We start from the raw sequence: 51,081 nt of genomic DNA, 5'->3' as shown, positions 1-51,081 counted from the left end.
CGTCCTGTTTTAGGTGCGGATTAGTCGACACAATCGCGATCGACGTAGCAGCGTTGTCTGTTTTTTGTTTTGGACGACGGAAGATACGTGGGTACTGGGGGGGGGCTAGTCCTGAAACAGGGGTAAACCTGTTTCAGGACTAGACATCACTACTTTGGCGTTGTAACGGGTTTAGCGGGCTCACCCGGTTTCGGTGCCGGGTCATCAAACAGGTTCAGACGCTCACGAAGCTCGTGGGCCGGCAGCGGTTCCTTGTCCGCCGGCAACGCGTTCGGGTCGACCGGCTCAGCCGGTGCAGCTCCCGGAGCAGCCGAACCTTGCGGCGCATCAACAGCAGGCTCCGCACCTTGCGATCCTTCGATTGCACGCTGGGCTTTCTTCGTCAGCACCACGATGTCGATGCGACGGTTGACCGGATTGAACGGATGCTCGCGATCGAACAGGGCCGACGAGGCATAACCGACCACCCGCGCCACCTGTGCCTCCGGATAACTGCCCGCCACCAGCGCACGCCGTGCGGCGTTGGCACGGTTGGCCGAAAGCTCCCAGTTACCGAAATCACCGGTGCCGGTGTATGGCTTGGCATCGGTGTGGCCGCTGATGCTGATCTTGTTCGGAACCGCCTTGATGGTGTCGGCCATGGCCAGCAGGATGTCTTCGAAATACGGCTTCAAGCGAGCCGAGCCTGAATCGAACATCGGGCGGTTTTCCGCGTCCATGATCTGGATACGCAGGCCGTCCGGCGTGATTTCGAACAGGATCTGGTCCTTGAACTTCTGCATCTGCGGGTTTTCTTCGACCTTGTTCTGCAATTCTTGCAGCAACAGTTCGAGGCGCTCTTTTTCGACCTGCTCGGCCATGCCTTCGACCTGGTCGGTATCGATAGTGACCTTGTCCGGCTGTGGCTGGGACTTGACCTCGGGGTTGAGGGTGTTTTCCGGCGCCATGGTCGGCGTACCACCCAGATCGATGATGTACGGCGTGCCGCTTTCGGAAAAGCCGATCGGGTCCTTGAAGTAACCGGCGATGGCGATCTTCTGTTCCGGCGTGGCGGTGGACAGCAGCCACAACACCAGGAAGAACGCCATCATCGCCGTGGCAAAGTCGGCGAAGGCGATTTTCCACGCGCCCCCGTGGTGCCCGCCGGCAATGCGCTTGACGCGCTTGATAATGATCGGCTGATTGTTTTCCATAACTTAACGACCGCGAACCGCTTGTTCCAGCTCGGCGAAGCTTGGACGGTGCGCCGGGTACAGAACCTTGCGCCCGAACTCCACGGCCAGCGATGGCGGCATGCCGGACGCCGACGCTACCAGCGAGGCCTTGATGGCTTCATAGACGTTCAGCTCTTCCTTGGCATCGTGGGCCAGGGAATGAGCCAGCGGGCCGAAGAAACCGTAGGCGGCGAGAATACCGAAGAAGGTACCCACCAGTGCCGCACCCACGTGCAGGCCGATGGACTTCTGGTCACCTTCACCCAGCGAAGCCATGGTTACCACGATACCCAATACCGCCGCGACGATACCGAAACCGGGCATGGCGTCGGCGATGCCGTTGACGGCGTGGGATGGGTGTTCCAGGTCTTCCTTGAGGCTGAACAGTTCCATGTCGAACAAGCCTTCCAGCTCGTGGGGAGCCATGTTGCCGGAGGACATGATGCGCAGGTAATCGCAGATGAACGCGGTCATGCGCTCGTCCTTGAGAACGGTCGGGTACTTGGCGAAGATCGGGCTCGCGGCGGCATCTTCGATGTCGCCTTCGATGGCCATCATGCCTTCGCGGCGGCTCTTGTTGAGGATCTCGTAGATCAGGCCCAGCACTTCAAGGTAGAAGCCGTGGTTGAAACGCGAACTGAACATGCTCAGGGACTTCTTGAGCACGTGCATGGTCATGTAGCCGGGGTTGGCCTGCAGGAAAGCGCCGAGGGCCGCGCCGCCGATGATCATGACCTCGAAAGGCTGGATCAGGGCGGCAATCTTGCCGTGGGAAAGCACGTATCCGCCGAGCACGCTCGCGAATACGACGATGATGCCGATAATTTTAGCCATAGGTTAGGAGAGCACTTACTGAGTCGGGTTCAAGGTCATATTCGGAAGTTAAAAAATCTCTTCTTCTACTTATCGGCAAAACTGCGCCAGACTATAGCCAGTTCAGGCGAAAAGCTAATTTGACCCCTTCCGGGCCCAGGTAATGTTGACGATGATCGCCTCCCACCATGGTTAACGAAACGAACGTTCCAACCCCGAAACCGACCACTCTCGAAGGCTGGGTCAAGCTGCTCGATGGCGTGCGCCTGCCGGTTCCGCAAGCCAGTCACGACCGGGTCTGCAAGGCCATCGGCGACAGCCGCAGCTCGCTGCGCGATATCGCCGACCTCATGCAAGGCAGCCCGGCACTGGCCTTGAGCGTGATTCGCGAAGCCAACCGGCATACCCATGGCGGCATGATCGAGCCTGCGGAAAACCTCGAGATTGCGATCAATCGCCTCGGCCTGAAGCGCACCGAAGAACTGCTCGCGCGGTTGCCCGTCGAACCCCAGTCCGAGATCCCCAAAGCCCTGCGTCAGTTGCAGATGATCAGCCAGCACGCCACGCAACAGGCCAACGGTTTTTTTGCCAGCCGCCTGGCGCGGCTGTGGCAGGACATCCATTGGGGCAGCCTGCTGTTTCTTTCGCCCCTGTGGCCGTTGGCGCTGACCCATCCGAAACTGCTCGAAGACTGGGAGCTGCGGGTCATCCATAAAGGCGAGTCGGCACGCAAAGTCGAGCAGCAACTGTTTGGCGTACGCCTGCTGGACATCGGTCAGGCGCTGGTAGAGGTCTGGCGCTTGCCGATCTGGGTGCAGCAGGGTTATCGCCTGCTGCTCACCGAACAGCGGGAACTGGTGAAAGTCCTGCGCATCGCCCGTGACAGCGAGCATCCACTGCGTCAGCAGAACCGCCTCGATGACGATCCGACCCTGCGCCGCTGGCTCAATCAACCGGCCAATACGGTGCTGCTGGCCAACGGGCTGGCACTGTCGGCGCAACACGCCTGGGACAGCCCCCACAGTGAGCGCTGGCAGTACCTGACCTGCCTTTACCTGCAAATGCCGATGGACGAGCTGCAGCAACAACTGCACCAGCAAGCCGCCAACAGCGCACGCCATCACGCCATGCCCGACCTCTGGCACCCCGCCGAATCGCTGATCTGGCCGTGGGGCATGAACCGCGTCCACGCAGGCTTACTGCCAGCAGCGGCACCCACCGCCGAAGACCTGGCGAAGTGGCGCAAGCAATGCGCCGAATTGCTGGTCGAGCCGAGTCGCTTCACCAACGCCATGCACTTGACCATCGCCGCCCGGGACGCCCTCGTGGCCTGCGGCATGCGTCGGGTGATGATCCTGATGGCCGACCGCACCCACACCAACCTGCGTGTGCACCAGACGGCCGGCCTGCCGAAGGAGGCTGCCGGGTTGAACTTCGTGGTCAGCCAGAGCAACGTGTTGCAACGCCTGCTTGCGCAGCAGGCCCAGGTGCGCCTGACGCCAGCCAACAACGTGCAATTCTCGGCCCTGCTACCCAACAACCTGCGCTCGCAGTTCAGCGGCGAACACCTGCTGCTGCGTTCGCTGGTCAACAATGGCCGGGTGATCATGATCGTCGTGGCGGATCAAGGCGGCGGGCCGTTTTCGGAAATCTCCGTACAGGCCTTCGGCAAAACCGCGCAATGCATCGAAAAAGCCCTGCACAGCTTTAGCCACCGAGGCCAATAAGCTGCGTTACAATCCTCCCTTTTGTGCTCTGGAGACCTCACATGTCTGACTTCTCTGGCTTGCCGCTGGTGATCGAGCCGAGCGACTTGCTCCCTCGCCTCGACGCCCGCGAACTGATTCTGGTGGACTTGACCAGTCCCGCCCGCTACGCCGAAGGGCACATTCCCGGCGCGCGCTTTGTCGATCCGAAGCGCACGCAGCTCGGCCAGGCCCCCGCCCCGGGGCTGATGCCCCCGAAGGCAGCACTCGAAGCGCTGTTTGGTGAGCTGGGACACAACCCCGACGCGGTCTACGTGGTGTATGACGACGAAGGCGGCGGTTGGGCCGGGCGCTTCATCTGGCTGCTGGATGTCATCGGCCACGGCAAGTACCACTATGTCGACGGCGGCCTCATGGCCTGGCTGGCGGAAGGCTTGCCCATGTCGATCCAGATCCCGCCACCCGTGGGCGGCCCGGTTCCACTGACCTTGCACGACGAACCCACCGCCACCCGCGAATACCTGCAAAGCCGTCTCGGTGCCGCCGATCTGGCGATCTGGGATGCACGCGGACCGCTGGAGTTTTCCGGCGAGAAAGTCTTGGCAGCCAAGGGCGGACACATTCCCGGCGCGGTCAATTTCGAATGGACCGCCGGCATGGATAAGGCACGCCAGTTGCGCATCCGCACCGACATGCCGCAGATCCTCGAACAACTCGGGATCAGTAAAGACAAAGAAGTGATTACCCACTGCCAGACCCACCATCGTTCTGGCTTCACCTATCTGGTGGCCAAGGCTCTCGGTTATCCGCGGGTCAAAGGCTACGCCGGCTCCTGGGGCGAATGGGGCAACCATCCCGATACCCCGGTAGACATTTAAGATTTTTAAGGACCGTTAATGAACAAGCGTCTGTTTCTCCTCGGCCAGTACCTGCTGCCCCACAACTTGCTCTCGCGACTGGCCGGCTGCATCGCCGAATGCCGCGTGCGCTGGTTCAAGAATGCCTTTACCGCCTGGTTCGCCAAGCGCTATCAGGTGGACATGTCCCAGGCGCTGGTCGAAGACCTGACCGCCTACGAGCACTTCAATGCGTTCTTCACCCGCGCGCTGAAAGACGGTGCCCGCCCGCTGGACGAGACTCCGGGCGCGATCCTCAGCCCGGCCGACGGCGCGATCAGCCAGCTTGGCCCGATCGAACACGGTCGTGTGTTCCAGGCCAAGGGCCACAGCTTCAGCGTGCTGGAACTGTTGGGTGGCGATGCGGCAAACGCTGCGCCGTTCATGGGTGGCGACTTCGCGACCATCTACCTGTCGCCGAAGGACTACCACCGCGTGCACATGCCACTGGCCGGCACCCTGCGCGAGATGGTCTACATCCCGGGTCGCCTGTTCTCGGTCAACCAGACAACCGCTGAAAACGTTCCGGAACTGTTCGCCCGCAACGAGCGCGTGGCGTGCATATTCGACACCGAGCGCGGACCGATGGCCGTGGTGCTGGTGGGCGCGATGATCGTTGCGTCGATTGAAACCGTTTGGGCCGGTCTGGTCACGCCGCCGAAACGCGAGCTGAAAACCTTCCGCTACGACGAAACCGCGCGCGCGCCTATCCATCTGGAAAAAGGTGCGGAACTGGGTCGCTTCAAGCTGGGTTCGACCGCCGTCGTGCTGTTCGGGCCGGATCAGGTCAAGTGGGCTGAAGAAATGACCGCCGGTACAGCGGTGCAGATGGGTCAGGGCATGGGCCTGCCGAAGGCCTGATATGTAGGAGCGAGCTTGCTCGCGATGAACGGCGAGGCGACGCGGGCATTCAGATTGCCCGCGTCATCGTTAACGCCCATCGCGAGCAAGCTCGCTCCTACAGTAGTTTGCGGTGTTAGAGCTGTCCGTCGCGATCGCGGAAACCCAGCAGATACAGCACGCCATCCAGCCCCAGGGTCGAGATCGCTTGCTTGGCCGACTGCTTGACCAGCGGCTTGGCGCGGAACGCCACACCCAACCCGGCAATCGCCAGCATCGGCAAGTCATTGGCACCGTCACCGACCGCAATGGTCTGCTCCAGACGCAAACCTTCCTTGTGTGCCAGTTCCTTCAGCAAGTCCGCCTTGCGCTGCGCATCGACAATCGGCTCTATCGCCACGCCGGTGACTTTGCCGTCGACCACTTCCAGTTCGTTGGCGAACACATAGTCGATACCCAGCTTCGCCTGCAATTGCTTGGCGAAGTAAGTGAAGCCGCCCGACAGAATCGCTGTCTTGTAGCCCAGTCGCTTGAGTTCAGCGAACAGGGTTTCGGCGCCTTCGGTCAGGCGCAGCGAGGCGCCGATGGAGTCCAGCACATTGACGTCCAGGCCTTTGAGCAAGGCCAGGCGCTCTTTGAAGCTGGCGCGGAAGTCCAGTTCGCCGGCCATTGCCCGTTCAGTGATTTCCGAGACCTTGTCGCCGACACCCGCCGCTTTGGCCAGTTCATCGATGACTTCGGCTTCGATCAGGGTCGAATCCATGTCGAACACCGCCAGACGACGGTTGCGACGGAACAGCGAATCTTCCTGGAAGGCGATGTCGACGTTCAGTTCCTGGGCAACGCTGAGGAATTCGGCACGCAGCGCCTGCGGATCAGCCGCTTCGCCACGCACGGAAAACTCGATGCAGCCCTTGCCCTTGTCGGCCGGAGTGTCCAGCGGCATGCGCCCGGACAGACGATCGATATGGTCGATGTTCAGGCCATATTTGGCGGTGATCGAGCTCACGGCCTGCAACTGCCCGGCTGTCACCTTGCGGGTCAACAGGGTCACGATGTGGCGTTTTTTGCCCTGGTTGCCGACCCACTGCTGGTAATCCACTTCGGACACTGGCGTGAAACGCACCTGTTGATCGAGCTCGTACCCCTTGAACAGGATGTCCTTGAGCACGGACTTGCCTTGCTCGGTGTCGGGAATTTCAACCAGGATGCCGAACGACAAGGTGTCGTGGATCACCGCCTGACCGATGTCGAGAATGTTCACACCACCCTGGGCCAGAACGCCGGTAATGGCCGCAGTCAGACCCGGACGGTCGACTCCCGTGATGTTTATCAGGACGATTTCGCGCAAGGCGCACCCCCGCAGGTGGAAAAAAACCGCATTCTACCCACTTTCAGTGACCATCGGGCACCGTGAGCGCTTTGACGGTCTAGGGCCTGTCGCTATACTGCGCGTCAACTCCACGGACAAAAGAGCCGAGCTCAAGTGAACCGGCCTACGCCAGTAAAAACCGATAACTTCTTCCTGCTGATCTTCCGGGCACTGCGCCACCGCCGTGTACCGATTGCATTGCGCATCGCCAGCCATAACGTGATTCTGGTCGCCCTGGCCCTGGTCATCTATGCCGGTGTGATGGGCCTGCAGTTCAAGCAGGCCATGCACGAGCAGGCGGATGCGCTGGGCGAAAGCCTGACTACGCAGACGGCCACCTCGGCCACCGAGCTGTTGGTGTCCAACGACATCCTCAGCCTCAATGTGCTGCTCAATAACCTGACCAAGAACAAACTGGTGGCCCACGCCGCCATCTACAGCCCGGACAACCGCATCCTCGCCGAATCCGGCCAGCGTCCCAAGCATGGCCTGCTGGGCGAAGCCGAGGGCATGTACCAGAGCAAAATCACCTTCCAGGACGTGACTGCCGGGCAATTGCGCATCAGCCTGGACATGGACCAGTTCCAGCAGCCGATGACCATCAGCCTGCAAAGCATGGGCATTCTGAGCGCCATCCTGCTGGCCCTGTCCCTGGCCCTGAGCCTGCGCATGGGGCGTTATCTCTCCACGCCGCTGCTGCAATTGCGGGTGTGGCTGCGCAACATCGACGAATACACCCCGGGCACCGACCGCCAGGACGAAATCGGCGACCTGGCGCGCCAGCTGCACGCCAACTTCGCCCCGGAGCCCGCCCCTGTGCCGGAACCGGAACCGGAATTCGACGACGTCGATGACGAGGCCGACCCGGCCTTCGAAGTCCGTAACCTGCGCGACCCGAGTTTCGACGAGAGCCGCCCGGTAGCGGCGCTCAAGCCAGCGCCACGGCAGATCGTCAGCACTGTTGAAGACGACGATGATGAAGACCCGTTCGCCGATCTGCGCGACGAGTCGCTGGACAGCCCTCCACAACCGGTGATTCGCAAGGCCACGCCGAGCGTGCCGCAACACAGCGCGGTGCTGGCGGTGCAACTGGGTTCCCAGGAGCAACTGCGACGCCTGCCGCGTGCGCGACTTGAAGAGCTGCTCGAACGCTATCGCGATTGCCTCGACCAGGCCGCTTCGCTGTATCAAGGCGAAGTGGAGACCTTGAACGATGGCAGCACGTTGATGCTGTTCCACACCGAAGACAGCGGCGACGATTACCTGACCAACGCCATCTGCTGTGGCGAGCTGCTGCGGGCTCTAGGCCACCAGTTGCAGATCGAAGTCGCGGACAGCGGCATTACCCTGCAGTTGCAGCTGGGCCTGACCCTGGGCGACGAACTGTTCGGCCTGAGCCAGATCGACCTGCTGCTGACCGACCCCGCCCAGGACGCCCTGGCACTGTCACAACACAGCCGCAACCTGCTGCTGGTGGAGCGCAAGATCAGTGACGACGCGTTGATCCGTCAGCGTGCACGGATCCGCCCGATTGCCAGCCCTGAAGGTGCATGCTGCGTGGAGCGGTTGATGGAGCCGTATCCGTCGATGCTCGAGCGGCAACTGGCGCGGATGCACGAGCGCCGCGCTTAAGCCGCAGGCCCCGATCTGAAGAAGCCCGCAGATGAGCGATCGTCTGCGGGCTTTTTTGTGGCCTGTTCTGGCCTCATCGCGAGCAAGCTCGCTCCCACAGGGGATCGTCAGTGACCCCCCTCCTGTGGGCTGTCCGGATCAATTGTGGGAGCGAGCCTGCTCGCGATGAGGCCGGAACAGGCGCTAAAGATCTCCAGCCCGCAGAAACAACAAAGCCCGCATCAATGCGGGCTTTGTTTCAAATCCATCCAGGGTCAGAAGCGGAACACTTCCATATCCGTACGAATAGGCGCGGCCATCGGGATCTTCGGCTGCTTTTCCTGCTCTACCGCAGGTGCTGGCGCCTTGGCTGCCGGTTTGCGCGGAACTTCGGCGATCGGCGGCTGATTGGCCAGGGGCTTGAGCGCCACCGACAGTTGTTCGGCCAGTCGTTGCAACAACACACCCTGTGCCTGGACCTGCGCCGCCGTGGTACCGGCATGCTGTTCCTGCAAATGGATGATGCGGTTGTCGCGGACCTGCCCGCGACGGTCGATCAGGCGCCATTGCGCGTCGAGGATCGCCGGTTGTTTTTCACCCGAGTCCAGGCGCGTGATGGTCAGCAGTACCTGAACATCCGGCGTGAAGCCCACTGTCGCCGGGGCCAGCACTACGCGCTGGCTGTCCAGGCGACCTGCGACCTGACGCAGCAGCAGCTGATCGATATCCGACGAAAGGCTGCCAGCCCAACGACCGTCAGTCGAGGCCTGCAGGCTGCCATCAGGCTGACGCTGCAACAGGGTCTCACGTTGCAGGTAGTCGGCCACGGTGACCGGCCCCAACAATACCGCCATGCCCGCGTTCTGTGCGGGCTGAACCGGACTACCAGCGTCCAGCTGATACAACGACACCGGCTGGTGAACGCTGCAACCCGCCAGGCCAAGAACGCCGACGAGCAAAAGAATAAAAGGAAGGCGCAGAGCAGTCATCGTCCCATCCAGGTGATCGCAAAAAGGCTGATCACAGTAAAAATACTCAATAAATATGAAGAACGCGCGGCAGTGCCGGCGCTTGAAAGGCCATATCATCCGTGAATATGCGTTCCGACTCCAGCGCAAAGCGCCGAACTACGGGTTAAATCGTAGATCGGCGCCTCAAACTCGCGTTCTTCGGTCAACTGAACGCAGTAGCGCTCAGTTGACCGGGCTTTCGACGAGCAGTGCATCTACCCGCTGGAAACCACGCGGCAATTTGTTACCACGACGACCACGCTCACCCTTGTAGTGCTCAAGATCGTCCGCTTTCAGTGACAAAGTACGTTTTCCGGCCTGCAACACCAGTGTTGCACCGTCCGGCAATACGGCGATGTCCGTCACATACTCTTCACGACTGGCCACTCGCTCACCGGGAATCCCGATGATCTTATTGCCTTTGCCTTTACCTAATTGTGGCAGGTCGCTGATTTTGAAGATCAGCAGGCGACCTTCGGTCGTCACCGACGCCAGCCAGTTCTGCTCACGATCGGCCACAAGGCGCGGCAGCATGACCTTGGCGTTGTTCGGCAGGCTCAGCAGGGCCTTGCCCGCCTTGTTCTTGGCCTGCAGGTCTTCTCCCTTGACCACGAAACCGTAGCCGGCGTCGGAAGCGATCACGTACAGCGCATCGTCTTCGGGCATCAGCACGCATTCGAAACTCGCCCCTGGCGGCGGCGTCAGGCGACCGGTCAGTGGCTCGCCCTGGCCACGGGCCGACGGCAAGGTGTGGGCGGCCACCGAATAACTGCGACCGGTGGAGTCGATAAACACCGCAAACTGGTTGGAGCGCCCGGCTGCCAGCGCCTTGAAACCGTCCCCGGCCTTGTAGGAAAGCCCGGTGGCGTCGATTTCGTGGCCTTTGGCGGAGCGAATCCAGCCTTTTTCCGACAGCACCACCGTCACTTTCTCGTTCGGCAGCAGATCGTGCTCGGTCAGGGCCTTGGCTTCGGCGCGCTCGACGATAGGCGACCGGCGGTCATCCCCGTAGGTTTCAGCGTCCTTGATCAGTTCGCTGCGCACCAGTTTTTTCAACTTGGTTTCGCTGCTCAGCAGGGCTTGCAGCTTGGCTTGTTCCTTGAGCAGTTCATCCTGCTCGGCACGCAGCTTCATCTCTTCCAGTCGCGCCAACTGACGCAGACGGGTGTCGAGGATGTAGTCGGCCTGGATTTCGCTGAGGGCGAAACGTTCGATCAACGCGGCTTTCGGATGCTCCTCGGTACGGATGATGTGGATCACTTCATCCAGGTTGAGGTAGGCAATCAACAAACCGTCCAACAGGTGCAGGCGACGCTCGACCTTGTCGAGGCGGAATTGCAGGCGACGACGCACGGTCTGCACCCGGAACTCCAGCCATTCGACCAGCAGCGCCCGCAGGTTTTTCAACTGCGGCTTGCCGTCCAGGCCGATGATATTGATGTTGACCCGGTAGCTCGACTCCAGCTCGGTGCTGGCGAACAGGTGCTGCATCAGGGCATCGTGGTCGAAGTTTTTCCGCGCCCCCGGAATGATCACGATCCGGCACGGGTTTTCGTGGTCGGATTCGTCACGCAGGTCGGCAATTTGCGGCGCCTTGGACGGCTTGGCCTGCATCATCGCGGCGATCTGCTCCAGCACCTTGGCGCCCGAGACCTGATGCGGCAGCGCGGTGACGATGATGTCGCCGTCTTCGATGTGATACACGGCGCGCATGCGCACCGAACCGCGACCGGTTTCGTAGATTTTCAGCAGGTCGGCGCGCGGGGTGATGATTTCCGCTTCGGTCGGGTAGTCCGGGCCCTGGATGTGCTCACAGAGCTGTTCGACCGTGGCCTTGGGCTCGTCGAGCAAACGCACGCACGCCGTGGCGACTTCCCGCAGGTTGTGCGGCGGAACGTCGGTGGCCATGCCCACGGCGATACCGGTGGTGCCGTTGAGCAGGATATTCGGCAAACGTGCCGGCAACACCAGCGGTTCGTCGAGGGTACCGTCGAAGTTCGGGCCCCAATCCGCCGTGCCCTGGCCCAGCTCGCTGAGCAGCACTTCGGAATAACGCGACAGCCGCGCTTCGGTGTAACGCATGGCGGCGAAGGACTTGGGATCATCCGGCGCACCCCAGTTGCCCTGGCCGTCGACCAGCGTGTAGCGATAGCTGAACGGCTGGGCCATCAGCACCATGGCTTCGTAGCAGGCCGAATCGCCGTGGGGGTGGAACTTACCGAGCACGTCACCGACGGTACGCGCCGATTTCTTGTGCTTGGAATCGGCGTCCAGCCCCAACTCGCTCATCGCATAAATAATGCGGCGCTGTACCGGTTTCAGGCCGTCGCCGATATGCGGCAGGGCACGGTCCATGATCACGTACATGGAGTAGTTGAGGTAGGCATTTTCGGTGAAGTCAGCCAGTGACCGGCGTTCTACACCGTCCAGGCTGAGATCAAGGGAGTCGCTCATGCGGGCCTCATCGGTTCGTTGTCTGGCGCAGCAGCATGGTGCCACCGCGCTGGGTAAATTCAAGTTTGTTCAGTGCGCTCATGCCGAGCAACACCTGATCGCCATGCAGCCCCGGGGCCACCAGTGCGCGTACATCCCGCAGCACGATGTCGCCCAGTTGCAGGCGTTCGATACGGGTGCGATAGCCCTGGCTCAGGCCATTGGCCGTGCTCAGGGTCACGCCGAATCCTTCTTCGAGCTTCAAGCGCTTGGCCAGGCCCGCCGGAATCGACACATCGGTCGCACCGGTATCGAGCATGAAGTCCACCGGCTGGCCGTTGATCTGGCCGCTGGCGACGAAATGCCCCTGCACATTGCTCACCAGTTTCACCTCGATGAAACCTTCGCCCTGCTCCGAACTGACCACCACATTCGGATTTTGCTGACGCGCTTCCCACTGGGCGAAAAACCGCGTGGCCAGAAACAGCGCCGCACACCAGGCCAGCACCATGAACACCCGGCCGATACGCTGCCCCGGGCGTTGTTGTCTCATGGTTTGGCACTCCAGCCACCTTCCGGTGCGGCGAAGCGCCAGACCACCGGGCGGACTTCGCCATCGGCGCGTGCGCCGAAATTATTGTCGACACCGATCCAGGCGCCATCGGCATCCACGATCAGCGCTTCTTCCAGCCCGTAGTTCTGTGAATAACGACGGTTTTCCTGCAACAACTCGGCGGCGTACGACCAACAGCGCTCGACCTTGGCCGTCTGCGCATCCCGGCGGCAGATCTGGAAGGCATTGCGTTCAAGGGTGAACAGCTTGCCGTTGAACAGCGACAGATCAGAGAAGTCCCGTGGGACAGCCTTGGCATGGGGAAACTGCTCGGGCTGCATTTCCATGCCCGCCTCGCTCAGCAGCACGCAGCCACCGTCGCAATCCCACAACGTTTGCTTGCGCTTGATCATCAGCAGTCCCCGACCTTGACGCTCGGCGGCGAGCCACATCTGATCCCCCGCCGGATTGATCGCCAGCCCTTCGAACAACGCGTTGAATTGCAAGAGCAGGCCTCTGGCCCGTGCTTCGCGAACCATCATCGGCGAAATTTTCAGCCAGGTGGCAGGCCCGGTTGGCGGCACTTGCAAGACAGCGGCATGGCCTTCGCTGACGATGTAGCGATTGCCGGCGCTGTCGCAGGTGATGCCTTCGAAGTCCAGATCGCCGCCACGCACGAACGAAGCTACCCAGACGCGGGACTTCAGCCCCCAGGGCAAACCGCTGTCAGGCACCAGCGGTACGTCGATGCGCACTGTTTGTGCCTGCCACACGGATTCGCGGGTATCGAGGCGGTAGATCTGGTCATCGTCGCGGTCGGAAACCGCCCACAGGTCATTGCCGCACTGCGCCAGGCCGGACAGGTTGCCGCCGCGCATACCCTCGATGACATGCCCGGACAACACGCGCAGCTGTGGCGCCGGCTCGGCAGATACCGTAATCGACGTCAGCAGCAACCCACAGGCCAGGGCAAAGCCCAGACGCATCAGCCCAGCACCTCGGCCAGGTTGCCCTTGGACTCCAGCCAGGTCTTGCGGTCACCGGCGCGCTTCTTCGCCAGCAGCATGTCCATCATTTCCGAGGTCGCCTCGAAATCTTCCAGGGTCAACTGCACCAGACGCCGGGTGTTCGGGTCCATGGTGGTCTCGCGCAGCTGCGGCGGGTTCATTTCGCCCAGCCCCTTGAATCGGGTGACCTGCGGCTTGCCGCGCTTCTTCTCGGCCACCAGGCGATCGAGGATACCATCGCGTTCGGCTTCATCGAGGGCATAGTAGATCTCTTTGCCCAGGTCGATGCGGTACAACGGCGGCATCGCGACATAGACGTGACCGGCATCCACCAACGGGCGGAAATGCTGGACGAACAAGGCGCACAGCAAGGTCGCGATGTGCAGACCGTCGGAGTCGGCGTCGGCGAGGATGCAGATCTTGCCGTAGCGCAGTTGGCTCATGTCCGCCGCGCCCGGATCGACGCCGATGGCCACGGCGATGTTGTGCACTTCCTGACTGGCGAGCACTTCGCTGCCGTCGACTTCCCAGGTGTTGAGGATCTTGCCGCGCAACGGCAGGATCGCTTGGAATTCCTTGTCCCGCGCTTGCTTGGCGGAACCGCCGGCGGAATCACCTTCCACCAGGAACAGCTCGGAACGCATCGGGTCCTGCCCGGCACAGTCGGCCAGTTTGCCCGGCAGCGCCGGGCCTTGGGTAATGCGTTTGCGCTCGACCTTCTTGCTGGCCTTGAGGCGACGGCCGGCGTTGTTGATCGCCAGTTCCGCCAGCAGCATGCCGGTTTCCGGGTTGGCATTGAGCCACAGGCTGAACGCATCTTTGACCACACCGGAGACGAACGCCGCCGCTTCACGGGACGACAGGCGCTCCTTGGTCTGGCCGGAGAATTGCGGTTCCTGCATCTTCATCGACAGAACGAAGGCGATGCGTTCCCAGACGTCTTCCGGCGCCAGCTTCACGCCGCGCGGCAACAGGCTGCGGAATTCGCAGAACTCGCGCATGGCATCGAGCAGGCCCTGGCGCAGACCGTTGACGTGGGTGCCGCCCTGGGCCGTCGGGATCAGGTTGACGTAGCTTTCCTGGACCGCGTCGCCACCTTCGGGCAGCCACAGCAGTGCCCAATCCACCGCTTCTTTATTACCGGCCAGGCTGCCGCAGAACGGCTCGTCCGGCAGGCGCTCGAATTCGCTGACCGCATCCACCAGATAGGAACGCAGGCCGTCTTCGTAATGCCATTCGACTTTTTCGCCGGTGGCCTTGTCTTCAAAACTGACCAGCAAGCCCGGGCACAGAACGGCCTTGGCCTTGAGCACATGCTTGAGGCGGCTGATGGAGAATTTCGGCGAGTCGAAGTATTTCGGGTCCGGCGCAAAGAATACGCTGGTACCGGTGTTGCGCTTGCCGACGGTACCGATCACTTCCAGCTCGGTCTTTTTGTAACCGTCAGCGAAAGTCATCTGATATTCGTTGCCGTCACGTTTTACACGCACCCGAACTTCGGTGGACAAGGCGTTGACCACGGAAATACCCACCCCGTGCAGACCGCCGGAGAACTGGTAGTTTTTGTTGGAAAACTTGCCGCCGGCATGCAGCTTGGTGAGGATCAGCTCGACGCCCGAAACACCTTCCTCGGGGTGAATGTCCACCGGCATGCCACGGCCGTCATCGCTGACTTCCAGGGAATGGTCGGCATGCAGGATCACCTGTACCGATGAGGCATGCCCGGCCAAGGCTTCGTCGACGCTGTTGTCGATGACTTCCTGGGCAAGGTGGTTCGGCCGACTGGTGTCGGTGTACATGCCGGGGCGCTTGCGCACCGGGTCGAGGCCCGAGAGGACTTCGATGGCGTCTGCGTTATAAGAGCTAGCGCTGGGAGTGGCCATGGGGTCTCGTCGTCAGTGTTCGGTGAAAAAGGAATTCATGGGGCTATCGCTCACAATGCGGTGAAATCGATTGCCTGATACAAATCGGCGCCAATGCCGGCAAAACTCAACATGGCCGGCAGTCGCGTGGCAAAACCCTGGAAACTGTGGTCGCCACCGGCCTGAATACGCAAGGCGCATGCCCGGTAATACTGCTGGGCGAGGCGATAGTCCAGCGTTTCGTCAGCCGTCTGCAACCATACCTGATAACGCTGTGGATCCTGGGGCGCCGGCACTTCCAGTTCAGCCAGGGCTGTCACGTGGTCGTGGGTCATTTCCCAGGTCTCATCGGTATACAGATTTTTCTGCGTCCCCAGAAAGCCGTCGAACATCCGGTGCGGGCTGACGGCAGGGTTGATCAACAGGGCTTTCAAGCCAAGGCGCTCAGCCAGGTGAGTGGCATAGTAGCCGCCGAGCGAGCTGCCGACCAGCAGTGGCCGCCCCAGCTCGGCAATCGCCTGCTCCAGCTGCTCGATAGCCCGGCGCGGGTGGTGGTGCAACGCCGGAACACGCAAGTATTCGCTCAGGCCCAGTCGCTCCATCACGTAGATCAACTGGCAGGCCTTCTTCGACAACGGCGAGCTGTTCAAGCCGTGGATATAAAGGATCGAACCGGACATTTGAGCTCCCTGTGCGTCGGCTAAAGAGGCGGAGTTTACAGGGACCCGGGGGAATCGGGGATATCCACGAAAATCAGGGTGTCGGTGAGGACGCCATCGCGAGCAAGCTCGCTCCCACAGGTTTTTTGGAGCGCCTCAGGTCCCTGTGGGAGCGAGCCTGCTCGCGATGACCGCGCCTCGGTTTCTGGAAATGAAAGAGCAATCAGTAGCCGTTGGAGCCGTAATCCACGGTGAAATCGAAGCCGATGACCCGTTCTACCCCGGTTTCCAGCCGTCCATCGGGTAGCAACCGCAACCAGCGATACCCGGGTGCCTGTTCGCCAACCTTGAAATCCTCGCTGCCCGGCTCGAACTGGATGCAGGTCGACGGCGAGGCGATCAGACGCACGCCGTTACGTATTTGATCGATTTCCTGGTGCACATGCCCCCACAGCACGGCGCGCACCTGCGGAAAACGATCCAGCACTTCAAAAAACGCCTCGGGATTGCGCAGACCGATAGGCTCCATCCACGCGCAACCAATCGAGACCGGATGATGATGGAAGCACACCAGATGATGACGCTCCGGCGCTTCGCTCAACGCGCGGGCGAGCAACTGCAACTGTTCATCTTCCAAATAACCTGGCACCGAGCCTGGCACCGCCGAATCGAGCAACGTGACTCGCCAGTTGCCGATATCCACCACAGGTTCCAGCAAAGCGCTCTGCACCGCCGCCTTGGCCATGATTCGCGGCTCATCGTGATTGCCGGGAATCCAGCGTGCCGGCGCATCGAGCTGGCGCGTCATGTCGCGAAATTGCTGGTAGGACTCCAGCGTCCCGTCCTGGGACAGATCCCCCGTGGCCAGGATCAAGTTAATCCGCGGCTGTTGCGCGCGCACCAGTTCGATGACCTTTTGCAGACTGTCGCGGGTGTTCATGCCCAGCAACGCGCCGTCCGCTTCGGCAAACAGGTGACTGTCGGAGAGTTGCACCAATAACGCCGGATCGGCGGTGGTCAATGTGGATACGCTCGGCAAGGCGTTCTCCCAGGGCGTGATCACGGGGATGGGTAAGTGCCGCAATTATGCTGGGGGATGACCGAAAGGGGAAATCCGAGAACCTGACAGGGTTCACAACTAACGTACTACTTCGTACTCATGCCCCAGCGCCAGGCAATGGCTCAGCCATTCGCCCAGAAACATGTTCAGTTGGGCCTTTTCGTCCGGCTGATGCATCGAGGCATTCGGGTAAGGATAGATGCCGCGAAAGCGTCGTGCATGTTCGGCGCTGACCACTTCGGCCATACGGGCGTCGTGATAGACCTGCACTTCCAGTTGCGGCACCGGCAGCCAGGGCAGGCTGTGCTCCTGACGCACTTGCAGGGTCGTGGTGTAAGGACAGGTCAGCAGCACCTCCAGCGCCAGCACGCCGAGCATCTGGTCGCCATGGGTCACGGCGATGCGCCGCGCGGCGGGCTCGCTGCGCATGTCCGGCAGCAGTCGCATCAAGCGCGCGTAGTTCGCCTCGCAGGACGCTTGCAGCCCCACCAGGTCCACCCGATAGCGATCGCGCAGCTTGTTTACGACCATAACCCCCTCACTTCAACGCGGTTCAAAGCCAGCCATTGCAAGGCAATGATGCTCGCCGCGTTGGCAATACGTCCGTCGCGTACGGCTTGCAGGGCATCTTCGAACGCCCAGACCGTGACGCGAATATCTTCTGCCTCTTCCTCCAGCCCATGCAGGCCGCCAACCCCGGTAGTGTCGCAACGCCCCAGGTACAGATGCACGAATTCGTTGCTGCCGCCCGGCGATGGAAAGTATTTGGTCATCGGCCAGAGCGCCCCGATTTCAAGCCCAGCTTCCTCCTGCGCCTCTCGGTGAGCAACTGCTTCCGGCACTTCATCCTTGTCGATCAGACCAGCGACCAGTTCAATCAGCCACGGGTTGTCGGTCTTGTCCATGGCACCGACGCGAAACTGCTCGATCAGCACCACTTCATCGCGTTGCGGATCGTAGGGCAGCATGCAGACCGCGTCATGGCGAACGAACACTTCACGATTGATCTCGCGGCTCATGCCCCCGGCGAACAATTCGTGGCGCAAGTGCACGCGTTCGAGTTTGTAGAAGCCCTCGTAGCACTTTTCGCGCCGCACGATATCAACGGCGGTCGGAATGGCGTTGGTAAAATCCGTCATGACTATCCTCGTTACTGCAAATCCTGTTCGAGGCTGCTTTTTTTCCGGGCCTCGACTTCGCGCCATCCTAACGCGCCCGTGACGTTTGATGCAGCCCCTTTCCCGTCAGTGGGATAGACGGTGAGGGTGAAACCCACTCTAATTAGCTTAGTGGCGAACTGACTGCTTTGTTGAGAGTCGAAGCCGGTAACTTTTTGCCTTCCCCTGTTTCAGAAAGGACGCTCATGTCGCTTTTCAAAATCGCCTCCGTGGCCGCTATCGCCCTGACCCTGGGCGCTTGCGCGAGCCTGTTCCAGCCCAACTACCGGACGCCGCTGGAAACCACCCGCGACGCCTCCGAGCAACTCAAGCCCGGTTGCAGCAACCCGGATTGCCCGCTGGTCAACATCGACACCCTGCACTTTGCGGACGAGCCCGCACTGGACGGCATCATCGAAAAGCGCCTGCTGCAAATGACCCGCACCTCGCCCGACGCACCGGTCGCGCCGACCCTGGCGGCCTACCGCGAAGAGTTTTTGCGCACCGCCGGCCCGCGCTACAGCAGCTATCTGCAGGCGAAGGTACGTGAGCAGCATGACGGATTGGTGATCGTCGAATTGTCCAGTTACCTGGACACCGGCGGTGCCCATGGCACCCCGGGTCGAGGTTTCATCAACTATTCGCGCCAACAGCATAAAGTGCTGACGCTGTCGGACATGCTGGTGCCGGGGCAGGAAGACGCGTTCTGGAAAGCCGCGCAAGTGGCACACAACAGCTGGTTGATCAGCACCAAGCTCGATCAGGAACCGGAGTTCGTGAAGAGCTGGCCGTTCCAGAAAACCCGGAACGTGGCGCTGACCTACGGTGGGGTGATCCTCAAGTACGAAACCAGCACCATCGCGCCTTACGCGCTGGGCCATGTCGAACTGAAGATCCCCTACCCTCGCCTGAACGGCATCATCAAGCCCGAGCTGTTTCCCGGCCGTAACTGAAGGCCCGGCCCAGCACCAGCTGGAGCAACCCTGCCACTACCAGTGCCGGCAGGGTTGCGCCGATATCCGGATACAGGTTGGCCAACAAGTGATAGGTGCTGACCCCGCCCAGCCAGGCGAGCAGCGCTGGCCAGCGCAATGCGGCCCAGGCCACCTGGGCACTGCGCTTGCGCAGGATGAAGTGGTCCACCAGCACCACGCCGAACAACGGCGCAAACACCGAACCGATCAGCAGCAGGAAGTTCTGGTACTGGGCCAGCGGCGCCAGCAGGGCAATCAGCGTGCAGATAACGCCGATGGCCAGTGCCAGGTGTTCGACCTTGGCGCGCAACAGAATCCCGCTGGACACCGCCGCCGAGTGAATATCGGCAAAAGCGTTTTCCGATTCATCCAGAAGAATCAGCAGCAGCGGAATCCCCAGGCCGGCCCCGGCCAGCGCCAGCAGCAAGGCATTGACTTCACCGCTCGGCGCGAACGCCAGGGTGTAAGCCACGCCCAGGCTCATCAGCCAGAAATTACCGATGAAGAAACCAATGGCGGTGCCACCGAAGACGCTTTTCGCCCGCTTGCCGAAGCGCGAGTAGTCGGCAATCAATGGCAACCACGAGAGCGGCATGGCAATGGCGATGTCGAAACCCACGGCGAACGGCATCGAACCGTCACCGGCCTGGGCCCACAACGCGGCCAGGTCAGCCTTGGCGAACAGGTTCCAGGTCAGCCAGGTGCACGCGGCCAGCAGCAGCCAGATACCCCATTTGCGCAGGATCTTCCGCACGAAAGTCAATGGACCGCTAACGGCCAACAAGGTCGCCAGTGCGCCGAAAAACAGCGTCCACAGCACGGGATTGGACAGCAGGCTGCCTTCGCTGAAGGCCTTCGCGCCCAGCAGGCTGGCGGCATCGCGCATGACGATGATTTCAAACGAACCCCAGCCGATCAGTTGCAGCAGGTTCAGCACCGCCGGCAGGCTCGCGCCTCTGGCACCGAGGCTGAGCTTGAGCGCGGCCATCGACGACAGGCCAGTGTCACTGCCAATCACGCCGACCGCCGCCAGCAGCAGAACGCCAACCAGCGTGCCGAGAAAAATCGCCAGCAACGAACCGGACAGGCCCAGGCCTGGTGCGAGCAATGCACCGGTCTGCAACACCATCAGGCCGATGCCGAGGGAAAACCACAGGGAAAACAGATCGCGGCCGCCGAAGACACGTTTGTCGCTCGGCACCGCGATATCGGGGGAGTAAGTGCTGGGTTGAATGCTCAAGGGTGTTATCTCAGAGGGACATTTGTTGTTGTGTTGACCGCTATCGCCAGCAGGCTGGCTCCCACATAGAACTTGCGAACAGCACAAATCCCCTGTGGGAGCCAGCCTGCTGGCGATGGGGCCTATGCAGGCCCCGCCCTTTCAGGTCAGATCAAACTTTCTGATACAGCTGACTGCCTTCCTGCTTGAAGCGCTCGGCCTGTTCGGCCATGCCCTGGGCAACGTCCACGTCGACCGCCTCGATCCGCTGGTTGGCCGCATACTCGCGGACTTCCTGAGTGATCTTCATCGAGCAGAATTTCGGCCCGCACATCGAGCAGAAGTGCGCGACCTTGGCCGAGTCCTTCGGCAGGGTTTCATCGTGATACGAACGCGCGGTGTCCGGATCGAGGCCCAGGTTGAACTGGTCCTCCCAGCGGAACTCGAAACGCGCCTTGCTCAAGGCATTGTCGCGGATCTGTGCGCCCGGGTGCCCCTTCGCCAGATCGGCGGCGTGCGCGGCGATCTTGTAGGTGATGATCCCGGTCTTCACGTCATCCTTGTTCGGCAGGCCCAGGTGTTCCTTCGGCGTCACGTAGCAGAGCATGGCGCAGCCGAACCAGCCGATCATCGCCGCACCGATACCGGAGGTGATGTGGTCGTATCCCGGCGCGATGTCGGTGGTCAGCGGGCCGAGGGTGTAGAACGGCGCCTCGTCGCAGCACTCCAGCTGCTTATCCATGTTCTCTTTGATCAACTGCATCGGCACGTGGCCAGGACCTTCGATCATGCACTGCACGTCGTGTTTCCAGGCAATCTTGGTCAGCTCGCCGAGGGTCTCCAGTTCGCCGAACTGCGCTTCGTCGTTGGCGTCGGCAATCGAGCCCGGACGCAGGCCGTCGCCCAGCGAGAAGCTGACGTCGTAGGCCTTCATGATTTCGCAGATGTCTTCGAAATGGGTGTAGAGGAAGTTCTCTTTGTGGTGCGCCAGGCACCACTTGGCCATGATCGAACCGCCGCGGGAGACGATGCCGGTCACGCGCTTGGCGGTCATCGGCACGTAGCGCAGCAACACGCCGGCGTGGATGGTGAAGTAGTCGACGCCCTGCTCGGCCTGCTCGATCAGCGTGTCGCGGAACAGCTCCCAGGTCAGGTCTTCGGCCACGCCGCCGACTTTTTCCAGGGCCTGGTAGATTGGCACCGTACCGATCGGCACCGGCGAGTTACGGATGATCCACTCACGGGTTTCGTGGATGTGCTTGCCGGTGGACAGGTCCATGACCGTGTCCGAACCCCAGCGAATGCCCCAGGTCAGTTTCGCCACTTCTTCTTCGATGGACGAACCCAGTGCGCTGTTGCCGATGTTGCCGTTGATCTTCACCAGGAAGTTACGGCCGATGATCATCGGTTCCAGTTCGGTGTGGTTGATGTTGGCCGGAATGATCGCGCGGCCACGGGCGATTTCGTCACGGACGAATTCAGGGGTGATGATTTTCGGCACGCTGGCGCCGAAGCTGTGGCCGGCGTGTTGCTGGTCCAGCAGGCCGGCGGCACGGGCCACTTCCAGCTTCATGTTTTCGCGGATGGCGACGTATTCCATCTCGGCGGTGATGATGCCTTGGCGGGCGTAGTGCATCTGGCTGACGTTGGCCCCCGGCTTGGCGCGGCGCGGGTTGTTGACGTGGGCGAAGCGCAGCTTGGTCAATTCCGGATCGGCAAGGCGCTCCTGGCCGAAATTCGAGCTCAGGCCGCTCAGGCGCTCGGTGTCGCCACGGGATTCGATCCACGGCGAACGCACATCGGCCAGGCCTTTGCGCACGTCGATGATGACATTGGGATCGGTGTACGGGCCCGAGGTGTCGTACACCACTACCGGTGCGTTGACCTCGCCGCCGAAGTCGGTCGGCGTCACGTCGAGGCTGATTTCGCGCATCGGCACGAGGATGTCCGGGCGAGTGCCCTGAACATAGATTTTTTGCGAGCGGGTAAACGGCTGCACCGATTGCTGATCGACCTTGGCCGAGTCACTCAGGTTGGTGGCGATTTTTGATTTTGTAGTCATCACGGGCTCTCCAGACACACATCCAGGCAGTGGATTTTTTGTCGGAGCGAACCTGTAAACGAATGGACGCACGGGCGCTGGAGAAACCAGCTGTGCTGTGCTCAGTGCTCGAGGGGTGTTCGATTGTCGAACAACATCCCGGACGAAGCACAAGAGGACTCGCCGGGTGACGAGAAATCTTGTTCCCTACGCAGGCGCTAACCTGATCAGGTTCAACGGGATCCGAAATTATTCGATCTCAGCCTCATAGCAAGGCACCCCGACAAGAACCCGGCCAGTCTAGACACAACTGGCAAAGAACGCCAACCCCACTGCAAGTGCCGTGATGAATGGCGTAATTACACGCAGTATCAGGATTGTTGCCGTACCAATGCACAACTACACTCGCTACGCTGAGCCGCGCATTGACGCTGTCAAACCATGGCCTTAGCCTTGGCGCTCAAATTACCTCCGTAATATCAATTCTAGGGATCGTCTATGCTGCGCAAACTCTCACTGGCCCTTGCCGTGTCTTGTGCGTCCAACGGAATGGCCTGGGCAGCAGATGTGCCCTTATCGGCCAAGACGGACCTGGTCAGCGTTTATCAGGAAGCCGTCAACAACAACGCCGACCTGGCGGCTGCCATTGCCCAATACGGCGCGCAGAAAGAAGTCGTGCCCCAGGCCCGTGCCGGGCTGCTGCCGAACCTCTCGGGCGGCGCCAATATTTCCGAGGTGCGTACGTCGCTCGATCAACCTTCGAGTACGACCAACCGCGATGCTCATTCGTACCAGGCCACCCTGGCGCAACCCTTGTTCCGTGCCGATCGCTGGTTCCAGTTCCAGGCCGCCAAGGAAGTCAACGAACAGGCTGCCCTGCAACTCTCGGCGACCGAGCAAAACCTGATCCTGCAAACCGCTGACAGCTATTTCAATGTGCTGCGCAGCCAGGACAACCTGGCCTCGACCAAGGCCGAAGAAGCGGCGTTCAAACGCCAGCTCGATCAATCCAACGAGCGTTTCGATGTCGGCCTCTCGGACAAGACCGACGTGTTGAACTCACAGGCCAGCTACGACACCGCACGCGCCAACCGCATCGTTGCGCAGCGCCAGGTGGACGACGCCTTTGAAGCATTGATCACCCTGACCAACCGCCAGTACAACTCGATCTGGGGCATCAGCCATAACCTGCCGATCCTGCCGCCAGTACCGAACGACGCCAAGGCCTGGGTCGAAACGGCGGGCCGACAGAACCTCAATCTGTTGGCCAGCAACTATGCCGTCAGCGCCGCCGAGCAGACCCTCAAGCAACGCAGGTCCGGGCACTTGCCAACGGTTGATGCGATCGCCAAGTACGAGAAAGGCGACAACGATGCGCTGGGCTTCAGCAATCCGGTTCCCTTGGGCCAACCATCCTATGGCGGCAACGTCGAGCAAACCACCGTGGGCCTGCAACTGAACATCCCGATCTACAGCGGCGGCCTGATCAATTCCCAGGTGCGTCAGTCCTATGCACAGCTGGACCAGACCGAGCAGCAACGCGAATCCCTGCGCCGCAGCATCGTGGAAAACACCCGCGACCTGCACCGCGCGGTAAACACCGATGTCGAGCAGGTACAGGCGCGCAAGCAATCGATCATCTCCAACCAGAGCGCGGTGGAAGCGACTGAAATCGGCTATCAGGTAGGTACGCGAAACATCGTCGACGTGCTGGATGCGCAGCGCTCGCTCTACACCTCGGTGCGCGACTACAACAACACCCGCTACGACTACATCCTCGACAACCTGCGTTTGAAGCAACAGGCCGGCACGTTGAATCCGGGGGATCTGCAAACCCTGGCACGCTGGCTCAACCCGAACTACAACCCGGACAAGGATTTCTTGCCTCCGGATCTGGCCAAGGCGGCAGAGGAGCAATTGAAGGCGCGGCCTGATCAGTAAAAGCTAAAGCTTCGCGAGCAGGCTCGCTCCCACAGTGTTTCGAGTGTGGGAGCGAGCCTGCTCGCGAATGAATACAACTCGGTCTAACGCTCGATCAACCGCCCCAACCCGTCCAGCAACCGCTGCAATGCCCCCTGATTGGCACGCATCACGTTCAACCCGGCCTCTGCCATGCGCTGCGCATCTCGCGGCAGTTCGAACAGCCGCTGCACCGCCACCGCCAGCCCTTCGGCATCTTCCACTTCCTGCAACGCCCCGGCACTGCGCAACTGCGCGGCGATTTCGAGGAAGTTGAAAAGATGCGGACCGCTCAACACCGGTTTAGCCAGGGCCGCCGGCTCCAGCAGGTTATGCCCGCCATTGGGCACCAGGCTGCCACCGACGAAGGCACTGTCAGCCAGGGCGTAGAGAAACAGCAACTCGCCCATGGTGTCGCCCAGCAACACTGAAGTATTCGCGCTGACCGCATCGCCACTGGAACGCCGGACCGTGGCAAACCCTTGTTGCTGGCACAACCCGTACACCGGATTGAAGCGTTCCGGATGACGCGGCACCAGAATCAGCAGGGCATCGGGGTGACTGGCCAACAACTGACGATGAGCCGCCAGCACCACCTCGTCTTCGCCGTCATGGGTACTGGCCGCGATCCACACCGGTCGTTCCAGCGCCTGCCATTGCCCTCGCAGCTCAACAGCGCGCTCCAGCAGTTGCGGGTCGATGGTCAGGTCGAACTTGATCGAACCGGTCACTTCGACGGTTTCGGTCCGTGCGCCCAAGTCGCGCAAGCGTTGCGCCTCGGTTTCGGTCTGCACCGCAAACAGGCTCATCTCGGCCAGCATCGGCTGGGTCAACTTGGGGAACCGACCGTATCCCCTGGCCGAACGCTCGGACAGCCGCGCATTGGCCAGCGCCACGGGGATCCCGCGTTTGGCGCATTGATGGATATGGTTGGGCCACAGCTCGGTTTCCATGATCACTGCCAGTTTCGGCTGAACCCGATCGAGGAAACGCCGGGCAGCGCAAGGCAAGTCATAGGGCAGATAACAGTGCTGGATGCGCGGCTCTTGGGCGAACAGTGCATGGATGCGCTCCGAACCGGTCGGGGTCATGCAGGTCACGGTGATCGGCAGATCCGGATAACGCGCCAGCAAGGCACGAATCATCGGTGCCGCCGCAATGCTTTCGCCCACCGACACAGCGTGCACCCAGATGCCGCCCGGTTTCATCGCCGGCATCCCGCAGGAGAAGCGCTCGCCGATGCGCCTGGCATATGCCGGCGCCTTGCGCGCACGCAGCCACAGCCGAATCGCTACCAATGGCAGCCCCAGATAAAACAGCGCGGTGTAGAGAGTTCTATTCATGGCGGCGGAGTTTATCGGCTTTTTTCGCCTATCGTCTGCAAGTGCACGGCAAAACGTTCGGCGAGCCAGCGCGCGGCCGGACCAAGCGGTTCATCCCGGCGCCACACCAGTTCCACTACCAGGGCCGGCGGGGTCCATTCGCTGACCAGTTCGACCATCTGGTTCTGATAGGTCGGGTACTGCACCACGTGGCGCGGCAACCAGGCCCAGCCGAGGCCACGCACCAGCCATTCAGCCATCACATAGAAGCTGTCGGCGCGCCAGACCTGCGGGCTGGCCGGATCACTGCCGGGATAAATGCTCGACTCCGTGGACATCAGCAACTGCCGATGTAGCGCCAGTTGTTGGCCGTCCACTGCGCCTTTGTCCGCCAACGGATGATCCTTGCCACACACCGTGACCATTTCCACGCTGCCCAGCACCCGCCGCTCAAGCGCCTCGGGAATCTGATCGTGAAAGAAAAGCAGCCCCAGATCGGCGCGCCGCTCCACCAGCTTGCGCGCGACATCGCCTTGGGCGGCGCTGGTCAGTTGCACTTCAAGGCTGGGGAATTTTTCCGCCAGGGCTTCGAAGCTTTCGATGATCGGCTGATAAGGCATCGCCTCATCCTGTGCCACGCGCAGTCGCGCCTCTTGCCCGCGCATCATCGCCAATGCCCGGCCGTTGAGCCTTTCGCACTGGCGCAACACCTCCCGTGCTTCGTCCAGCAAAGCCGTACCGGCTTCAGTGAGTTTCGGCTGACGGCCACTGCTGCGGTCGAACAGGCTGACGCCCAGGTCTTCCTCCAGCAACGCTATCGAACTGCTGACCGCCGACTGCGCCTTGCGCTGACCGCGCGCCACGGCAGAAAACGAACGCTGCTCCGCTACGCTGACAAACAACCGCAACTGCTCCAGATTCCATTGCATGCTCATGGCTCAACCCATCTCTTAAACAGATAGGTAATGACTTTACCGCATCTGGCGAATCTCTAGAATGCCGACCTCAGAGAGCAACACTTCACACGAGGATTGACCCATGACCGCCTACTACTACCTGGCCATTGCCATCTGCGCCGAAGTGATTGCCACTGTTTCAATGAAAGCGGTCAAAGGCTTCAGTACCCCGCTGCCACTGGTGCTGGTCATCGTTGGTTACGGGATCGCCTTCTGGATGCTGACCCTGGTGGTGCGCAGCGTTCCCGTGGGTGTGGCGTACGCCGTGTGGGCCGGCATGGGGATCGTGATGGTCAGCGTCGCGGCGCTGTTTATCTACGGGCAGAAACTGGACGTGCCGGCGATGCTGGGGATGGCGTTGATCGTGCTGGGCGTTGTGGTCATCCAGTTGTTCTCCAAGACTGCCGGGCACTAAATTCGAATCACGACTCATTGTAGGAGCGAGCCTGCTCGCGATAGCGGTGTATCAGTCGACATTGATATCGACTGACACGCCCTCATCGCGAGCAGGCTCGCTCCTACAGGTTTTGCATCCGCCAACAAATCTGCTCTTCGTCGAGTCTGTATACTGCGCCCTCGTCTTGAACACAGAGGTCGCCGAATGCCATCCGTTATTTCCACCGACGTTCTGATTGTCGGCGCTGGTGTCGCCGGCCTCTGGCTGAATGCGCGCCTGCGTCGCCAGGGTTTTTCGACCGTGCTGGTGGAAAGCGCCAGCCTCGGCGGCGGGCAGAGTGTGAAGTCCCAGGGCATCATCCACGGCGGTGCCAAATACGCGCTGCATGGTGCCCTGACCGGTGCCTCGGAAGCCATTGCCGACATGCCGCGCCGCTGGCGTGAAGCCCTGGCCGGTGACGGCGAGCTGGACCTGTCCGGCGTACGCCTGCTGTCCGAGGCCCATTACCTCTGGTCCCCCGGCACCCTCGCCGGCAACCTCACCAGTTTCTTCGCCAGCAAAGCCGTGCGCGGTCGCGTCGATCAGGTCAAGGGCGAGCAATTGCCGCCAGCTCTGCAGGACAAGCGCTTCAAGGGCAAGGTCTATCGCCTGGCGGAACTGGTGGTCGACGTGCCGAGCCTGATCCAGCGCCTGGCCGAGCTGGCCGGAGATGGCTTGCTCGCCGGGCAGAAGATCGAGCCGCTGCTGGAAGGCGGCGTGCTGGTCGGCCTGAAGGTGGACGAGCGCGAGATCCGTGCCCAGCGCATCGTCCTGAGCGCCGGCGCCGGCACCGCGGCATTGCTTGAAACGCTGGGTCTGAGCCAGCCCGCCATGCAGCGCCGCCCGTTGCACATGATCATCGCCAAGGGGCCAAGCCTCAAACCGCTGTACGCCCACTGCCTGGGCGGTGGCACCAAACCGCGCATCACCGTGACCACGCACCCGGCGGCGGATGGCCAATGGGTCTGGTACCTGGGCGGCGATATCGCGGAATCCGAAGGCGTGACCCGTGAGCCCGCCGAGCAGATCGCCACCGCACAGAAAGAACTCGGCCAGTTGCTGCCATGGATCGACCTGAGCACGGTGCAATGGGCGACCTTGCGCGTGGATCGCGCCGAGCCCCTGCAATCAGGCCTGACCCGTCCCGACAACGCCTTTGTGGCCGAGGAAGGCCGACTGCTGGTGGGTTGGCCGACCAAACTCGCCCTGGCGCCGGACTTCGCCGACCGCGTGATTGCCAGCCTGAACCGCGACGGTATCCAGCCAGGCCACCCGGCAGCGCTGCCTGAATTGCCGAAGCCGCCGATGGGTGTACCGGCCTGGGAGCAACTGCTGCCATGAGCCAACCAACCCTGCACGACTTGCATCGCCCGCTGGGCAGCACCGGCCTGCTGGTTTCCCCCTTGGGCCTGGGCACGGTGAAACTGGGCCGCGACCAAGGGGTGAAGTACCCCAACGGCTTCCGGATTCCCGATGACGACGAAGCACGCATGCTGCTCAAACTCGCCCGCGACCTGGGCATCAACCTGATCGACACCGCCCCGGCCTATGGTCGCAGCGAAGAACGCCTCGGCCCGTTGTTGCGCGGCCAGCGTCAGGACTGGGTGATTGTCAGCAAGGTCGGCGAAGAGTTTGCCGACGGCCAGTCCCGCCACGATTTCAGCGCCGCGCACACGCGAATGTCCGTGGAGCGCAGCCTGCAACGCCTGGAAACCGACTTCATCGACCTGGTGCTGGTGCACTCCGATGGTAACGACCTGGCGATCCTCAATGACTGCGAAGCCTATGAGACCCTCGCCGCGCTCAAGGCCGAAGGCAAGATTCGCGGTTTCGGGTTTTCCGGCAAAACCGTCGACGGTGGCCTGAAGGCACTGGAGCAAGGCGACTGCGCTATGGTCACCTACAATCTGAACGAACAAAACGAGAAGGCCGTCATTGACTATGCTGCTGCACACGGCAAAGCCATTCTGGTCAAGAAAGCCCTCGCCAGTGGTCATGTCTGCCTGAGTCCGGGCGTGGATCCGGTGCGCGCCAGTTTCGAGTTGTTGTTTGAACATCCGGGTGTTGCCAGTGCTATTGTCGGGACCATCAATCCGCTGCACCTCGCCCACAATGTCGCGACCGTTGCCCAGGTCCTACGTAGCCACTGACGCCGCCCACGCGGCCTTAAGCAGGAGCCGACATGTCGCGTACGCTCATCAGAAAGAACCCGAGCAACTTCAAGACCCTGCCATTATTCGTCGAAGCGACCCCCGAAGGCCTGGCTTATCAGAGCGTTGGCAGGCCGCTGAATTTCTCCCAGACCCTGCAACGTCGTCGCCCGGTGACGGTCGGCGACAGCGAACGGTTTGCCCTGGAGCTGGCCAATCTCGGGGTTTCGGTGCGCCTGACCCTGCATTGGCAGAATCGCGACTATTGGGTGCTGGTGCGCCAACGCCGGCAGGACCGTGGCGATGTGGTGCTCAAGCTGATCTCCGGGTACGTGCCGGCCCACGAACTGAACCTGCCCTTGCACACGGCGATCCAGGAGATAGCCGAAGAATGCCTGCTGGAAACCCCGGAAGGCTGGCTCAGTGGGCGATTCAACGACACCTGGCTACCAGCGCCCTACTCGGCCGCCCTGCATTACCGTGAAGCCCTGCCGTTTCGCCTGTCGCCACTGTCCGGCTCGGCACGGCCGGTACGTTGCGCCAACCTGATGCTGATAGAGCGCCCACGGGCTTACGTGCATTTGCCAACGGCGTCGCTGCAACTGATCTACGACTTGCGCCTGGACGTTCCCAAGGAAGCCAAATCACTGAGCCTGTTCCATGTCGATGAGCGACTGGAAGGCGACCAACTCGTTGCTCGCCTCGACCGCAAGCGCCCCGATCTGTACTTGATGCCCTTGCAGGACGGCCACCCGATGGCTGAGCTCTACACCTTGAAAAAGGATCAGCTGTACCCCGCCAGCACGCGAGGACTGTACCTGGCCGAGAGTTTCGCCCAACAGGAGGGCTGGCTGGTTCGCGATGAGCGGATTCGCTGGAAGGACTGGGTGAGACAGCAGGGTCTGACCCCGCCGGGGAAGGATTCGGGCCTGGCGCGGTTGCGCGGCAAGGCCAAATTGCTGCTGAAGAAAATCGTGCCGCGTAAAAAAGTCAGCTCCTGAAGGCGTGCACATAACCCTGTAGGAGCTGGCTTGCCAGCGATGGTCGTTAACGATGACGCGTATCTACTGATTCAACGCGTGCGCCCTGACTCCATCGCGAGCAAGCTCGCTCCTACAAAAGCTGCGTCACTCGGACTTGCGGATCTTCTCGACAATCGCCGTGGTGGAGCTGTTTTCCACCAGCCCCAGCACTTTCACGGTACCGCCGTAGGCCTTCACGATGTCCGCGCCGACCACCTGGTCGATCCCATAGTCGCCGCCCTTGACCAGCACGTCCGGCTTGACCGCGCTCAGCAGGTTTTCCGGAGTGCCTTCCGAGAAACTGATGACCCAGTCCACCGCACCCAGGCCGGCCAGCACCGCCATGCGCCGGTCGACACTGTTGATAGGGCGGCCCGGCCCTTTCAGGCGGCTGACCGATGCATCGTCGTTGATCGCCACGATCAGGCGATCACCCTGTGCCCGCGCCTGCTCCAGATAGGTCACGTGGCCGGCGTGCAGAATGTCGAAACAACCGTTGGTGAACACGATCCGCTCGTTGTGCGCGCGGGCATCATCAACCGCCAGCAACAGTTGCTCAAGGCCCAGTACACCGCGCTCAGAACCCTCCTCGCGCTGAATCGCACGACGCAGTTCCGGCGCACTGATGGCCGCCGTACCGAGCTTGCCAACCACGATGCCCGCCGCCAGGTTGGCCAGGGCCACCGCGTGGGGCAGTTCTTCGCCAGCGGCAATCGCGGCCGCCAGGGTGGAAATCACCGTGTCGCCGGCACCGGTCACGTCGAACACTTCACGGGCCCGGGCCGGCAAGTGCAGCGCCGGATGATCCGGGCGCAGCAAGGTCATGCCGTGCTCGCCACGGGTCACCAGCAAGGCACCGAGGTCCAGGTCGTGCATCAGTTGCGCGCCCTTGCTCACCAATTCGTGCTCATCGGCGCAACCACCAACGATGGTTTCGAATTCGTTTAGGTTTGGCGTGATCAGGCTCGCACCACGGTAGATCGAGAAATCCTTGCCCTTGGGGTCGGCCAGCACCGGAATGCCACGGGCACGGGCGGCCTGGATCAGCGCCTGATGGTTTTTCAGCGCGCCTTTACCGTAGTCGGACAGCACCAGCACCTTGATGCCTTCGAGCAACTCATCGACCTGCGCGGTCAGCGCCAGCGCGTCGGTGGCGAAGGGTTCTTCGAAGTCGATACGCAGCAATTGCTGGTGACGGCTCATGACCCGCAGCTTGACGATGGTCGGCTGGTGCGCAATGCGCTGGAAGATGGCCCGCACGCCGGCGCCCTTGAGGCTGTTGACCAGGCTGTTGGCGGCCTCATCGTCGCCGGTGACGCCGACCAGCGAGGCCGGAGCCCCCAGGGCGGCAATGTTCAAGGCAACGTTGGCAGCACCGCCCGGGCGGTCTTCGATGTGATCGACCTTGACCACCGGCACCGGTGCCTCAGGAGAAATCCGTGAGGTACCACCATGCCAGTAACGGTCGAGCATGACATCGCCGACTACCAAGACAGGGGCTTGATCGAATCGCGGCATGGACAACTTCATGGTGCAACCCACATACAGAATGAACAGGGGCGCGATATTAACACAGGGTTGGTGTCGGCTTGTGCGGTGGCTGCAACCGGATGATTCGCCGGGTTTTATTGCTCAATTTTTGAGCAGGAATTCGTCAGGTGACGACACGCTCCGGCTTCATTCAAATCCCAGCATCTCGTAATCACGCTGATAGGCCCGCCGCACCAGCCGGCGGGTGCGTACCGTGCAGAACTCACGCGCCAGCATCGGGCGCCGCTGCTGCGACCGGTTGATGTGGGGCAGCTCTACCGGATAGCCCAATTGCTCGCAAACCAGCCTGAAATCCCGTTCCAGATGCTCCTGGTAGCCGACAAAATCCAGCGCCAGATGGCCCATGGAGTCCGTCAGGAAATCCGTTTGCGCGGCGAAGTGCAACTGTCGCTGGATCGTCTCCGGGTGCAGCCAGCGGCCCACGAAGTCATCAAAGTCACGGTAGTGGCTGACCAGTTTCTGCGCCGCGTGATCCCGCTTCCCCAAGGTGTTGCCCCGCAGGAATGCGTAGGCCGAGTAGGCCCTTTCCAGGGGATCGCGAACGAACGCGAACTTGAAACTGGCGGCAAACTGCTCGGGAAATTGCTGCTCGTACCAGTACAACGGCAAGTGGCCCGGGCTCCAGTCGTCAAACATGGCCGCACAGACACTGCTGCCGGCACATTTGGGGACGTGGATGAACAAGCAGGAACGCTGCTCGAAGGGCTTGGGGAAACTGACGCTGGCCGACATCGACTTGTTCACCACTTGACGGTCCACGACCGACAGGCGCCCCAGCAGAAAAACCCGTTGCGACTTGGGCAACAGCTTCCAGAGATAACGTTGCAACATCCAGACACCCGCGGGAAAGGGATGGCCCTCTCGATTCAAGTCAAAGTTCGTTCAGGAACCTTAACAAGCAAGTTGCCGAGATTTATTCCGGTTTGGTCAAGAAGCGTAAAGGACTGGATACAAATCACCGGGCGCGTTGCGCGCCAGGTGTGCGAAAGGGCGAGCCAGGCTCGCCCTTTCGGGGTCAGGCGATGTCTTCGGCCGGGGCGTCGAGGCCCATCGCGTTGAGGCGCGAGTAGTAGCCGTTTTGCGCCAGCAGTTGTTCATGGGTGCCGCGCTCGACGATTTTCCCCTGATCCATGACCAGGATCAGGTCGGCCTTCTCGATGGTCGACAGGCGGTGAGCGATCACCAGCGTGGTGCGACCTTTCATGACCTGATCCAGGGCGGCCTGAATATGCCGCTCGGACTCGGTATCGAGTGCCGAAGTCGCCTCATCGAGAATCAGCAGCGGAGCATTCTTCAACAGTGCCCGGGCAATCGCCAGGCGCTGACGCTGACCACCGGACAGCAGCACGCCGTTTTCCCCGACCTGAGTGTCCAGGCCTTCCGGCAATTGAGCAATGAAGTCCATCGCGTAGGCATCTTTGGCCGCTTTTTCAATGTCTTCACGGGGTGCGCCAGCCAGGTCGCCATAGGCGATGTTGTTGGCCACTGTGTCGCTGAACAGGGTCACGTGCTGAGTCACCTGGGCGATATGCCGACGCAGGTTCAACAGCTTGTACTGTTCCACTTCGACGCCATCGATGAGGATTTCGCCCTTGTCGTGGTGATAGAAACGCGGAATCAGGTTGGCCAGGGTCGACTTGCCGCTGCCCGAACGCCCCACCAGCGCGACCATTTGCCCGGGCTCGACCGAGAAGCTGATGTCATTGAGCACCTGACGCTCGGTGTCGGGGTAGGTGAAGCTGAGGTTGCGCACGTCCAGGCGACCGCTGACGACATCGCGCTCGACGGTGCCGGTATCGACTTCAGGCTGGACATCCAGTTGCTCGAAGATACTTTCAGCACCAGCCACGCCTTTCTGGATGGTCGAGCTGACTTCGGACAGCTGGCGAATCGGCTTGGGCAGCAGGCCGGCCAGAGTGATGTAGGCCACCATGTCGCCGGCAGACGCATCGCCACGCAGGAACAGCACCAGGAACATCAGTACGGCCATGGCGGTGTAGATAACCAGTTGCAGCAGCGGCGTGTAGATGGCACCGGTGCGGGTCATGCGCAGCTGCTTGTCGGTGTTGCCCTGGCTGGCGTCGAAGAAGCGTTTCTCTTCGTACTTTTCACCGCCGAAGCTGCGCACCACGCGATAGCCCTGGATCGTTTCGGACGCCACATGCGTCACGTCCCCCATGGCCAGCTGGATTTTCTTGCTCTGCTTGCGGAATTTCTTGCTGGCCGTGCGCACCATGAGGGCGATCAGCGGCAGGATGGCGACCATGACCAGCGTCAGGCGCCAGTTCATGTACAACAGCGAGGCAAACAGGAAGATCACCGTCATGCCTTCACGGATTACGACCTTGATCGCATCTGTTGCCGCCCCCGTGACCATGGTCACGTTGAAGGTGATACGTGAAATCAGGTGCCCCGAGTTATGCTTGTCGAAGTACCGGTTTGGCAACACCAGCAGGTTGTTGAACAACTGGACCCGCAAGTCATGGACCAGGCCCAGGGAAACCTTGGCCAGGAAGTAGTTGCCCAGATACGACCCCAACCCCTGCCACGCGGCGATCAGGATGATCAACAACGGCACCGCCTGCAACAGTTGCAGATCCCGCAGGTAGGGTACGGTTGGAAACAGCACCGCTTCAGGGTTGGACAGACCGTCGACGAAGTACTTGAGGATGTAGCCCAGCATTGGCTGTGTCGAAGCGAAAATCAGAAAACCGACGATGCTGATCAGAAACAGGCTGATATACGGCCGGACATAGCCGAGCAGGCGGAAGTAGATTTTCAAGCTCGAGGGGCTTGCGGAGAGACTGGAGTCGGTCATATCACGCGAAAGTCGATGAAAAGGACGCTGACTTTACCACAGCTTCCCCAGGGTTCTGGCAATCGCATACAGTCTGTGTATTGTGGCGCGTCAAATAGCTTCCAGTTGTCCCTGCCTTGGTATGGTCGCTCAATTCAGGAATAAGTTAACCAGCATGCAATTAAACGCTTTGAACAGCACCTCCAACAGAATCTTCGATTTCATTTGCTTGTGGATCCTTCCGCTCGGTTATTTATTACTGCTTTGTGCGTTGTTTTTCCTGCCGGGGCGCAATGTGCATCACAAGCTTTACTACGGTCTGTTCAGCATTCCCGCTCTGATTGCACTGTGCCTGCGTCCACGGATCGGCAAAGAGTTGTTGCACGAACCGATCGTCATTGCAGCCCTGCTGTTTGTGGCGTGGGCACTGCTTAGCCTGAGCTGGGGGCCGGACGCATTCGACTTTGGTCAGGTCAAACCGTCATTGCATACCCTGATGCTGTTCGTTGGCTGTTACCTGCTGGTGCGCTATCGCAGCGAAATCATTCAGCCCCTGCTGTTCTGCGCCGCGACGGTGGCGCTCGTCATCTCTATCTACAACCTGTACTGGTTCGACCAGATCTATCAACCGGAAATGCGTCTGATCGGCCTGGGCGCTTTCGACAATCCACTGCTCAGCTCCCACGTTTTCGGCTTTTTTTGTACCTACTGGCTAAGCCTGAGCATGATCTGCAAGCGACGCCAGATACTTTGGCTGAGCGTACCGGCGATGGCGATCATGTTCGCCACAGTGCTGGCCACCGGTTCCCGGACCCCACTGGTTGCACTGACGCTGGCTGCGCTTTGGCTTTGTGTGATCTGCTGGAATAGACGCTCGGCTTTCATGCTGGGTGCCATATTCCTCTCCGGTACGGCGACTTTCGCGTTATTTGCGGACAAGATCATCGAAAGAGGCAGCTCCTTCCGCCTCGAGCTCTGGCAATTGACCCTGGGCAGGATCGCCGAACACCCATGGATCGGGCACGGCTACAACGCCAAGCTGACCCTGGACCCCGGCGTCGGCTACAGCCTTCAGGAACCCCATAGCTTTTCCTTGGGCGTGCTCTACTACGTCGGCGTGATCGGCCTGTTGCCATGGCTGTTCTTTCTCACATGGAGCTTCATCAGCAGCCGGCGCCACCGCGTGCAACCGCTGTTCATCATTGCCTCAGCCTGGCTGGCCTTCGGTATCGGCGCGGGCCTGACCGAAGGTGGCGGAATTATCTCTCGCCCCAAGGAGCACTGGTTCCTGCTGTGGATCCCCTTGGCACTGATTGCCGCATTGAGCATCAATCAACGGGCCCGACGCCTGCTGGACACGCCGATCAAGACCGCGACACCTGGCGCCCTGCAACAGCTGACAGCCGATGCCCAAGTCATCGAAGAGGATGGTCTGGGCCCCAAGGTCCTGCGCCTGACCGATGGCAGTTTTCTCAAGCTGTTCCGCCGCCGCCGCTGGTATACCTCGGGCAGCTTCACGCCCTACTCCGATCGTTTTGCCGTCAATAGCGTGCAACTGCGCAGCATGGGCATCCCGACGCCGCACATCCTCGACCTTTACCGGTTCGAAGACGGCAGCACCGCTGTGCATTACTCTCCACTGCCGGGCAACACGCTGCGCCAGATCCTGCAAGGCATCACTGCCCCGGCGGTGCGCCAGGCACTGGTGGAGCGTTTCGGCAAATTCATGGCTCAACTGCACCAGCAAGGGGTCTACTTCCGCTCCCTGCACCTGGGCAATGTGCTGGTGCTGGAGGACGGCGAGTTCGGCCTGATCGATCTGGCCGACTTGCGAATTTACCCTTCATCGTTGAGCCCTTCCCTGCGTCGGCGTAATCTGCGCCACATGCAGCGCTATGCATCAGATCGCCACTGGCTGTTCGAGGATCACTTCGAAGCACTGCTGCAGGGATACGCCGCGGCGGCTTCGAAAGCCGACGTGGATCATTTGCACAGGCACGTGCTGGCCGGGAGCCCTCCGGCCCAGGTTCACTGATGATAGAAATCAACCCACTTATCGCGATGACGGCCTACCTGCTGGCCATCGCGACCGCTGCGCTACTGTTGCGCAGCGTGCCGAGACTTACCCGACAGCTGAAGCATTCCGGCGAAAGCCGTTTTGCCGGTATCGACGGCTTGCGCGGGTACCTGGCCTTCGGCGTGTTCGTGCACCACTCGATCATTACCTGGATCTTTCTGCAAACCGGCGTGATCGATTTTCCGCCGAGCAACTTCTACTCGCAGCTCGGCCAGGGCAGCGTCGCCCTCTTTTTCATGATCACCAGCTTTCTGTTCTGGGACCGCTTGCTCACCCACGGGCGGCAACACGACTGGCTGGCATTTGCGGTATCGCGGCTGTTTCGCCTCTATCCGCTCTACCTGCCGCTGATGTTGACCGTGTTTGCCTGCGTGTTCTATTTGCAGGACTGGGAACTCAAGGATTCCGGCACCCAGGTCATCGGCCAGGCTCTGGCCTGGCTGACCTTCGACCGGCCAGACGTCAACCAGTACCACCAGAGCGGCATGCTGATTTCCAACGTCACCTGGACGCTGGCGTATGAGGTGTTTTTCTACCTGGCCCTGCCACTGGCCGCCATGGTGTTCATATATCGCGGCGGCTGGATGCAGACGGTGCTGTGCCTGATCGGCATCTACACCCTGTACCAGGTGGTCGGCTGGGAACACTCGCTGAAGAAGCACTTCCTGGCCAGCTTCCTCGGCGGCATCGCTGCGGCGTACTGGATTCGCCGTCCACAATTCGTCGCCTGGAGCCAGTCTCCGCTGGCGGGCATCATCGCCCTGCTCGCCTTGGCGATCGCCTTTACGGCGTTCAACCGGGCATTCAACCCGGGAGCGCTGCTGCTGCTTTCACTGTTCTTTGTGATTGTGGCGTCCGGCAATACCCTGTTCGGCGCCCTGAGACCACGCAGCATCCGCTGGCTGGGGGAAATCAGCTACAGCACGTATTTGCTGCACGGTTTCGTACTTTGGGTACTGGTGCAGCGACTGCCGCCGATATTGCACGTGGACGCCCGGCAAGCCTGGGTCTTCCTTCCGTTGCTGGCCGTGTGCAGTTGCCTGCTGATCATCATCAGCAGCCTGACTTACCTGTACATCGAAAAGCCCGGTATCGATGCCGGCAAGAAAACCCTGCACTGGTTGCGCCAGAACAGGAAGCCGAGCAAAGAACCTGCGGAGGAGACGGCTCAACAACGTTGAGCAATCACCGGGGCATGTCGCCGAGGACAATGCCCCGCCTTTTATCCCCTCTTGATCCAGCCTTTGGCTCAGCCTTTCTCCAGCCGTGAGAAGAGCATACGGCCCAACCCACGCCAGGTTTTCTTGTTCCAGGCCTTGAGCGGAATCTGCGCCAGCAACTCCCGCGCCAGTTTGCGGTCACGGTTGGCAGTCTTGAGGAACATGGAATTGAGAAACTTGTAGCGCACCTCGTCATACAGCGGGTGATCGCTGAAGAGCGCGTAAGTGCGCAGGATGCTGTCGATCATGAAGCGGTGGTTCTTGTAGGAGTTGGTGGCGTGCTTGCGATAGCGCGCCATCAACATATTCAGACCATCGATGAAGTAACCGGCGTGGGTCACCTTCAACTCGATCAACAAGTCTTCCAGGCGAATGGTCGGGTCGAAACCGCCCACCTTCTCCAGCGCTTCGCGGCGGATCATCAGGGTGGGTGCCGGAGGATAGGGCTTGCGCTCCAGGAACATATCATCGAAGTCCAGACGACGGAACGGCACATCCCGGCGCTGGCGCTTCTCGGGGTAGAGATTGCCGTCGGCATCGATCAGTTCGATGTTACCGGCGCAAATGCCGACCTCGGGTTTGCCGTCCATATGCGCGACCTGGGCGGCGATTCGCTCCGGCAGCATGATGTCATCCGAACCGAACGGCACGATCAGGCTGCCCTTTGCCCGGGCAATCGCACCGTTGAGGGTGTTGGTCAGCCCCTGGTTTTCCTGGACCCGGAAGTCGAAACCATGGACGGCCTGCAACGCCTTGATCCGCTCGACACTGTCATCCTTCGAGCCATCGTCGACCACCAACAACTCGATGTTCCGATAGGTCTGGTTGAGGACGCTGAGAATGCTTTCCTCGATGTAAGGAGCGTGGTTGTACGACGCGATAATGACCGTGACGATGGGCTGCGCGTCGTTCATGGCTGTTCCTTGCGGGCCTGTTCCAGGCCGGAGTCGATCAGATTGAGGTATTCGCGACGGAACTCTTCAATGTCATGGTGCTGTTGCAGATAACGGAAAGCCTGCTCGCCCCTGGCCTTGAGCTCGTCATCTGACAGCCCCAGGTAAGTGTCCAGCGCCGCCTGCAGCGTCGGCACATCCTTCGGCGTAATCGCCAGGCCACCGGCGCCTTCGATGAGCGGCAACATGGCCGGCACGTTCGAGGCAATCACCGGCAAATGCCCGCTCATGCCTTCAAGCAGCGCCAGCCCCAGGCCTTCGGCCAGGGAGGGCATGGTCCAGATATCGAAAGCGCGAATGTACTGCAGGGCAATTTCCTTGAACCCCAGCAAATGGGCGCGGCCACTGAGGCCGAGGCGGTCGATTTCCGCCGCCAGGCGCAACTCTTCGCGGCCGGCACCGATGATCGCCAGTTGGGTATTGGGGTATTTGTCCTTGAGCGCGGCAAAGGCCTGCAGCAAATAGATATGACCCTTGACCGGCACCAGTCGCCCCAACGCACCGATCAGCCGCACCGACGGATCGATGCCCAACAGTTCACGAGCCTTTTCACGGCTGTGTTGCAGACCTTCGGCTTGCTCGATGTCGATGGCATTGGTGATGGCATAGGTATTCTGGTCGGTGAAGCCGCAGTCACAGTCCAGCAGATACTGTTTCACCGCAGGCGACACGCCGACAAAGCGCCAGTGACGATCGATCAGGCGCTGGGTCTGGCGGCGTCGGTAAAAACGGTCGTACTCGCCAAATCCGTGGGAAATGCCGATGCACAACGGCACTTTCAACCAGCGGTTGAGCGTCAGCATCATGTTCACTGGCTTGAAGCGGTTGCAGATCACCACATCGAATTTTTCCCGACGGCAGAACTTGTACAACTGCCACATGACCCGCAGGCGCATGCCCTTGAGGGACTTGTCGGAAAACTCGAAGTACACCGAACGGTCGGCCCGGCTCACTGCTTCCCCCGGCCCGGGCTTGCCGCGCAGAAACGCAGCGGTCACCTCATAGCGATCACTGGGCAGGGCCTTGACGATTTGCTCCGCGAGGTCGGCGAAATCATGGGCTTTGACGTTGTAGTCAGGCTGCAGTTGCAGGACCTTTGACCGCTGACTCATAACTCTCCCCGCTGAGAAACATTGCCTGGTGTGTGCTTGATGGACCACAAAAGCTCGTGGCGCCGGACTGCCTTGCGAAAGAATTCGTTCTGGCCATAGGTAGGCGGCAACCGGCCGGCCAACAAGCGTTGGATCAACCGACGCAAGCGACGCTTGAACGGCATCGCCGGCTGCAGGTCGTGCATCATGCCCAATGCCATGGCCTTGTCGTGCTGTTGCTCCAGCGGCAAGGGCAGGCAATAAGGCTGCATCGGTTGGGCCGGATCGAAGGCCGGTGGCAAGGCGATGCCATCACCGGTATCGCCCATCGGCCAGCGGTCGTTGTCGTGCAGGTGGTTGGCATAACCCAATAGCGTGGTCGGCTGCCAGTCCAGGCCTTGCAAAGCTTCAAGGACTGCCGCTTGGGCGCAGACATGATCGGGATGCGGATCGAGGGTCGGATGCGGCAAAACGATGACCTCGGGGCGGGCCCGCAACAGCAACTCTCGCAAATCCGCCAGCAGGTTGTTCCAGGTCGGCGCGCCATCGGCATCGCCGGGCAGCGTGAAAGGATTCAACTGACGGAACAGGCGGGTATCGTTCAGGTCAGCTTCCCGCGATCCCGCCGCCACCGCTGGCGCGGCCTGCATGCTCGCCAGTTGCAGGCAGAAATAACCCAGCTGTACGCAACGGGCCTCGGGGACACCGGCCCAACGTGGCACGGCGATGCTGTCCCAGGTGCGCAGGCGGCCTTTCAAGCGAGCCGCATCGGCCTTGTTCAGGCCCATCTGCTGATAATGTTCGGCTTCGATTTCGCCCGCCGTCAGCGTGACAACCCAGGTTTCGTCGGCCTGGCTGTACAAACCGTAGGCCGCCAGCTCGGCGTCATCGGCGTGGGGCGCGATGACCATGACCCGCTGACGCCGGTAATCCGGATGTTCCAGCGCCCACAGCACAGGCTCACCGAACACGCGACAGAAACGCCCGCGCAAACGCAGGTCACCACGGGACAGCGCCTGAGCCTGACCACTGAGATTGAGGTAACGCAGGCCGTTCACGCCCCGTTCGAAGGTTTGTCGGTCAGGGTTTTCGCCACCCGCCAACTCGACCACCGGATCGATAAAGCGTCCCAGCCAGGTGCTTTTTACCCGCAGAGCCAGCACCAGCGTCGCGTCGTCGACCAGCATCACACCCTCGTCCAGCCGCAAATGCTCACCGTTCAGGTGCACCTTGGGCTGCGGCGTGTAGGGGGGAAAGCTGTACTGGTAATCGTCTTTCGGTGAGTAGAACAGGTGGTCGGCAAACCAGGCTTCATGGGCAATCCAGCCCAGAACCGCCAGCACCAGCGGCAACCACCAGGCCACCAGCACACCGATGACGATCAACAGCACCAGCGCAATCAACAGACCGATACGTTTGTTGCGCCGATGGCGCTTGAGCAGTAGCTGTTTGCGGCTCATGGCTTGGCTCATACGGTGAAGACCGGCACGGGGTTGCACCAGCGATCCTTGTATTCACGGTCGGCGCGCCCGAAGGAAAAGCGCAACGGTTTGTCCTGCGCCCGGGCATGCTCCCAGGCGCTTTGGGTATTGAGGAAACTCAGCACGCTGCCAGGGCTGAACTCGCGAGTTTCGGGATCGACTCCGCCGTTGATGTACTCGACGCTGATCCACTGCGGAGTTTCGACGCGGTACACCAGTTGAATCGCAATCGGCGCATCGTTGAGGAAAATCACCGAGCCGATCAGCAACTCGCGCAGCAACTCGATGACCTCGGCCATGCGTTCGGCACCCGTCGCCGGGAAGCCCCAGCGGCGCTGGAACAGGTCGCAGTAAATCGCCGCCAGCTCAGCGCTGGAAAATTCGGACACCGGCCGCACCACGCCACCGGCCTCTTCCAGCAGGCGCAATTCGCGGCGCTGGTTATAGCGGAATTTTTTCGACAGTTCTTCGGGCGTGCGGGCCATGGCCAGCTGTTCGGCTTGCAACTTGATGCCAGCGAAACGGCCTTCGTTCAGCGCCGACAGATAACGCGCGCGATGGCGCAAAGGCGCCTGGGTATCGGCAGCGGCCGGCAGGATGATCTCGGCGTTGCCCAGGTCGAACAGACCTTTCTTGCCGCGACGCTTGAGCACGTCCTTGGACAAGGCCAGGTCGCGGCCCCAGGTCGGGATCGCCGCCTTGACCTCATCGCCCTGCACCCAGGCCAGGTAACGCACCGGAATGTCAGCCAGTTGCGCCAGCCGCTCGACCACAATTGGATGAGTCGCGACGCTGCCGCCATAACGCTGCCAGGTTTCGGCGTAAGTCGAGGCGTCGACGACCGCCCAGCCACGCTCGCGCCAGCCTTGAAATCGGTTGAGCATCAGCCCCTCTGTGCCAGTTCGGTAACGTGCGGCAAATGCCAGAAAGCATCGCGCACCGCGCGATCGGAGAAGCGTTCGCGCAAGCGCTCGAGCATCAACTCGGCACACTGCCGGCGTTGCTGATCATCCATGCCGGCCAGATGTTGCAGCCCCTGGGCCAGACGCTCGGCATCGCCCAACGGGAACAGGATGCCCACGCCTTCCACCACCTCTTTCGCTCCGCCGCACGCCGTGGCCAGCAAGGGTACGCCAGCGGCCATGGCCTCCAGCAGCACCATGCCGAACGGTTCGTGATCGGAACTCAGTGCGAACACATCGAAGGCACGGAAGTAGTTACGCGCATCCGGCACCTGACCGAGGAACAGAACCCGGTCACCGATGCCCAGCTCCCGGGCCTGGGCCTTGAGGTTTTCCTCCAGGCGCCCCTTGCCGAGAATCACCAGCTGGCTGTTGGCGGGCAAGCCCGGCAATGCCTCGGCGAAACCCTGCAGCAGCGTGGCCTGGTCCTTGTCCGGATGCAGCCGCCCGACGTTGCCGACGATCCAGGCATCCGCCGCCAAACCGAGGGTTTCCCGGGCCTCGCGAGCCGACACCTGGGTCGCCTGCAAGGCGTCCACATCGATACGGTTGTACAAGGTCTGGATCCGCGAAGCCGGCCACTTCGGCAGGCATTGACGCATGTCGTCGCGCACGGCGTCGGACACACCGAGCAGACTCAAACGCTTGCGGAAAACATGCGCGAACAGTTTACGGCTGCCACGCTTGTAATCGTCAAAAGCGTGATGCACGCCAATGACCGGCAACGACGTGCCGAGCAAGGCGATATAGATCGGCTTGAAGCGATGGGCGATGCAGAAACTGAAGTTGCGCGAGGCGGCGATCTTGCGCAGATCGCCGATGGCACCCAGCTTCAGACCACGAATGGCCTTGGAGCTGTACTCCATGAACAGCACTTCGTCGGAGGCGCAGCCCGCGGCGACCTCGGCATCGGCAACCCCGGTGAGAAACACCGTGGTCACTCGATAACCGGTCCCCGCGAACAGGCTGGCGTACTGCCGTGCGCAGTCCAGGAACGGCCCGTCATAGCCGTGGCAGAACTGCAGCACATGGCGTTCAGCCGAACGTGTCATAGGCGTTTGCGCCCTCTTTGACCACCAGGATGTCTTCCATGATCAGATACTGTAGATCCGAACCGAAGAACATGTTCAGAGCGTCGGTCGGCGAGCAGATCATCGGCTCGCCACGACGGTTGAGCGAGGTGTTGAGCGACACGCCGTTGCCGGTGAGCACTTCCAGCGCTTTCATCATGTCGTAGTAACGCGGGTTGTATTCGCGCTTGAGCACCTGGGCGCGAGAGGTGCCATCTTCATGGACAACTTCCGGCACGCGGGTCTTCCACTCTTCCGCCACTTCGAAGGTGAAGGTCATGAACGGAGCCGGGTGATCGATCTTGATCATCTGCGGCGCCACGGTGTCGAGCATCGACGGGCAGAAAGGCCTCCAGCGCTCGCGGAATTTGATCTGGTGGTTGATGCGGTCGGCCACGCCGGGAATGCTCGGGCAACCGATGATCGAACGACCGCCCAGTGCACGCGGACCGAACTCCATGCGCCCCTGGAACCAGGCGACCGGGTTGCCATCGACCATGATCCTGGCGATCTGCTCCGGCATGTTGTCGAGCTTGCGCCAGGTCGGCTTGTTCTCGTGACGGGCGCATGCGGCAATCACGTCTTCGTTGCTGTACGACGGGCCGAGGTAGACGTGTTCCATCTTCTCGACCGGTACGCCACGGGCGTGGGACACATAGGCCGCCGCGCCGACTGCGGTGCCGGCATCACCGGATGCAGGCTGTACGAACAGCTCTTTGACGTCGTCGCGGGCGATGATTTTCTGGTTCAGCTTGACGTTCAACGCACAGCCACCGGCATAGGCCAGTTTGCCGGTTTGCTTGAGCACGTCGCCCAGATAGTAGTCGATCATCTGCAGCGCAATTTTTTCGAACAGCGCTTGAATGCTGGCAGCGTAGTGAATGTAAGGCTCATCAGCGATATCGCCTTCGCGCTTTGGACCCAGCCACTCGATCAGCTTCGGCGAGAAGTAGTAACCCTTGCCCTTCTCTTTGTAGCGACGCAGGCCGATGACGTTGGCGTAGTCGGTGTTGATCACCAGCTCGCCGTTCTCGAACGAAGCCAGGCGCGAGAAATCGTATTTGCTGGCGTCGCCGTACGGCGCCATGCCCATGACCTTGAACTCACCGTCGAGCATATCGAAACCGAGGAACTCGGTGATCGCGCCGTACAGGCCGCCGAGAGAGTCCGGATCGAAGAATTCCTTGATCTTGTGGATCTTGCCGTTTTCGCCATAACCGAAGAAGGTCGTGGCGTACTCGCCCTTGCCGTCGATGCCCAGGATCGCGGTTTTCTCTTTGAAACCGGAGCAGTGATAAGCGCTGGAGGCGTGGGCCAGGTGGTGTTCGACCGGCTCGATCTTGATCTTCTTCGGATCAAAACCCAGTTGTTCCAGGCACCAGACGATCTTGTTGCGATAGCGCTTGTAGCGACGGTTGCCCATCAGGATCGCGTCGAGGGCGCGGTCCGGGGCGTACCAGTAACGCTTGGCGTACTGCCAGCGGGCCTTGCCGAACAGGCTGATCGGTGCGAATGGAATCGCCACCACGTCAACGTCGGACGGCTTGATACCGGCCTGTTCCAGGCAGAATTTCGCCGATTCGTAAGGCATGCGGTTCTTTGCATGTTTATCGCGTACGAAGCGTTCCTCTTCAGCCGCCGCGACCAGCTTGCCATCGATATACAGGGCTGCGGAAGGATCATGGCTAAGGGCGCCGGACAGGCCAAGAATCGTCAATGCCACAGGGGTCTAGCCTCTTTAGTCTGCATGCAGGCGCAAGCGCCTCAAAAATTAATGTGCCCTCGCAAGGGGCGAGAGACAGCTAAAGGGCGGGATTATAGCGTAAAAGCAGCGGCAAACCTCTAGCCGCAAGCGGCATGCAACTGCGGCCGGGGCCTCGCGGTATTTTTTATCCGCGCGCAGGTCGCCAATAGATGGAAATATTGCCGTCCACGCTTTGCCGGTAAATCGTGTACGGCAAGACAACGGTGTCCAGCGCGCCAGACAGGGCCAGGTCCACCAATACGAGCGGTACAAGGATGCCCGTAGGGTCTGGTGGTGCATTCAATACACAGAAGTCGTAGGCCAGGCCGCTGTAGACCCGGGGAATGGATTGGCAATAGGTCTTTTGCCTGCGCAGCCCCTGCGCGGCTTCGGCTTCATCCTGCAAGACGGTGGCGGCGGTCCCGCAGCCCGTTAGCGACACTGATAAAACACCCGCTGAAACTGCCATTTTGATCGTCAAAGCCTGCCCTCCGAGAACGTCAGGCAAACTAGCATCGGGGTGATTTGGGCTACAGGTCATGACTTCCCAAGAACGCGTAGGACGGTTCACAAAAACTTGTCTGCTTTTCTGAGTGGCCTTGCGGGCCTCTTCGCGAGCAGGCTCGCTCCCACATTTGGACCAAAGTGCTCACAAGTTTTGTGTTCACCACCAATCCCTGTGGGAGCGAGCTTGCTCGCGATAGCGGTTTAAGCAGCGCTGGAGATGTCTTTGGGCAAGCGCTGATCAATGACCTGATAAAGGGCACTACCTTCAGGCCAATTGCGCATGAACCGTGCGCGATCCCTGGCATACGCTGGGGCGAAGCTGCCGAGAGAGCCGTGCTGGCACATCGAATCGAGGTCGATCAGCGCCCAGCGATCCTGCTGCCAGAACAGGTTATGCCCCTTGAAGTCGCCATGACTGATGCGCAGGCGAATCAACTCGGCGAACAGGTGATCCAGTGCCAGCAGCTCGGTTTCCGGTGCGTCGCCGTTTTCAACATACGGTGCAAAACGCTCGATGATGTCCGGACCCGACAGGTACTCGGTGATCAGGTAGGCCCGGCTTCGCAGCCACAGGAAACGCTTTTCCAGCAACGCCAGCGGCTTGGGCGTGGCAATCCCGAGGAATGCCAGCCGATTGCCTTCGCGCCAGGAATGCCAGGCCCGGCTCGGACGCCAGAAACGCTTGAGCCAGTGGGCAAAACCCTTGATGTTGTAGCGCTTGATCACCAGCGTGCGGCCATCCACCTCGACCTTGCCGACGCTCGCCGCACCGCCGGTCTTGTACAGATGCCCCTGATCGAGCAGGGCATCGGCCTGCTCCAGCACAGGCACCATCGACGGCACTTCCTCGCGGCGAATCGCCCGCAATTCGAAGGCCCCGCGCTGGACACTGAACAGCGTGCACTCGCGGCCGACCTTGATCAGGAAGTCCTTGAGGCGCCAGCTGCGGACCTTGTCGATCTGCTTCTGCAACGCTTCCATGGGCAAGGCGTGTTCGCCGTTGCTGAGCAGGTAGTACACCAGCAACTCTTCAATGAAGGGTTCGATCGACTTCGGCAACTGGGCGAAGAACACCCCGAGGTTTTCCAGGACCTTCTGCCGGGACAGCGGCTGCCCCGGCGTTTCGGAGCAAATCCCGGCGCCGTCGATCAAGTACAGACGACCACGCTGACGCAGCAGGTTGTCCAGGTGCAGGTCCTCCTGCCACAGACCTTTGCGGTGCATCTGGCCGATCGCCCCTAACGCCTCGGCCAGCACTGCCCCTTGCCCATCGGACAGTACCGGTTGCTGCTCAACCTGCTTCCAGGTATCACCCAGGCTTTCGGCGCCCTCCAAAAACTCGAACAACAGCCAACCGCCCTCGCCTTCTTTCAGGCCATCGGCCAACAGCTGCGGCGTGGTCAATCCTTGAGCGGCAAGCAAACGCACGCCATCGAGCTCACGCTGGAAGTGCCGCGCAGCCTTGCTGCCGACCAGCAACTTGGCCAACACCGGCCGGCCGCGCCAGACGCCGGCACCGACATAACGCTGCCCCGGCAACACCCGCAACAGGCTCAGCAGTTGCAGCTCGGCAGGGCCGGCGGCGTCGGCCAGCGAAACGCTCAGCGGCAAGGCCGGGCTGCGGCCGGTGGACTTCAATTCGGATAAACGCATCAGCGCGGCCCCTTCTGGCTGCGCCGCGCGGTCAGACGCTGCAGCCAGCTGTCGATCAGCGAGCTGTCCTGCGGTTGATCCAGATAGGCGGCCAGCAATTGCCGCAGCTGCGACTCGCCCCACTCGGGCGCACGGCGCGTCAGCGGTTCCAGATCCTTGACTCGGTCACGCTGCCCGTACAGCAGCGGCCGGGTCTTTTCCAGGTCGATCAATTGAGCCTGATAGCCGTTGCCGGTGGCGCGCATGAAAATGTGCTTGGGATAAAAGCACCCATGCACCTGGCGTGCAGCGTGCAGCTGCCGGGCCAGTTCGCCACTGGCCTTGAGGATTTCCGTGTGCTGCTCAGGGCTCAATTGAGCCCAGCGCTGCAGCAGCGAGTCGAGGTCGTCCCAACCGTCCAGGGCACGGGTCATCAGGATCGCACGGACTTCGCCATCGACCTTGCGCTCGCCGTAGAACACCGCTTCGAGCGCCGGAATACCCATCTTCCGGTAACGGGAGATGTTGCGAAACTCGCGAGCGAAACTCGGCTCGCCGAACGGGGCGCGCAAGGTGCGGGTCAGGTAGTTGCTTTGACGCTTGAGGTAGAAACCATGACCTTCCAGATCCAGCCGAAACACACTGCTCCAGCCGCCGCGACCGGTGTTGGGTTCGTCCACCGCATCGAGCTGTTTGGCCCAGAGCGCCTCGAACGTGCCGAGGCCATGGCGCTCAAGCAGCGCTCGGTCTTCAGCGGCCAGAAAATCAGTCATTCGCGTCCCTCGAAAAATCTAACCACGTGCCGGATGCGTTTTTTGTCCGCGGCGTTGAGCCGGGTCCGGTTGCGGTATTGCAGGTAAAAGCGCAGGCGCTGGGTAGCCGACAATTGATACTTGGCGACCTTGTCCAGGCACGCCAGATCCTTGGTAATACGGTACTTGAGCCAGAAACCGCGCCAGAAATCGCCGTTGGGGCAATCGATCAGAAACACTCGAGCCTCATCGTCGATCAGCAGGTTGCGCCACTTCAAATCATTATGGGTGAAGTGGTGGTCGTGCATGGTCCGGGTGTATTGGGCCAGCTGGCGACTGACGGTATCGACCCAGGCGCGATCCGACAGCTTCGGGTCGCGGCGCTCGGCCAGTGCCGACAAGTCTTCGGTGCGCGGCAGTTCCCGGGTAATCATCGCGCCGCGAGCGTAGGCCGCACCGCGCCGCTCCAGCCCCCAGGCCACCACTTCGGCAGTGGGGATGCCCCACTTGGCGAACCGCTTGAGGTTCTGCCATTCCATCTTCACCCGAGGCTTGCCCAGGTAACGCCGCAAGCCTTTACCAGCGCCCACATACCGCTTTACGTAATAGTTGACGCCCTTGCGCTCGACCCGGATGACCTCCGAGAGCACGTCACTGGTCAAACGTTCGCCTTGCAGCGCAAACACAGCCTCGAGGCTGCCAAAGTCATCGGCCAGCTCGCTGTAGGCCGGATCCAGTTTCCAACCCGACATCAGAGCGCATCCCCGTATCGCTGTTTACGCTCGTAGAGCTTGTTGGCCTTGCCGTCGAGCCAGCTCAGCAACCCGGCTTCTTCGCTCAGTATCAGGCGTAGCGGCTGCTGGAAATAGCCTTTGAGGAAACGCAACTTGTCGCGACGGGTCAGGCCGATGTCCAGCGCGGAAAAGTACAGCGCGGCCAGGTCCTTGTTGCGCCAGCGCGAGGTGATCGCCGGACGGGTCTGGGCGCGGTGCAGGTCGATCACCGAGAGTTTGAAGTCGTCGGCAGTCACCGGCTTGTCGGTGTGCAGCAGGAAATGGCAGATGTAGCAGTCGCGGTGGTTGACCCCGGCACGGTGCATCATGCCGGTCATGCGTGCGACTTCGGCGATCAGCGCGCGCTTGAGTTTTGGCTCGGGCGGCTGCTTGACCCAGTTGATACTGAAGTCTTCCAGGCTGACCGTCGGCGCCAGCTCTTCTGTAACGATGAAGGAGTGCTGGTCGGCCGGGTTGCTGCCCTTTTCGCCATACGCGACGGCGGTCATGGTCGGCACGCCGACTTCCTGGAGGCGTTGAATGGCCTTCCATTCCTGGCCGGCCCCCAGTACAGGAAGCTTGGCAGTGAGCAGGTTCTTGAAGATTTCGGCCCAGCCGATGCCACGGTGGATTTTCACGAAGAACCCGTTGCCGTCGACTTCCGTGCGTAATGTCCGGCGCGCTTCCAGCTCGCGGTACACCTCGCCCTTGAGTCCCTCGACTTCGGCGAACGGGTCGCGTCCAGCCCAGAGGCTCTTGAACGGTTCAGCCAGCATCAACTTCATTTAAGCGTGCTCCGCCAGAATCACATCGGCCGCGTGCTGCGGCATGCTGTAGAGGTCGGCCGTTTCGGCGAAGGCCAGACCATTGCGGCTCCAGGCCGCCCTTGCTTGAGCGTCGTTCAACATGCCGGTCAGGTACTGCGTCAGTTGTGCCTGATCGAACGGTTCGTCCAGCACCAGACCCGCATCGGCCTCGGCGATGTAATGGGCATAACCGCACACCGCACTCACCAGCACCGGCAGGCCGGCCACCAGGGCTTCGAGCAAAACCGTCCCGGTATTTTCGTTGTACGCCGGGTGGATCAACAGATCGGCACCCAACAGGAAACGCGGGATATCGCTGCGGCCCTTGAGGAAGGTGACGTTATCGCCCAGCCCCAATGTCGCACTCTGCATCTGGAATAACTTGGGGTCATCCTGGCCAATTACAAACAGCCGGGTGCGCTTCTTGAGATCAGCGGGCAATGCCGCCAACGCCTTGAGGCTGCGATCGACGCCCTTGGTCTTGAACCCGGAGCCGATCTGCACCAGCAGCAGTTCGTCGTCCTTGAGATTGAATTCAGCGCGGAACCCGGCGCGAATGTCATCGGCATTCACCGGCCGGCGACGATCCTGGGCGATGCCCGGCGGCAGCAGGTGAAAGCGCTCCAACGGCGTGTCGTAATGCTTGATGAACAGCGGCTGCTGGACCTCGGAAATCATCAGTACTTCGGTCTTCGCCTCTTTGGCGAACACCGCCCGCTCGTATTCGGCGAAGTGGCGATAGCGGCCCCAACGGCGATACAGCGAGTTACGCAGGTTCTGCGCCTTGTCTTCGAAACAGCCGTCGGCGGCGTAGTAGACGTCCAGGCCCGGCATCTTGTTGAAACCGATCAGGCGATCCACCGGGCGCTTGGCCAGGTCCGCCTCCATCCATTCGCTGAGCTTTTCGTTGCGCCGATGGTTGAAGAACGCCTTGACCGGCGCCACCAGCACTTCGAAACCCGGCGGTACGTCGCCTTCCCAGATCAGCGTGTAGACGCGAATCTGATGGCCGCGCTTCTGACACTCCAGGGCGATTCGCATGAAATCGCGCTGCAAGCCGCCAAACGGAAAATACTTGTACAAGACAAATGCCAATTGCATCAGCGCAGCTCCTCAGCCATTAACAACGTGCTCAGTCGGCTGGCGACACGCTCGGGATTCAGACGCGTGAAGCACAACGGCCACTCGCGTTTGAGGTCAAATTGACGGGCATCTTCAGCCGTCGGTTGATAAGTGCATTTCTTTTGCAGGCACGGCGCACAAGGGAAGTCGCTGGCCAAGTGAATCTGCACTTTGCCATAGGCGCCGGTCAGGCCCGGATTGGTCGGGCCGAACAGCGACAGCGTCGGTACATCCAGCGCGGCGGCCAGATGGCCGAGGCCGGTGTCCACCG

At 61.1% G+C, this 51,081-nt stretch carries 44 protein-coding genes and 1 riboswitch (1 of these 45 running past the window's edge); of the genes, 12 read left to right on the top strand and 32 right to left on the bottom strand.

All coding sequences use genetic code 11. The features are described from left to right. Window positions 1–149: 149 nt before the first annotated feature. Together motB and motA are read right to left on the bottom strand one after the other, a co-directional pair. Complete coding sequence (motB, locus tag ACM6J5_RS04620) at window positions 150–1,193, bottom strand: flagellar motor protein MotB (protein ID WP_414927912.1); 1,044 nt, start codon at window positions 1,191–1,193, stop codon at window positions 150–152. A 3-nt stretch (window positions 1,194–1,196) separates the two neighbouring features. Further along, complete coding sequence (motA, locus tag ACM6J5_RS04615; RefSeq protein WP_008048039.1) at window positions 1,197–2,048, bottom strand: flagellar motor stator protein MotA; 852 nt, start codon at window positions 2,046–2,048, stop codon at window positions 1,197–1,199. Between the two features lie 167 nt (window positions 2,049–2,215). Between motA and ACM6J5_RS04610 the strand changes: the two genes are divergently transcribed. The 3 genes from ACM6J5_RS04610 to asd are packed head-to-tail and all read left to right on the top strand — an operon-like array spanning window position 2,216 to window position 5,490. Next, a complete protein-coding gene (locus tag ACM6J5_RS04610) occupies window positions 2,216–3,754 on the top strand; it encodes an HDOD domain-containing protein (RefSeq protein ID WP_095943179.1) in 1,539 nt (512 codons plus the stop codon). A 41-nt stretch (window positions 3,755–3,795) separates the two neighbouring features. Continuing rightward, entirely contained in the window at window positions 3,796–4,611 is an 816-nt protein-coding gene (gene rhdA / locus ACM6J5_RS04605; protein WP_414927911.1) for a thiosulfate sulfurtransferase, read from the top strand. A gap of 18 nt (window positions 4,612–4,629) precedes the next feature. Then, window positions 4,630–5,490, top strand: a complete 861-nt coding sequence (asd, locus tag ACM6J5_RS04600; protein WP_414927910.1) for an archaetidylserine decarboxylase — start codon at window positions 4,630–4,632, stop codon at window positions 5,488–5,490. Between the two features lie 115 nt (window positions 5,491–5,605). Here asd and serB read toward each other — a convergent pair whose 3' ends face one another. Further along, window positions 5,606–6,820, bottom strand: coding sequence for a phosphoserine phosphatase SerB (gene serB, locus ACM6J5_RS04595; RefSeq protein WP_095943182.1), 1,215 nt, complete (start codon window positions 6,818–6,820; stop codon window positions 5,606–5,608). Between the two features lie 135 nt (window positions 6,821–6,955). Between serB and ACM6J5_RS04590 the strand changes: the two genes are divergently transcribed. Continuing rightward, window positions 6,956–8,473 (top strand): AhpA/YtjB family protein, encoded by a 1,518-nt coding sequence (locus ACM6J5_RS04590; RefSeq protein ID WP_095943183.1) that lies wholly within the window; start codon window positions 6,956–6,958, stop codon window positions 8,471–8,473. 254 nt (window positions 8,474–8,727) lie between these two features. Here ACM6J5_RS04590 and ACM6J5_RS04585 read toward each other — a convergent pair whose 3' ends face one another. The 9 genes from ACM6J5_RS04585 to ACM6J5_RS04545 form a co-directional block, all read right to left on the bottom strand. Then, window positions 8,728–9,441 (bottom strand): membrane integrity-associated transporter subunit PqiC, encoded by a 714-nt coding sequence (locus ACM6J5_RS04585; protein WP_095943184.1) that lies wholly within the window; start codon window positions 9,439–9,441, stop codon window positions 8,728–8,730. 204 nt (window positions 9,442–9,645) lie between these two features. Further along, a complete protein-coding gene (parC, locus tag ACM6J5_RS04580; RefSeq protein WP_414927909.1) occupies window positions 9,646–11,916 on the bottom strand; it encodes a DNA topoisomerase IV subunit A in 2,271 nt (756 codons plus the stop codon). A 7-nt stretch (window positions 11,917–11,923) separates the two neighbouring features. Further along, the gene (locus ACM6J5_RS04575; protein WP_095943186.1) at window positions 11,924–12,448 is read right to left on the bottom strand and encodes a TIGR02281 family clan AA aspartic protease; all 525 of its coding nucleotides are present in this window, start codon (window positions 12,446–12,448) and stop codon (window positions 11,924–11,926) included. Continuing rightward, on the bottom strand, window positions 12,445–13,434 hold the full coding sequence (locus tag ACM6J5_RS04570) for an esterase-like activity of phytase family protein (protein WP_414927908.1): 990 nt from the start codon (window positions 13,432–13,434) through the stop codon (window positions 12,445–12,447). The genes ACM6J5_RS04575 and ACM6J5_RS04570 overlap by 4 nt, the downstream gene beginning before the upstream one ends. Further along, window positions 13,434–15,338, bottom strand: a complete 1,905-nt coding sequence (parE, locus tag ACM6J5_RS04565; RefSeq protein ID WP_414927907.1) for a DNA topoisomerase IV subunit B — start codon at window positions 15,336–15,338, stop codon at window positions 13,434–13,436. The genes ACM6J5_RS04570 and parE overlap by 1 nt, the downstream gene beginning before the upstream one ends. 50 nt (window positions 15,339–15,388) lie before the next feature. Further along, entirely contained in the window at window positions 15,389–15,997 is a 609-nt protein-coding gene (locus ACM6J5_RS04560) for a YqiA/YcfP family alpha/beta fold hydrolase (protein ID WP_095943189.1), read from the bottom strand. Between the two features lie 202 nt (window positions 15,998–16,199). Next, complete coding sequence (gene cpdA / locus ACM6J5_RS04555; protein WP_095943190.1) at window positions 16,200–17,015, bottom strand: 3',5'-cyclic-AMP phosphodiesterase; 816 nt, start codon at window positions 17,013–17,015, stop codon at window positions 16,200–16,202. A 99-nt stretch (window positions 17,016–17,114) separates the two neighbouring features. Beyond that, window positions 17,115–17,567, bottom strand: coding sequence for a DUF1249 domain-containing protein (locus tag ACM6J5_RS04550; RefSeq protein WP_007977461.1), 453 nt, complete (start codon window positions 17,565–17,567; stop codon window positions 17,115–17,117). Continuing rightward, window positions 17,558–18,175 (bottom strand): NUDIX domain-containing protein, encoded by a 618-nt coding sequence (locus ACM6J5_RS04545; RefSeq protein WP_095943191.1) that lies wholly within the window; start codon window positions 18,173–18,175, stop codon window positions 17,558–17,560. The genes ACM6J5_RS04550 and ACM6J5_RS04545 overlap by 10 nt, the downstream gene beginning before the upstream one ends. 224 nt (window positions 18,176–18,399) lie before the next feature. On the opposite strand from ACM6J5_RS04545, the gene ACM6J5_RS04540 reads away from it, so the two are divergent. Continuing rightward, complete coding sequence (locus ACM6J5_RS04540) at window positions 18,400–19,146, top strand: RsiV family protein (RefSeq protein ID WP_150672373.1); 747 nt, start codon at window positions 18,400–18,402, stop codon at window positions 19,144–19,146. Here ACM6J5_RS04540 and cytX read toward each other — a convergent pair. Both cytX and thiC read right to left on the bottom strand, forming a co-directional pair. Further along, window positions 19,115–20,407, bottom strand: coding sequence for a putative hydroxymethylpyrimidine transporter CytX (gene cytX, locus ACM6J5_RS04535; RefSeq protein ID WP_414927906.1), 1,293 nt, complete (start codon window positions 20,405–20,407; stop codon window positions 19,115–19,117). The genes ACM6J5_RS04540 and cytX overlap by 32 nt on opposite strands. Before the next feature lie 151 nt (window positions 20,408–20,558). Further along, the gene (gene thiC / locus ACM6J5_RS04530) at window positions 20,559–22,448 is read right to left on the bottom strand and encodes a phosphomethylpyrimidine synthase ThiC (protein ID WP_150672371.1); all 1,890 of its coding nucleotides are present in this window, start codon (window positions 22,446–22,448) and stop codon (window positions 20,559–20,561) included. Window positions 22,449–22,614: 166 nt separating this feature from the next. Beyond that, window positions 22,615–22,720: riboswitch (TPP riboswitch) on the bottom strand. Between the two features lie 205 nt (window positions 22,721–22,925). Between thiC and ACM6J5_RS04525 the strand changes: the two genes are divergently transcribed. Then, a complete protein-coding gene (locus ACM6J5_RS04525; protein ID WP_095943195.1) occupies window positions 22,926–24,368 on the top strand; it encodes a TolC family outer membrane protein in 1,443 nt (480 codons plus the stop codon). A gap of 83 nt (window positions 24,369–24,451) precedes the next feature. Here ACM6J5_RS04525 and waaA read toward each other — a convergent pair whose 3' ends face one another. Continuing rightward, window positions 24,452–25,729: a lipid IV(A) 3-deoxy-D-manno-octulosonic acid transferase gene (gene waaA, locus ACM6J5_RS04520; protein ID WP_095943196.1), complete on the bottom strand. Its 1,278-nt coding sequence runs from the start codon at window positions 25,727–25,729 to the stop codon at window positions 24,452–24,454. Window positions 25,730–25,740: 11 nt separating this feature from the next. Then, entirely contained in the window at window positions 25,741–26,643 is a 903-nt protein-coding gene (locus tag ACM6J5_RS04515) for a LysR family transcriptional regulator (RefSeq protein WP_172435322.1), read from the bottom strand. A gap of 103 nt (window positions 26,644–26,746) precedes the next feature. Between ACM6J5_RS04515 and ACM6J5_RS04510 the strand changes: the two genes are divergently transcribed. The 4 genes from ACM6J5_RS04510 to ACM6J5_RS04495 all read left to right on the top strand — a co-directional run bounded on the left by ACM6J5_RS04510 (window position 26,747) and on the right by ACM6J5_RS04495 (window position 30,251). Further along, on the top strand, window positions 26,747–27,079 hold the full coding sequence (locus ACM6J5_RS04510; RefSeq protein WP_015093202.1) for a DMT family transporter: 333 nt from the start codon (window positions 26,747–26,749) through the stop codon (window positions 27,077–27,079). 186 nt (window positions 27,080–27,265) lie between these two features. Continuing rightward, entirely contained in the window at window positions 27,266–28,441 is a 1,176-nt protein-coding gene (locus ACM6J5_RS04505) for an NAD(P)/FAD-dependent oxidoreductase (protein WP_414927905.1), read from the top strand. Next, window positions 28,438–29,250: an aldo/keto reductase gene (locus ACM6J5_RS04500; RefSeq protein WP_095943198.1), complete on the top strand. Its 813-nt coding sequence runs from the start codon at window positions 28,438–28,440 to the stop codon at window positions 29,248–29,250. The genes ACM6J5_RS04505 and ACM6J5_RS04500 overlap by 4 nt, the downstream gene beginning before the upstream one ends. 32 nt (window positions 29,251–29,282) lie before the next feature. Further along, window positions 29,283–30,251: a metal ABC transporter ATPase gene (locus ACM6J5_RS04495; RefSeq protein ID WP_095943199.1), complete on the top strand. Its 969-nt coding sequence runs from the start codon at window positions 29,283–29,285 to the stop codon at window positions 30,249–30,251. Window positions 30,252–30,377: 126 nt separating this feature from the next. Here ACM6J5_RS04495 and hldE read toward each other — a convergent pair whose 3' ends face one another. The 3 genes from hldE to msbA all read right to left on the bottom strand — a co-directional run bounded on the left by hldE (window position 30,378) and on the right by msbA (window position 34,641). After that, the gene (gene hldE, locus ACM6J5_RS04490) at window positions 30,378–31,802 is read right to left on the bottom strand and encodes a bifunctional D-glycero-beta-D-manno-heptose-7-phosphate kinase/D-glycero-beta-D-manno-heptose 1-phosphate adenylyltransferase HldE (protein ID WP_095943200.1); all 1,425 of its coding nucleotides are present in this window, start codon (window positions 31,800–31,802) and stop codon (window positions 30,378–30,380) included. 147 nt (window positions 31,803–31,949) lie between these two features. Then, on the bottom strand, window positions 31,950–32,654 hold the full coding sequence (locus ACM6J5_RS04485) for a sulfotransferase family 2 domain-containing protein (protein ID WP_414927904.1): 705 nt from the start codon (window positions 32,652–32,654) through the stop codon (window positions 31,950–31,952). Between the two features lie 184 nt (window positions 32,655–32,838). After that, window positions 32,839–34,641 (bottom strand): lipid A export permease/ATP-binding protein MsbA, encoded by a 1,803-nt coding sequence (msbA, locus tag ACM6J5_RS04480; protein WP_095943202.1) that lies wholly within the window; start codon window positions 34,639–34,641, stop codon window positions 32,839–32,841. Between the two features lie 154 nt (window positions 34,642–34,795). Here msbA and ACM6J5_RS04475 point away from each other — a divergent pair, with 154 nt between their 5' ends. After that, the gene (locus ACM6J5_RS04475) at window positions 34,796–36,655 is read left to right on the top strand and encodes an O-antigen ligase family protein (RefSeq protein ID WP_414927903.1); all 1,860 of its coding nucleotides are present in this window, start codon (window positions 34,796–34,798) and stop codon (window positions 36,653–36,655) included. Beyond that, entirely contained in the window at window positions 36,655–37,878 is a 1,224-nt protein-coding gene (locus tag ACM6J5_RS04470; RefSeq protein ID WP_414927902.1) for an acyltransferase family protein, read from the top strand. The genes ACM6J5_RS04475 and ACM6J5_RS04470 overlap by 1 nt, the downstream gene beginning before the upstream one ends. Window positions 37,879–37,946: 68 nt before the next feature. Here ACM6J5_RS04470 and ACM6J5_RS04465 read toward each other — a convergent pair whose 3' ends face one another. The 13 genes from ACM6J5_RS04465 to waaC all read right to left on the bottom strand — a co-directional run. After that, window positions 37,947–38,831, bottom strand: coding sequence for a glycosyltransferase (locus ACM6J5_RS04465; protein WP_095943205.1), 885 nt, complete (start codon window positions 38,829–38,831; stop codon window positions 37,947–37,949). Beyond that, on the bottom strand, window positions 38,828–39,982 hold the full coding sequence (locus tag ACM6J5_RS04460) for a glycosyltransferase family 4 protein (protein ID WP_095943206.1): 1,155 nt from the start codon (window positions 39,980–39,982) through the stop codon (window positions 38,828–38,830). Before ACM6J5_RS04460 ends, ACM6J5_RS04465 begins: the two co-directional genes overlap by 4 nt. Then, a complete protein-coding gene (locus ACM6J5_RS04455) occupies window positions 39,979–41,421 on the bottom strand; it encodes a PIG-L deacetylase family protein (protein ID WP_414927901.1) in 1,443 nt (480 codons plus the stop codon). Before ACM6J5_RS04455 ends, ACM6J5_RS04460 begins: the two co-directional genes overlap by 4 nt. An 8-nt stretch (window positions 41,422–41,429) precedes the next feature. Next, a complete protein-coding gene (locus tag ACM6J5_RS04450) occupies window positions 41,430–42,326 on the bottom strand; it encodes an antimicrobial resistance protein Mig-14 (RefSeq protein WP_414927900.1) in 897 nt (298 codons plus the stop codon). Further along, window positions 42,326–43,456, bottom strand: coding sequence for a glycosyltransferase (locus tag ACM6J5_RS04445; RefSeq protein WP_150672365.1), 1,131 nt, complete (start codon window positions 43,454–43,456; stop codon window positions 42,326–42,328). Before ACM6J5_RS04445 ends, ACM6J5_RS04450 begins: the two co-directional genes overlap by 1 nt. After that, complete coding sequence (locus ACM6J5_RS04440; protein ID WP_095943209.1) at window positions 43,440–45,197, bottom strand: carbamoyltransferase; 1,758 nt, start codon at window positions 45,195–45,197, stop codon at window positions 43,440–43,442. Before ACM6J5_RS04440 ends, ACM6J5_RS04445 begins: the two co-directional genes overlap by 17 nt. Before the next feature lie 166 nt (window positions 45,198–45,363). Continuing rightward, window positions 45,364–45,699 carry a YceK/YidQ family lipoprotein gene (locus ACM6J5_RS04435; RefSeq protein ID WP_095943261.1) on the bottom strand — a complete coding sequence of 112 codons (336 nt, stop codon included), beginning with the start codon at window positions 45,697–45,699 and terminating at the stop codon, window positions 45,364–45,366. 227 nt (window positions 45,700–45,926) lie between these two features. Then, window positions 45,927–47,378, bottom strand: a complete 1,452-nt coding sequence (locus ACM6J5_RS04430; RefSeq protein WP_414927899.1) for a lipopolysaccharide kinase InaA family protein — start codon at window positions 47,376–47,378, stop codon at window positions 45,927–45,929. Continuing rightward, entirely contained in the window at window positions 47,378–48,130 is a 753-nt protein-coding gene (locus ACM6J5_RS04425) for a lipopolysaccharide kinase InaA family protein (protein WP_414927898.1), read from the bottom strand. Before ACM6J5_RS04425 ends, ACM6J5_RS04430 begins: the two co-directional genes overlap by 1 nt. Next, window positions 48,127–48,861: a lipopolysaccharide kinase InaA family protein gene (locus ACM6J5_RS04420; protein WP_150672362.1), complete on the bottom strand. Its 735-nt coding sequence runs from the start codon at window positions 48,859–48,861 to the stop codon at window positions 48,127–48,129. The genes ACM6J5_RS04425 and ACM6J5_RS04420 overlap by 4 nt, the downstream gene beginning before the upstream one ends. Continuing rightward, on the bottom strand, window positions 48,861–49,667 hold the full coding sequence (gene rfaP, locus ACM6J5_RS04415; protein ID WP_095943213.1) for a lipopolysaccharide core heptose(I) kinase RfaP: 807 nt from the start codon (window positions 49,665–49,667) through the stop codon (window positions 48,861–48,863). Before rfaP ends, ACM6J5_RS04420 begins: the two co-directional genes overlap by 1 nt. Then, complete coding sequence (locus ACM6J5_RS04410; protein ID WP_414927897.1) at window positions 49,668–50,789, bottom strand: glycosyltransferase family 4 protein; 1,122 nt, start codon at window positions 50,787–50,789, stop codon at window positions 49,668–49,670. Continuing rightward, window positions 50,789–51,081 carry the end of a lipopolysaccharide heptosyltransferase I gene (waaC, locus tag ACM6J5_RS04405; protein WP_095943215.1) on the bottom strand. The gene runs 769 nt beyond the window's last position, so only the last 293 of its 1,062 coding nucleotides appear in the window; the start codon falls outside the window, past its right edge; it ends in the stop codon at window positions 50,789–50,791. The genes ACM6J5_RS04410 and waaC overlap by 1 nt, the downstream gene beginning before the upstream one ends.

This window comes from Pseudomonas sp. IT-P74, assembly GCF_949768175.1.
GTDB lineage: Bacteria > Pseudomonadota > Gammaproteobacteria > Pseudomonadales > Pseudomonadaceae > Aquipseudomonas.
This window is presented reverse-complemented; position numbering and strand designations above follow the sequence as displayed.

Excerpts from the sequence above, each read along its gene's own strand:
- ACM6J5_RS04420 (WP_150672362.1), bottom strand. The coding sequence starts at position 48,861 with ATGTCGGGTTGGAAACTGGATCCGGCCTACAGCGAGCTGGCCGATGAC.
- ACM6J5_RS04455 (WP_414927901.1), bottom strand. The coding sequence starts at position 41,421 with ATGAGCCGCAAACAGCTACTGCTCAAGCGCCATCGGCGCAACAAACGT.
- ACM6J5_RS04500 (WP_095943198.1), top strand. The coding sequence starts at position 28,438 with ATGAGCCAACCAACCCTGCACGACTTGCATCGCCCGCTGGGCAGCACC.
- ACM6J5_RS04495 (WP_095943199.1), top strand. The coding sequence starts at position 29,283 with ATGTCGCGTACGCTCATCAGAAAGAACCCGAGCAACTTCAAGACCCTG.
- ACM6J5_RS04570 (WP_414927908.1), bottom strand. The coding sequence starts at position 13,434 with ATGCGTCTGGGCTTTGCCCTGGCCTGTGGGTTGCTGCTGACGTCGATT.
- ACM6J5_RS04610 (WP_095943179.1), top strand. The coding sequence starts at position 2,216 with ATGGTTAACGAAACGAACGTTCCAACCCCGAAACCGACCACTCTCGAA.
- ACM6J5_RS04465 (WP_095943205.1), bottom strand. The coding sequence starts at position 38,831 with ATGAACGACGCGCAGCCCATCGTCACGGTCATTATCGCGTCGTACAAC.
- hldE (WP_095943200.1), bottom strand. The coding sequence starts at position 31,802 with ATGAAGTTGTCCATGCCGCGATTCGATCAAGCCCCTGTCTTGGTAGTC.
- ACM6J5_RS04430 (WP_414927899.1), bottom strand. The coding sequence starts at position 47,378 with ATGCGTTTATCCGAATTGAAGTCCACCGGCCGCAGCCCGGCCTTGCCG.
- ACM6J5_RS04525 (WP_095943195.1), top strand. The coding sequence starts at position 22,926 with ATGCTGCGCAAACTCTCACTGGCCCTTGCCGTGTCTTGTGCGTCCAAC.
- asd (WP_414927910.1), top strand. The coding sequence starts at position 4,630 with ATGAACAAGCGTCTGTTTCTCCTCGGCCAGTACCTGCTGCCCCACAAC.
- ACM6J5_RS04550 (WP_007977461.1), bottom strand. The coding sequence starts at position 17,567 with ATGGTCGTAAACAAGCTGCGCGATCGCTATCGGGTGGACCTGGTGGGG.
- msbA (WP_095943202.1), bottom strand. The coding sequence starts at position 34,641 with ATGACCGACTCCAGTCTCTCCGCAAGCCCCTCGAGCTTGAAAATCTAC.
- ACM6J5_RS04475 (WP_414927903.1), top strand. The coding sequence starts at position 34,796 with ATGCAATTAAACGCTTTGAACAGCACCTCCAACAGAATCTTCGATTTC.
- parE (WP_414927907.1), bottom strand. The coding sequence starts at position 15,338 with ATGGCCACTCCCAGCGCTAGCTCTTATAACGCAGACGCCATCGAAGTC.
- ACM6J5_RS04575 (WP_095943186.1), bottom strand. The coding sequence starts at position 12,448 with ATGAGACAACAACGCCCGGGGCAGCGTATCGGCCGGGTGTTCATGGTG.
- motB (WP_414927912.1), bottom strand. The coding sequence starts at position 1,193 with ATGGAAAACAATCAGCCGATCATTATCAAGCGCGTCAAGCGCATTGCC.
- rhdA (WP_414927911.1), top strand. The coding sequence starts at position 3,796 with ATGTCTGACTTCTCTGGCTTGCCGCTGGTGATCGAGCCGAGCGACTTG.
- rfaP (WP_095943213.1), bottom strand. The coding sequence starts at position 49,667 with ATGAAGTTGATGCTGGCTGAACCGTTCAAGAGCCTCTGGGCTGGACGC.
- ACM6J5_RS04460 (WP_095943206.1), bottom strand. The coding sequence starts at position 39,982 with ATGAGTCAGCGGTCAAAGGTCCTGCAACTGCAGCCTGACTACAACGTC.
- ACM6J5_RS04510 (WP_015093202.1), top strand. The coding sequence starts at position 26,747 with ATGACCGCCTACTACTACCTGGCCATTGCCATCTGCGCCGAAGTGATT.
- ACM6J5_RS04410 (WP_414927897.1), bottom strand. The coding sequence starts at position 50,789 with ATGCAATTGGCATTTGTCTTGTACAAGTATTTTCCGTTTGGCGGCTTG.
- thiC (WP_150672371.1), bottom strand. The coding sequence starts at position 22,448 with ATGACTACAAAATCAAAAATCGCCACCAACCTGAGTGACTCGGCCAAG.
- ACM6J5_RS04560 (WP_095943189.1), bottom strand. The coding sequence starts at position 15,997 with ATGTCCGGTTCGATCCTTTATATCCACGGCTTGAACAGCTCGCCGTTG.
- ACM6J5_RS04470 (WP_414927902.1), top strand. The coding sequence starts at position 36,655 with ATGATAGAAATCAACCCACTTATCGCGATGACGGCCTACCTGCTGGCC.
- ACM6J5_RS04485 (WP_414927904.1), bottom strand. The coding sequence starts at position 32,654 with ATGTTGCAACGTTATCTCTGGAAGCTGTTGCCCAAGTCGCAACGGGTT.
- motA (WP_008048039.1), bottom strand. The coding sequence starts at position 2,048 with ATGGCTAAAATTATCGGCATCATCGTCGTATTCGCGAGCGTGCTCGGC.
- ACM6J5_RS04445 (WP_150672365.1), bottom strand. The coding sequence starts at position 43,456 with ATGACACGTTCGGCTGAACGCCATGTGCTGCAGTTCTGCCACGGCTAT.
- ACM6J5_RS04540 (WP_150672373.1), top strand. The coding sequence starts at position 18,400 with ATGTCGCTTTTCAAAATCGCCTCCGTGGCCGCTATCGCCCTGACCCTG.
- ACM6J5_RS04425 (WP_414927898.1), bottom strand. The coding sequence starts at position 48,130 with ATGACTGATTTTCTGGCCGCTGAAGACCGAGCGCTGCTTGAGCGCCAT.
- parC (WP_414927909.1), bottom strand. The coding sequence starts at position 11,916 with ATGAGCGACTCCCTTGATCTCAGCCTGGACGGTGTAGAACGCCGGTCA.
- ACM6J5_RS04505 (WP_414927905.1), top strand. The coding sequence starts at position 27,266 with ATGCCATCCGTTATTTCCACCGACGTTCTGATTGTCGGCGCTGGTGTC.
- ACM6J5_RS04450 (WP_414927900.1), bottom strand. The coding sequence starts at position 42,326 with ATGCTCAACCGATTTCAAGGCTGGCGCGAGCGTGGCTGGGCGGTCGTC.
- waaA (WP_095943196.1), bottom strand. The coding sequence starts at position 25,729 with ATGAATAGAACTCTCTACACCGCGCTGTTTTATCTGGGGCTGCCATTG.
- ACM6J5_RS04515 (WP_172435322.1), bottom strand. The coding sequence starts at position 26,643 with ATGAGCATGCAATGGAATCTGGAGCAGTTGCGGTTGTTTGTCAGCGTA.
- ACM6J5_RS04545 (WP_095943191.1), bottom strand. The coding sequence starts at position 18,175 with ATGACGGATTTTACCAACGCCATTCCGACCGCCGTTGATATCGTGCGG.
- ACM6J5_RS04585 (WP_095943184.1), bottom strand. The coding sequence starts at position 9,441 with ATGACTGCTCTGCGCCTTCCTTTTATTCTTTTGCTCGTCGGCGTTCTT.